Source organism: Bifidobacterium sp. CP2 (assembly GCF_018555635.1).
Classification (GTDB): Bacteria; Actinomycetota; Actinomycetes; order Actinomycetales; family Bifidobacteriaceae; genus Bifidobacterium; species Bifidobacterium saguinibicoloris.
Genome location: NZ_JAFEJX010000012.1, coordinates 1 through 57,671, shown reverse-complemented (window position 1 = coordinate 57,671; position 57,671 = coordinate 1). Strand labels below are relative to the sequence as shown.

Below are 57,671 nucleotides of genomic sequence, written 5' to 3'. Positions count from 1 at the left end.
GGACCCGGAGATGCGGCACGATATGCGGCGTGCATTGCAGGAGGAGAATTCCGGGCAGACGCACTGGCCCGATCCCTTCTACGCTTTTCTTGAGGGAAAGGATGCCTGATGATGGCGAGGGCTGATTGTCATCGGACCGCATCGCCGATACGGATTCTGCAGTGGGGTATGTCACCGGTTTTCGGAGGTACGGAGACGTTCATCATGAACCTCTATCGGCATATCGATAGGGAGAAGATCCAATTCGACTTTCTTGCCGACCGTGAGGCCCCGGCACTGGCTTTCGAAGATGAAATCCTCTCCTTAGGCGGCCATATCTACCGGGTGACTCGTTCAGGGCCATTCGGCGCGCGGCAGACCTTGCCCGGTTTCTATCGGGCACACCCTGAAATCATCGGGGTTCATGTCCATGCGAATGTTCCCTATGCAACGCCACTGGCCGTTGCGAAACAGGCAGGCATACCGCTGCGCATCCTGCATTCGCATAATAGCGGTACGCTCAATTTCTCCCTCGACCGTCCGCTGAAGCAGCGGTTCGAAGCCGTTGCGCACACGATATTTGCTCGCCATGACATCAATACCTCCGTTACCGATTTCTTTGCCTGTTCGGACATGGCCGCGCAGTTCATGTTTTCAGGCAAGCCCTATCGGTGGATCAGGAACGGCATCGATACGGCGCATTTCGCATTCGATGCGTCGGCGCGCGAGAAGGTGCGCGCGGAGCTGGACATAGGTGCGGACACCACGGTGATCGGGTATTGCGGACGATTGAGAGAAGAAAAGAGCCCGCTCTTCCTCGTTGATGTGTTCGCGGAATACCATCGCAAGCATCCGGATTCCCTGTTGACAATCGTCGGTGACGGACCGTTGCATGAGCGAATCGTATGTCACGCGGCCGAGCGTGGTCTTTCCAATCGGGTTAGAATGCTCGGCGGTGACCATAGGGACGTCGCACCCTATTATCAGGCCATGGACGCGTTCGTGCTGCCTTCCCTGCACGAGGGATTCCCCATCGTTCTGCAGGAGGCGCAATGCTCGGGACTGCCCTGTCTCGCCTCTACGAACATGACCACCACCGCGGACACTGTCGGGCTCGTCCGTTTCCGGGACCTGGACGACGGGGCCGAGGCATGGGCGGACGAATTGCACGACATGATCGCCTCGACGCCGCGGGCCGACCATTCGGGGCAGCTGCGCGCGGCCGGTTTCGACGTGGCCGACGTCGCCCGGGAGGTGGAGCGGTTCTATCTCGAGCATGCGCGGGCACGATGATTGATATCATCGCCGTGTTCCGGTATTCCGTGCCGAGAGCGGCGGATGGTTGTCTGAGGAAAGGCCGTCATGGATAACAAGAGAAGGCTCGCGGTCAACGCCATCGCCACCAGCCTGGCCTTCGCCGTGCAGGTCGGCGTCAACTTCGTGTTGACCCCGTACATCATCCACACGCTCGGCATCACCGCCTACGGCTTCATCCCATTGGTGAACAGCATTGTGGGGTATTCGGGGATCTTCACGGCGGCGTTGAACTCCGTGGCCAGCCGCTTCATCAGCCTGGAATACAACCGCGGCGACTTCCATAAGGCCAACGTGTACTTCGCCTCCGTGCTGGTCGCCGATTCCATCCTGGCCGTGGCGCTGGCGGTCCCTGGAGCGTTGTTCTCATGCTTCCCCCAGCTGCTGATGGACGTGCCTGCGGATCTGATCCACGACGTGCAGCTGACGTTCCTGTTCTCGGTGCTGGGCACCGAACTCAGCCTGGTGCTATCGGTGTTCGGATGCGTGTACTACGTGCGGAACTGTCTGGACAAAAGCGCCCTGCGCAACATCGAAGGCAATGCCATCCGCGCCGGACTCCTGGTGGCGCTGTTCGTGGCGCTCGACCCGAAGATCTACTACGTGACGGCCACGATGCTGGTGGTCGCCGTCTACAACTGCATCGCCAACCTGTATTACACAAGAAGAATGACGCCGGAGCTCGGACTGCGCAAGGCGCGGTTCAGCGGCAAGGCGGTACGGGAACTGGTCGCCGGTGGAGCATGGAACTCCGTCAACGAACTCAGCTACGTACTGTTGTGCGCGTTGGGCATCTATCTGGCGAACCTGCTGGTCGGGGCGCGGGTGACGGGTGAGTATTCGGTCGCCAAGACCATGCCGAACTTCATCCTGAACATCATCGTCCTGCTGGCCTCGATCTTCGCGCCGCAGGCGATGCAGTACTACGCCAAACGGCGGTACCGGGAGATGAACGCGTTCCTGCTGATGTCCATCAAGATGACCGGACTGCTCTACATGCTGCCCATCGGCTACCTGCTGGTGTTCGGCACGAACTTCTTCGAGATCTGGGTGCCGGGGCAGGACGCCGGGTTCCTGCAGGACATGGCCGCGCTGTCGCTGGTCGTGATGATGCCGTCCTGCACGTCCGTGCTGCTCAACAACGTGTTCATCATCACCAACCGTCTCAAGGTGCCCGCATTGGTGTTCCTGGCGAGCGGCATCCTCAACGTGGTGGTGGTGCTGGTGTTGGCGGCGACCACCTCATGGGGCATCTGGACGATCATCGTCGTGCAGGGCGTGATCGACATCATCAAGAACGCCGTCATCATGCCCTGGTATGCCACGAAATGCATCGACATCGGGCGTCGTGAGCTCGCCGTCGCCATCGGCAAGACCTACCTGTGCATGGTTCCCATGATCGCGGTGTGCATGCTGTACAAGGCGCTGCTGCCCGTGGACAGCTGGGTCACGCTGGTCATCTCCGCCGCCGTCTGCGCGACGGTGGCCGGGGCGGCGTGCCTGTTCATCGTCCTGAACCGGGAGGAACGACGGAATGTGTTCACGCTGATCCGCGCGAAGATGGGGCGCGCCGTCTGACGGTGCAAGGTGGCGGACAGTCGGATTGCCTTCCCGAATGCGGAGTTCCTTGCATGATGCGGGCCGATGCTGGGGTAAAGTAGCACGCAGTGCCATTGGGCAGTCATCCCGGATACGGCCGGGACGGCATCGACAGAACGATGAAGGAGTGGTTCCAATGCCGAATCGAGCGGAACGTCGCGCCAAGGCGAAGGCGACGCGCAGGGGTATCCCCTCCCAGTACGACTCCACGCGCGGGCGTGGCCGTGCCGGCATGATCGACGAATACCAGCTGCAGGAGCGTTCCCGCAGGCTGCAGGAGGGCGAATCCCTCGGCCCGTGGAAGCCGAGCGGCGGCAGCATCGCGGAGACCGACACCACGCTGACCACGAACCCGAACTACAAGGATCCCAAGGCGTTCAAGGCGCCGCATTCGGTGCGCCAATGGTTCCGCGTGGGCAGCTGGACGCTCATCACTCTCGCCATCATCGCGTTCTTCGTGGTGATGTGGCTGCCGAGCGCGGCGCGCCCCATCTGGCTCATCGCCACCGTGTCCGCGGTGTTCATCGTGGGCGTGGTGAGCCTGTTCTTCACCGCCGGCGATTCGAAGCACAACCCCAACCTCGACTCCAACGGCACCGCCGTCTGACGGAATCGGAGATCGGCGGAAACGGAAAACCGGCGGAACCGGCGTCGCGTCGCCCACGTGACGCACCCCGCACGCAAATCACGGAAAACGCACGACGAAGGTTGTGCGTTTTTCCGTATGTCGTGCCGTAGAGTGGGTATTGCTTGAATTTCCGTCCGGAAAGAGAGGTAGGAAACCAATGAAGGTTGACATTCTGACCCGCGAATACCCGCCGCATGTCTACGGCGGCGCAGGCGTCCACGCCGAACAGCTGTCCAAGGTCCTCGCCGAACGCATCGACGTGACCGTGCGCGCGTTCGACGGCCCGCGTACCGAAGCCGACGTCCCCGCCATCCCGAACGCGGCGGAGGCGAAGGGCTCCCTCAAGGTCGTCGGCTACGACACCCCGGCCGAGCTCAAGGACGCCAACGGCGCGTTGAAGACCTTCGGCGTGGACCTGCAGATCGCCAACGATGTGGACGCCGACATCATCCACGCGCACACCTGGTACGCCTGCCTCGCCGGCTACATGGCCAAGATGCTGCACGGCACCCCGCTGGTCATCACCGCCCACTCGCTCGAACCGTTCCGCCCGTGGAAGCGCGAACAGCTCGGCGGCGGCTACAACCTGAGCTCCTGGGCCGAGAAGGACGCCTACGAGCATGCGGACCGCGTCATCGCCGTGTCCGGCGGCATGCGCAACGACATTCTCACCGCCTACCCGAACCTCGACCCGGACAAGGTCGTCGTCGTGTACAACGGCATCACCATGTCCGAATTCGCCACCCCGGCGGACGACGATCCGGGCTGGGGCGTCTTCGACCGCTACCACATCGACCGCAGCAAGCCCACCTTGCTGTTCGTCGGCCGCATCACCCGCCAGAAGGGCCTGCCGTACCTGCTCAAGGCGCTGCACTTCGTCGACCCGGGCATCCAGATTGTCCTGTGCGCCGGCGCGCCCGACACCCCGGAGATTATGGAGGAGGTCAAGGGCGCCTTCGCCGAACTCGACAAGAAGCGCGGCAACATCATCTGGATCGAGGAGATGCTGCCGAAGAACGAGCTCTCCGCGCTCGAACACGGCTGCGACGCGTTCATCTGCCCGAGCATCTACGAGCCGCTCGGCATCGTCAACCTCGAGGCCATGGCCTGCGGCCTGCCTGTCGTCGCCTCCGCCACCGGCGGCATCCCCGAGGTCGTCGTCGACGGCGAGACCGGCTTCCTCGTCCCGATCGACCAGCTGCACGACGGCACCGGCACGCCCACGAACCCGGATAAGTTCGTGCACGACATGGCCGACGCGATTAACAGGATCATGGCCGATCCGGAACTGCGTAAGAAGATGGGCCAGGCCGGTTACGAGCGTGCCCGCGACGTGTTCAGCTGGGAGTCCATCGCCGACGAGACCGTCAAGGTCTACCAGTCCGTGCTCGACGAGCAGGGCAAGTAACAGAACAAGTAGCAGGTGACGAACCGCCACCCATAACGACCAACGACCCATGACGCGTGCTTCCCGCACATGCGGGGAGCACGCGTTCGTCTGAAAGGAAACGACCATGGCCGACGACGTCGTGCTCCAGCTTGAGAACGTCGAATTCCGCCGCAACCGCCGCGTCATCATCACCGACGTGAACCTGACCATCCGCGCGGGGGAGCGTTGGGTGCTGTTCGGACCGAACGGCATCGGCAAATCCACCGCCGTCGGCATGCTCGCCACGCGCACCTTCCCCTCCGAAGGACGCGTGTTCATCCTGGGCCATCAGCTCGGCAAATACGACGTGTTCAAACTGCGCACGCGCATCGGCCTCGCCTCCGCCGACCTGGGCAGGCAGTTCCCCGAATTCGAGGATCCGCTCGACGCGGTCGTCACCGGCCTCTCCGCCGTGACCGGGCGTTGGCGTGATACGTACACGCCCGAGGAGTATGCGCGCGCCCGCGGCCTGCTGCATGACTTCCGTGTGGGCTACCTCGAAGGCAAGGAGATGTGGCGGCTTTCGGAGGGTGAGCGCACGCGCGTGCTCATCGCCCGCGCGCTCATGGGCGATCCGGAGCTGCTCATCATGGACGAGCCGACCACCGGCCTCGACCTGGGTGGCCGCGAACAGGTGATGCGCACGTTGAGCCGCATCGGCGAGGAAAGCTCCGACCGTGCGGTGGTGCTCGTCACGCACCGTCTGGAGGAGATTCCCGCTGGATTCGACCACATCGCCATCATGGGCCGCAAGCCCATTCCCGCCGAGGATGCCACCGAGGAGGGCGTCGACTCGATGGGCAATCCCGGCGCCGGCACCATCGTCTACACCGGTCCGCTCGAGCAGGGGCTCACCGACGAGCGCCTCTCCAGCCTGTTCGGCATGCCCATCGAAGTGGAGCATTCCCACGGCCGCTGGGCCGCCTACGCGGTGTGATGTGTGTGCCGCGCGTGACGTGCGTGTGATGTGCGTGACGTGCGTGTGATGAAGCGCCGCCGTGCGCGATGCCGCGTTGATGCGTGTGATGTCATGCGCCACGTGCCGCGGTATGACCTGCATGGCGTGTGACGCGGTGTGGAATCATGCTGTCCGGTGCGGGTGCTTGACCGGATAGGCCGTCTCGATGCTGTTCACCCGTTGCCCGGCACATTGCCGTGCCGGGCAACACGTTTCGTGTCGGTTCCTTCGTTACCCCGGCACATTGCCGTGCCAGATAAACTCCTCATAGAGCAATTCGGCGTTGTCCGGCACGGGGTGATGCTGGGCAACCCGGTTTCGAGGTGGTTTGATGTTGTCCGGCACGCTCCCATGGCGGACAACGCGCTTCGGGTGGTTCCCGGCGTTGTCCGGTACGCAAATCGCCCGTGCAACCGTGATTCTCCTGTGATTTCCAGAGCGGTTTGGGATGATTCCGGGAATGTCTGTGCCGGGTAACGCGAATCGAGGGATTCGCCGCGTTGTACGGCACCTTCGCGTGACCGATCAACTCCCATATGTACTGCCACCGGGTAATCCGGCACGCCATCTCGCGCCGGGCAACTCCGAATACCATCGGATGGAGGTTGTCCGGCACGCTGCTGTGCCGGACAATACGCTCCGCGCCGGTTCCCGCGTTGACCGGCATATTGCCGCGCCGGTATGACAACGGTAGGGGGACCGTAGTTGTTCCAAGGTGGACGGGATACGCCGGAACAGATATTGGTGAACGGTGGTTGGCCATGACAATGGTTGAAAGTTTGCCGGTCTACGCCTCAGCTGCGGTCGTAGCAAAAAGCAAGGGTGACAATGCTGATCAGCATGCTCAACGCTTGCCTTGCTGGGTATGTGGCGGCTGGGATGCCGGTCGATGGTTCCGCCGTGGGCAAGACTTCGCATGCGTTGCCGGCCGATACCGTTTTGCGTACCGATGCGGATTTCGACGCGTTCGGGCGCGAGGTACTGGGTGATGGCCCGACCCCAAGACCGAGGCTGATGCCAAGCGGGCGCGCGATCTGACCGACAAGCGGATCGAGGCCGGCTGTTTTCGGTGATTCACCGGCGTGGACGCCAACTTGTTACAACACATGCCAGGGCGTTGAGGAGTGCGTGGGGAAGCGGTGTGAATGACGGCGGTGTAGGCGCTCGGGAATGCATGCGTTCCGGTTCACGCGGACGGTACACTTGGCCGTATGCGCAACGGTGATGGAACGGTGTTCGATGTCGAACCGACCAAGGTGATGGAATTCAGTCTGCTGTTCTCGGGACAGGAAACGGCGGATGTGCGTGATTTCGAGGGTGAGCGGCGTCTGTTGCGCGACGGCCGGGACGTGTATGAGTGCGGACGGTTGAGGGCCGTCACGGAGCGTCCGACGTCTGATGGGCGCGGCGTCATCGTCGAAGCCGACGTGATGGACAAGATGAACGAGAAAGTCCGCGCACATGTGACGGTCCGTGTCGCAGGCGCGTCGACACGGACCGCCGTGCGTCGTGCGGGGAGGAGACCGGCGGCGGACGATGACGCGGAGCACGACGTCGCCGGCATGGAGACGATTACCGGCATGGCGTGCACGTGCACGCGTCGCGGCGCCCCGCGATGCGTGCATGCGTGCGCCGTCTGCTTCCGATTGTTCTACCGGCACCGCTATACGGTCCGCGATGTCTATGCCAATCGCCCGGTCGTGCCGCATGAGGCGTCGAGAATCGTCGAACGGTATATGGCCGACCGGTTGGGCACGTGGTTCCCCCACGGCACCGACGATACCGCCGTGGCCATGGCCAGAGGGTTGGAAATCATCACCGGATTCGACCAATGGGACCGGTGGATCGGCAACCGTCACACAGTGACCCTACTGGGGAACTGCATACCCGCCGTCGAGGAACTCATCGACATGGATACGCAGGTCTGGCCCAAACGCGACGAACCGGACCTCACTGCCGTCCTGCCGCACGGCTGGTTCACCATGCTCGAGGCGGCATACGAGCAGCTTGGTGACCGTGCGGACCTGGCGAAGGTGTACGCCGTCTATATCGCGCAGGGCCGTCTGCCGCAGGATGCGCGCTACGTGGACCGGTTGCGCTGGCTGCTTGGTGATACGACCGAGCTCGATGTCATGCTTGGGCAGTTGACCGGTGGATTCCGTCCCGCGAACGACGAGAGGATGCGCCCGGTCGCAGGACTCGCCTACGAGCATCTGCTGCGTGAGTTCCGGCTTTCGGACGAGGCGGTCTCCTACTGTGAATCGTTGAGGAAGTACGACCGGCGTTGCGTACGGCGTCTCGCCGACACCATCGCCATCGGCCATGCCGATCGTGTGGAGGATCTGAAGGCGGTGAAAATCGACTGGACCACGTGTTTTGACGAGGTTGACATCGACTTCGCCGGTGAAGAGTTCCGCGCGGATCTGGAGGACAATATGCCTGCGTTCTTCGCGAACGGATACGTCGATCCGATCATCGAGGATTGCGAGGCGCTTCTCCGTGCGGCCGCGGCCGGAAGTCGAGCCCGATGCCGATTGGTCGTCTCCCGATGGCTTTCAACGGAAGAACGGGCCACCATCGCCCGGGATTTGCTTCGTCGCGACGAAGGCCGCAGAGATTCGGACGACAAACGATCCATCATCCTGCAACGGGCCATCTCCATGGTCGAACCGCATGCGGACCCGTTGGCGAGGACGTTCCTCGTCGACGACGACGTGGTGGTCTTCACGCCGCCGCTCGATGAAGCCACCTTGCAGACCGAGAACCCCCACGACTTCATGGAAGCGCTCCTACTGGTCGATGACATCGACGGGCTGCCGCTAGTCCACGACGAGGCGAGTGGCGGCGAACAAGACCTCGCCATCGTCGAACATGCGGTGAAAGCGCGCATCGAAAAGGCCAAGACGGAAGCGCGCTTCGACGACATCGTCTCCGCCGTGACGGACGACCAGGACCGTGACGGTACGCAGTCCGAGGCGATGAAGGGCCTGCGCGAATGCCTCGACGTGCAGCTCCAAGCGTTGTTCGGCACACGGTTCTCATTGGATTCCACCGCGTGCGACGACCTGTTCGATCCACCCGTCACCCTGGGGCAGCGTAACAAGTGGCTACGCCCCACCGCCGGCCAACTCGGCGTATGGACGGCTGCATACGTGCTCAACGTCAAACGGCACGAACATGGTGATCTCGTGGAATCCGTGCACCTGCCGCATTATCTTGCCGCCAAGGGGTTAAAGACCGCGATGATCGGCATGCTCGACCATATGCTCGGCACCTCGGCCATGCTTGGTATCCCGCGCGCGCAGGTCGACACCGACGAATGGCAGGCATTGCGCCTGCTGCTCATCGACCTGCATCCCGAAGCCGTGGACGCACACGGCAGCGTCGCCATGCTCAGGCCCGACCGGGACTTCACCGTGCCGTATCTGACCCAGATTCTTCGGCATATGCATCCCGGACTGAGTCTGATTGATGCCGGTGACGAATGCGCGATTCAAGGCGCGATGGAGGAACTTCGGATGAGGCTGAGCATGGTCGAACGCCATGTCGACGGGGACCCTGATTATCTTGCCGAATACGCACGGAAAGAGGCGGACGACATCGCGCTCGCGCTGGCCCTCGCGGCGCTCGCGAATCCAGAAGGCGTGCCGCCGCTGATCGACGATGCGGACGTCGCCCGTGCAGCGGCCGAACAAGCCAAACGGACGTACATGACGTTCTGGAACGCGCGTGACGAGAACGATGCCACACCCGCAGACGATGACGATGAGATCGCCGGCCATGAAGGCGACATCACCGACGCCGGCAACATGATGCTGATGCTGTTGGAACAGACGTACACGCGTCTCATGGACGTGGCAGAGCCCGGCTACAAGGATTGGTGAAGGATGGGCGTGAACGGTCCCGAGCGTTCACGCCCATCCTTCGCAGACGGCACCCCGGCGCGCGGGGAGCGCGTCGCCTAGTACACGGAGTAGCCGCCGTCGACCTGCAGGTTGGTGCCGGTGACGTAGGAGGAGGCGTCGCTGGCGAGGAAGAGCACGGCTGTGGCGATCTCCTCGTTGGTGCCGAACCGGTGCATCGGCACCGGGGCGACCATCATGTCGTGCGCTTCGGGCACGATGCGTCCTTCGAAGATGCCGGACCACACGTATCCGGGAGAGACCGTGTTGGAGCGGATGCCGTATGGTGCCAATGCGGCGGCGAGGTATCGCGCGTACTCGTGGATGCCTGCCTTTGAGGCGCCGTACGCGGCGACGGGCGAGGGACCTCCGCCGATGAAGTTCGCGTTGTGCGCGGACAGCGATGACGTGAACACCAGGGAGCCGCCGTGCCCGTGTTCGCGCATGATGTGCTGCGCGATCTGCGCCGTCAGGTATGCGCCGGTCAGGTTGATGTCGATGGTCTTCTTCCACACTTCGTACGGTTCGTCCGCGTCGTCGCCGGGTACGTTCACGCCGGCGTTGAGGAACGCGACGTCCACCGTGCCGAGCGTGTCTACGAGCGACGTCTTCAGCGCGTCGACCTGCTCCCTGTCCGACACGTCGCAGTAGAGCGGGACGACGTTCACGCCGTAGCGTTCGGACAGTTCGGCGGCGAGCGGTTCGAGCGTCTCCTTGGTGCGCGGCAGGTCGACGATCGCCACGTCGGCGCCCGCTTCGGCCCATGCGGCGGCCACGTTGCGGCCCAGACCGCCGGCGCCGCCGGTGACGAATCCCTTCTTGCCCTTCAGTGAGAACCGGTCCATGATGCGATGGTCCGGTTCCTTCCACTGGTCGAGCGGGTACTGGTCGAAGATCGTGGCGTCCGTCATGGAGCCCTCCATTCTGTTCGGTGAGGCGGCTTCGTCGCCGTCCTCGTCTCAGCGAGGCTATCATACGCGGCGTTCGTCCGCGCCGTGATTCGCGGGCGGCTGCGTCGCCGTTTTCCGATTGCGGTGCGGCCGCGCCTATTCTGGTGACCATGCCGATGCGGAACGCGTCGGCGATGGAAGGAGTGTACGTGACGATGCCGCTTACGATGGCGCAGTGGTTCCTGTATTGGACGGCGTACTCGTTCATGGGATGGGCGTGGGAGACGATGCTCAGCGTGGTGCTGCGCAGACGTTTCGAGGACCGCGGTATGCTCAACGGTCCGATCTGTCCGATATACGGGTTCGGCGCGTTGCTGGTATTGCTGCTCCTGCATGACGTGCGCAATCCGCTCGCCTTGTTCCTCGCCAGCGGCGTGGTCGCCTGTACGTTGGAGTACCTGTCGTCGTGGGTCATCGAGAAGCTCTACCACGTCCGGTTCTGGGATTTTACGGGCAAGCCGTTCAACATCAACGGCCGCGTGTACCTCAATGGGTTCCTGGCGTTCGGGTTCGGCGCGGCGGCGGTGGTGCTCGTGGTCCAGCCGTGGATGACGGCCATCGTGGAATCGTGGCCGGAACTCGTGGTGTTGGTCGTCGCCGCGGTGTTGTGCGTCGCGACGGCGGCGGATTGGGCCATCACTCTGGCGGGGCTGCACAGTTTCGACTCGAGGCTCGCGCGCGTGGGCGAACAGATCAGGATGCGCAAGCTCGAACAGATCGAAGCCATCGACACGCATATCGACATGGCCGACGAGATGCTCACCCGTTCCCTCAACTGGCAGCAGCGCCGACTGGTGCGCATCTTCCCCGGATTGATCTCGCTGCGTAACCCGGACATCGTCAAGGGCGTCCGCGAACTGCTGGAACGGCAACGAGAGCACATGAGGAAAGGAACGAAGTGACGAAGACACCGAAGCAAGGGCAACGGCAGGCCGCCATGGACGAGCGGTGGGCCAGGGCGCTCGCCGCCAAAGGAGGCGGATCGAGGGGGCGTGGTCTCCGCGATGAGACCGCGGAGACCACGGCGGCACCTACCGGAGTCTCCGCGGCGCGCGCCTCGGGTGCGAACGGCGGCCATGCCATGCGGGTCAAGCCGTTCAAGGCTACCGGCCACAAGGGCGGCATCAGCCGTCAGGGGAGCTGACGCCAAAAAAGTTGAATCGAATCCGTGAATGCAAAAGACCTTGCCGCCTGAGTGTGTCTTTGATTGCCCAACGTGCCATTGCATCCGATTGAATTCGCCCGACTCCGATCGGGTGGTCTTCAAGTACGTGGAAAACCTATGACGAGTGGTGGTTCACGCGCCTGACTCGTCTACAGCTTGCGCAGGACGGTGACGACCCTGCCCATGATGGTGGCGTACGTGCCGTCGATGGGGGAGTAGGCGGGATTGTGCGGCATGAGCCACAGGTGGCCATGCTCCTTGCGGTACGTCTTCACCGTGGCCTCACCGTCCAGCAGCGCCGCCACGATGTCGCCGTTCTCGGCGTCCTCCTGCCGGCGCACCACCACGAAGTCGCCGTCGCAGATGGCGGCGTCGATCATGGAATCGCCATGCACCTCGAGCATGAACAGCGTGCCGCCCGAACCGGTGAGCCGCTCGGGCAGACGCATGACGTCGTCCACATGCTGTTCGGCGGTGATCGGCGTGCCCGCGGCGATGCGTCCCACCAGCGGGACCTCGCGGGTCTCCAGCGAAAGATCCTGGTTGGGGGTGGGGAAGCGGTAGATGCGCGCACCACTCGGCCGGCTCGAGGAGGCGGCATCCGCGACGGGCACGGCGGCGGTCTCGGCGGGGGAGGGGGACGGTTCCGCCGACGCCGGCTGGGTGTCGTCAAGAATCTCGATGGCCCGCCCCTTGTTCGCGTTCAGGCGGATGTATCCCTTTTCCTGCAGCACCTGGAGCTGGTGCTTGACGGAGGAGGGGCTTTTCAGGCCGGCGGCCGTGCCGATGTCCCTGAAGGAGGGGGAGAAGCCGCGTTCGGCCTGGTAGGAGCGGATGGCCTCGAGAATCCGGCTCTGTCTGTCCGTGAGACGGCTGTGCTCCGGCGTCTTCGCGCCTTGGGGGTCAAACGGTATCGTGCTCACGGCGCACTCCTTTCCATGATGCGCCCAGCATACCGTGAACGCGCGGTGAAATCAAACATATGTTCGACACGGCGGGTTGCGCCGTTCGAACGGATGTGCAATACTTAGCACGGATGTTCGATAGAACACATGTTCGAAAGGATGTGGTGGTCATGGGTCATGTGACTGCTGTACGGACCGTCGGAAGGCTGGCCTCGAAGGTGATGCTGGCGCTGCTGTTCGGGTTCGCCATCTGGGTGGGCGTCGGCGCGTTGTTCCCCGAGCACGCCTCGTCCGCACAGGCGCCCACCGAGGTGACCAGCTACACGGTCCAGCCGGGGCAGACGCTGTGGACGTACGCGGAGATGGTCACGCCCGAAGGCGGCGACGTGTCCGCCACGGTGGACGAGCTCATGGAGCTCAACGACCTGGACAGCGCTTCCGTGCAGGCCGGACAGCGCATCGTGGTCCCGGTGCAGTCGGCGCAGTGAACGGCATGGCGTGCACCGGTGCCGTGCCGGTACGGGACGCCGACGAAACCCCGTCGGGTGGCGTCGACGCGCCGCGACACGGTATGGTGGGTGCCATGCATTGTCCTTATTGCCATCATGCCGAGACCAAGGTCATCGAGACAAGGGTCAGCGAAGACGGATACTCCATCCGGCGCAGGCGCATGTGCCTGCACTGCGGGAAGCGTTTCACCACATTGGAGACCACCACGTTGCTGGTGGAGAAACGGTCCGGAAGCTTGGAACCCTTCAACCGTGACAAGGTGATTTCCGGCGTGCGCAAGGCCTGCCAGGGCAGACCGGTGCGTGAGGACCAACTCAAGAAGCTCGGTCAGAAGGTAGAGGAGGACCTGCGCTCCACCGGACAGGCGCAGGTGACCTCGGACGAGGTGGGCAAGGCCATCCTCAAGCCGTTGCGGGACCTGGACGAAGTGGCCTACCTCAGGTTCGCCAGCGTCTACCAGAACTTCGAGAACCTGTCCGATTTCCAACACGCCATCGACGAGCTCAAACAGCGCTGACGGTCCATGGCGGCCCCGGCGGCGCAGACGGAAATACGATGAGGCGCGTGCCTGCGGAAGCAGACACGCGCCTCAGTCATGTCATACGCCGGCGCCGTTTGTCGGCGATCGCGGCGACGGCACGGCTCGTCAGGAGATCACGCGCATGCGGATCGTCCCCTCGATGGAACGCAGCGCCTCGAGCGCGCTGCGGGAGGGCTTCTGCGAGACGTCGGTGACCACGTAGCCCAGTTCGCCTTCGGTGCCCAGGGACTGCGCGGCGATGTTGATGTTCTCCTCGCCCAGCACACGGTTCACGCGGGCCAGCACGCCCGGCAGGTTCGCATGCAGATGCGCGATGCGCGCCACGCCGCGGTTCGCGCCGAGATTGATCTGCGGCAGGTTCACCGAAAGCGACGTGGAGCCCTTCTCCCAGTAGTCCTCGAGACGCTGGGACACGAAATGTCCGATGTTCTTCTGCGCCTCCAGCGTGGAACCGCCGATATGCGGGGTGAGGATCATGTTGTCCTCGTCCGCCAGAGCCGTCTCGAACGGGTCGCCCGTCTTCTTCGGCTCCACCGGGAACACGTCCACCGCGGCGCCGGAGAGGTGGCCGGAATCGAGATGCTGCTTCAGGGCGCCCAGATCGGCCACGAAGCCGCGCGAGGCGTTGATGAAGATCGCGTCCTGCTTCATGTGGGAGAACTGGTCCTCGCCGAAGAACCCGGTGTTCGCCTTGCGGCCGTCCACATGCAGCGTGACCGCGTCGGACTGCTCCAGCAGCTCGTTCAGTGTGTCGCAGCGGCGGGCGTTGCCCATGGCGAGCTTCTCCTCGAGATCGTAGAAGACCACGCGCATGCCCAGCGCCTCCGCCAGCACGCTCAGCTGGGAGCCGATGTTGCCATAGCCGATGATGCCCAGCGTCTTGCCGCGCACCTCATGGGAGCCCGTCGCCGTCTTGTCCCACACGCCGTGCTTGAGATGATGCGTGTGCGCGGGGATGCGGCGCATCAGGCAGATGATGTCGCAGATCACCAGCTCCACCACGGAGCGCGTGTTCGAATACGGGGCGTTGAACACCGCGATGCCCTGACGGCCGGCGAAGTCCAGGTCGACCTGGTTCGTGCCGATGCAGAAGCATCCCACGGCGGACAGGGTGGGGCGGGCCTCCATCACACGGCGGGTCACGCTCGTCTTGGACCGCACGCCCAGCAGGTCGACGCCCTCGAGCGCCTCGATGAGCTCGTCCTCGTTTAGCGCGCCCTTCGCCGTCTCGACCTCGAACCCGTGGTCGCGCAGCGACTTGGCCGCGTCGGGATGAATGTTCTCCAATAACAGTGCTTTAGGCATATGACCCACCTTAGAGTTCCAGATCCTTTTCGTCCACCGCGGTCCGTACGATGGCCAGACGCTGCGTGGGCCTGGTCATCGCCACATACAGGTCGGCCGCCGCCACCAGGCGGCTCGGCGCCTCCTGGTCGATGAGCCCCGGCTCCACCAGTACCACCGCGTCGTATTCCAGACCCTTCACCGTCTCCGTGTCGCACACGTCGATCTGACGGTCCCACGGGTCCTGCTCGGCGAGACGCGTCGCCTCGTCCTCGCCGAGCGTGCGCGCGATCCAGCCGCGCACCGAAGCGCGCAGCCCCTCGATGAGACGATGCGGCGCGATCACGGCCACGCGTCCCGTGCCGTCCTGCGCCACGAACTCCTTCGTCAGCGCGGCGGCCTCGCGGCCGACGGCGTCGGCCAGATCCTCCGCCGAAGGCACGGTGGTCCGGGACACCGAATCCGGGATGGTGCGCACCGCATGCACCGTGGAGATGTACAGCCCCTGCGCGGAGGCGAACCGGCCGGCGAGGTCGGACACCTCCTGCGGGTTGCGGTAGTCGATGGTCAGCTCGTTGAGGTCCCAGCGGCCATGGCCGAAGAGACGGTCCATCGTCCTGGCCCAGGAACGGGTGCCTCCCAGCGCGCTCGTCTGCGCCACGTCCCCCACGATGGTGAAGGAGCGGGACGGGCAGCGGCGCATGAGCATGCGCCAGTCCATGGCGGTGAGCTCCTGCGCCTCGTCGACCACGATATGGCCGTACACCCATTCGCGGTCGCTGCCCGCGCGCTGCGCGGTGGCCTCGACGTCGAACCCGTTCATCTGGTCCACGAGCATCTGCGAGGTGACCAGGCCGGTGCCGATGCCGTTCTGGGCGAGCGTGTCCTGCGCGAACCGCAGCTCCTCGGACTGCTTGGCCTCCTCGCGCCTGCGCCGCGCCGCGACCTTCGGGTCGTCGCCCAGCAGCTCCAGCGCCTCGTCGAGCAGCGGGACGTCGGAGCGGGTGAGTGGGGCGCCGTGCGGGCGCGTCAGCGCGGCGATCTCCTGTTCGTCCAGCCATGGCGCGTAGCGGCGCAGCTTGGCGGGCTTGGAGAACATGTCGTCGAGCAGCCATGCGCCGTTCATCGGCAGCCAGGCGAGGTTCAGCGCCACGCGCACCTGGTCGTTCATGCGCAGCAGGGAGACGGCGCGGTTGATCTCGTCCTGGTCGGGCGTGTAGTCCAGCTGCTCCGTGTAGCGGATGCGCATGGCCGAGATCATCGATTTGACGAACGTCTCACGGGCCTTGTTGTGCGGATTGCGGGTCCGACGCGCGTCCGCGATCGCCTGCTCGATGTCCGTGGCGAGCATCGGCACCGGGATGCCGCTGATCTGCACCGTGGGCAGCCGGTCGGGCACGCGTTCGCGTGCGGCGACCGCGTTGCGGATGGCGTTGGCCATGCGCCGGTCGCCCTTGAGCTGGGCGACGTACGGGGTGTCCACGGCCGTCGCGTTCACGCCCGGGATGAGGTCGGCGATGGTGCGGGACACCACGCCGGTCTCGCCGAGCGAGGGGAGCACCTGGTCGATGTAGTGGAGGAACGTGGAGCTCGGGCCGACGACCAGCACGCCGGAGCGTTCCAGCGTGCGCCTGTGCGTGTACAGGAGGTAGGCGGCGCGGTGGAGCGCCACCGCGGTCTTGCCGGTGCCGGGGCCGCCCTGCACCACCACCGCGCGGTTCAGCGGGGAGCGGATGATATGGTCCTGCTCCGCCTGGATGGTGGCGACGATGTCGGTCATCTTGCCGGTGCGGCGGCTGCTCAGCGAGGCGAGCAGGGCTCCCTCGCCGGTGAGCGTGCCGGATTCCGAGGCCTCGCCCACCTGATCGGAATGCACGTCGAGCACCTCGTCCTCCACCGCGACGACGTCGCGGAAGCTCAGGGTGATGTGGCGACGCATCACGATGTCGCCGTGATGCGACGGCGTGGCCTCGTAGAAGGGACGTGCGGCCTTCGCACGCCAGTCCGTGAGCATGGACTCGTGGTTCGTGTCCGACAGGCCGATGCGTCCGATGTAGCGTCTTCCGCCCGTGTTGTCGTCGAGCCTGCCGAACACCAGACGGTCCTCCACCGCCCGCAGCTGGGTGAGGCGGTCCTCGTACATGGTGGCGAAGGAGTCCCGTTCGGTGCGTTGCGTGGGCGATCCATGCGAGCCGGCCGCGCGCACCGCGTCCAGACGTTGGCGGGCCTCGGCGCGCAACGCGTCCAGACGGTCGTAGGCGCGCGTGACGGCGCGCTGCTCCTCCTCAAGTTGCGAGGCGTAACTCGACATATTGTCCGTTTCCCCTTGTGTCTTCACGAAAAACTCAGGCATTCCAATGTACTCCCAGCCCCGAACGACGCTCCGCGCCGTCCCGCCGGACCGGTGAACAGCTCGTGAACTCGCTTCAGACAGCCCGGCGGCCTCGTCCGGCATCCCCTCCTCGTGGGGTTTCCGACGTGAAAAAGAGGAAAATGTGTGGTCCGGTGGGGGAAAATGGGGAGCTGTGGGGTAAAGTGGGGAAGCAGTGTGGTCGTGGTGTCCCCAAGGCGGCGTTAAGGAGGTGGGGCGGATGACCGGCCAAGTCAATGATTCCAACGGTTTCGCCCCCACCTGGCCCATGGGGGCCGGCGGCGACGGCTCCGCGGCGTACGGCAACGCCGGGGCTATGGGCGTGCCCGGCGGGGCCGCCATGGCGCAGGGACAGTATCCGATGGGCGTGCCGCAGGGGGCGAACCCCATGGCGGGCATGCAGCAGCCGATGCCGCAGCAGGCCATGGCGCTGCCGCCGCTGCTCCTCGGCACCTACACGCCGAAGATCGACGCCAAGGGACGCATGGCTCTGCCGGCCAAGATGCGCGGCCAGCTCGGCGACGGGCTCGTCATGGCGCGCGGCCAGGAACGGTGCGTGTACCTCCTGCCCGTCATGGAGTTCAGACGCATCGCCATGCAGATCCAGCGCACGTCCATGGGCAACAAGGCCGCCCGTGAATACCTGCGCGTCTTCCTCTCCGGAGCCGTGGACCAGGAGCCGGACAAGCAGGGACGCGTGCTGGTGCCCCAGATGCTGCGCGACTACGCGAACCTCGGCAGCGACATCGTCGTGATCGGCGTGGGCACAAGGGCCGAGATCTGGAACCGTGAGGCCTGGGAGGCGTACCTGGCCGAGAAGGAACAGCATTACGCCGACATCGCGAACGACGTACTACCGGAGGTGGATTTCTGATGGACGCGAGCACAAGGGACCTGGGTGCGATTCACCAGCCGGTGCTGCTGGAGGAATGCGTGCGTCTGGTGACCGGAGGGCTCGACGGCGTGCGGTCGCCGATCATCGTCGACTGCACGCTCGGACTGGCCGGGCACGCCACCGCATTCCTCAAAGCCGCGCCGAACGCGCGCCTCGTCGGCATCGACCGCGACGCCGAGGCGCTCGGCCTCGCCACCGAACGTATGACCCGCGAAGGCCTCGCCGACCGGTTCATCCCCGTCCACGCCGCCTTCGACGAATTCACCGAAGCGCTCGACGCGCACGGTCTGGGACGCGTCGACGCGGCGTTCATGGACCTCGGCCTGTCCAGCCTGCAGATCGACGAGACGGAACGCGGCTTCTCCTACTCGCACGACGCGCCGCTCGACATGCGCATGGACGTCGGACAGACGCTCACGGCGGAACGCATCCTCGCCGAATACGACGAACGCGACCTCACGCGGATCTTCCGCACCTACGGCGAGGAACGCTTCGCACGGCAGATCGCACGCGAGATCTGCCGCCGCCGGGCCGAACATCCGCTGCACACCTCGGCGCAGCTGTCCGAACTCGTCGACGAGACCGTCCCCAAGGCGCACCGGCCGGCAGGCAACCCCGCCAAACGCGTCTTCCAGGCGCTGCGCATCGAAGTGAACGGCGAACTCGACAAGCTCGCCGGCACCCTGCCCCAGATAGCGCTCCGCCTCAACGGCCACGGCCGCATCGTCGTCGAGTCGTACCACTCGCTGGAGGACAAGACCGTCAAGACGTTCATGGCGCAGGGCCTCAAGGCAGACGTGCCCCCGGACATGCCCGTCATCCCGCCGGACGCGCGCCCGTTCTTCAAGGAGCTCACGCGCGGCGCGCTCAAAGCAGGGAAGGACGAGATCGCAACCAATCCACGATCGGCTTCCGTACGGCTGCGCGCCGTGGAGCTGACCAGACCACTGCCGAAGCGGTACGTCGAATCGTTCCGCGCCGCATCGGCACGCACATCGACCGCAGGAAGGAACTGACATGGCAGCAACGGCCCGCACGGTACGTTCGAACAACAGCTCGCCCTCACGCAGACCCGAACCCGCGGACAAGCCCGCCTCCAGGCCCGAGCTGCGCGTCGTCAACGGCGGACGGCAGGACGGCGCGTCCCTCGCCGAGGGATTCGGGCGGATCATGGAATGGATCCGCAACCGCAGCGCCCCCACGGTGCACATCGTCATCGCGGTGGTGTTCCTCGCCTCCAGCCTGGTCGCCGCGCTCATGCTGCGCACCCAGATGGTGAGCAACGCCTTCGAGATCTCGTCGCTGGAATCCTCCATCGGCAAGCTCACCCAGGACGTGCAGGACGACCAGGCGAAGCTCGACAAGCTCCAGGCCTCGCTGCCCCAGAAGGCAAGCGACATGGGCATGGTCCCGCAGTCCAGCTCCGTTTCCATCGACCTCGACGGGTACACCGAACCCGCGGAAGGCGGACAGCAATGATCGCCACCCTCAAACGAGCCCTCTCCAGGTTCGACTCCTTCACCAGGCGGTGCGTCGTCATCGGCGCCGTGCTCGCGCTCGTGGCCGCCTCATGCCTCGTGAAGCTCGCCTCCGTGCAGCTGCTCGAAGGCCGCGCCACCGCACAGGCCGCCACCAACTCGCGCACGTCGAAGGTCACGATACGGGCCAACCGCGGGCGCATCCTCGACGCCAACGGCACCGTGCTCGCGCAAAGCGTGGAACGCTACGACATCATCGGCGTGCCGGACGCCGCCACCGCGTTCACCCCCGTGGCATGCGGGTCGCAGCAGGCCAAGTCGCTCGGATACTGCCACCAGATTGACGGCAAGCCCGTCGGCGCCACCGGCGCCGCGGCGGTCGCACGCCTGCTCGCCCCGATCCTCGGACTCAACGCGCAGGAGCTCGGCGCCAGCCTCAACGGTACCGGCAAGTACCTCGTCATCAAGCGCGGCGTGACCCCGCAGGTCAAACGCCGGATCGACAAGCTCGGCCTCGCCGGCATCGTCTACGGCGAACTCAGCAGCGAACGCGTCTACGCGGAGAACACGCTCATCGGCGCGCTGCTCGGCGGCGTCAACGACAAGGGCGAGGGCGTGGCCGGGCTCGAACAGACCCTGAACGGCACGCTCAGCGGCACCGACGGCTACACCGTGTACCAGCGCGGCAACGGCGGCGAGGTCATCCCGGGCACCGTCACCGCGTCCAAGGACGCGGTCGACGGCAAGGACGTGACCCTCACCATCGACTCCGACGTGGACTGGTACGTCAAGAAGGTGCTCACCGAAGGCGTCTCCTCCTTCCACGCCAAGTGGGGCATCGCCATCGTGGAGAACTGCCGCACCGGCGAGATCCTCGCGCTCGAGGACAGCGACGACATCCAGGCCGGATCCGACGCCGCGAAGCTCAACGCCTCCCGGGCCGTCACCCAGACGTTCGAGCCCGGCTCCATCGGCAAGATCCCTGCGCTGGCCGCCATCCTCCAGAACGGGGCGCACAAGATCACCGACAAGTTCACCGTGCCCTACGAGTACGAGAAGGACGGACAGAAGTTCCACGACTCGCACTCCCACGGCGACGAGCACTGGACGCTCGCCGGCATCCTGAGCAACTCCTCGAACGTGGGCATGGTCATGGCCGCGCAGAACGTCAGCTCCCAGCAGCGCTACGACATGCTCAGCAAGTTCGGCGTCGGACAGTCCACCGGACTGGACCTGCCCGGCGAGACCAACGGCGTGCTCGGCACCCCCGAATCATGGGACGGACGCACCAAGGACACCGTGCTCTTCGGACAGGGCTACACGGTCAACGCCCTGCAGCTGAGCCGCATGGTCAGCGTCATCGCCAACAACGGCGTCAACCGCGGGCAGACGATCGTCAAGTCCGTGACCGACGCCGACGGACACGTCGCCGACATGACGAACGACAAGGCGGACCGCGTCATCGACGCGAACGTCGCCTCCGACATCGCCAACGCGATGGAGACCGTCGGCGAGGACTACAAGTCCACCGCCGGCGTGGACGGCTACCGTGTGGCCGCCAAGTCCGGCACCGCCGAAGTGGCGGGCGCGGACGGGCGCCTGACCTCGATCGTCGCCGGCTTCTCCGGATTCCTGCCCGCGGACGACCCCCAGTATGTGATCACCGTGGTGATGCAGGATCCGGACGGCACATACGGCGGCATCACGTCGGGTAAGCTGTTCGGACAGATCGGTGAATTCCTTATGCAGAAGTACGAGGTGGCGAATTCCAAGCCGCGTACGGATGCTATTGCAGTGGATTGGTAAACGCACGACGAAAGGGTGACTATGAGCGCAGTGAACGAGTCCATCATGCAGCGCATGACGCTCGGGCACATCGTCGAACACTACGGATGGAGTCTGGTGCCGCCGTTCGCCACGGACGTCACGGTCACCTCGCTGGCGGACGACCCGTCCTCCGTGGTGCCGGGGGCCCTATACTACTCGCGGGACGACGTCGACGTGGAGCAGCTGCGCCAGGTGCGGCGCAACGGGGCGTACGCCGCCATCGTGCCGCACAGCAGCCGCGCCCTGCTCCCGGATGAGCCGGATATGCCGCTGCTGTTCGCCGAACCCACGGACGCGCAGCTCGGAGGATTGGCGGCGCAGATGGCGGGCAACCCGGGCAACACGCTGATCGTCTTCGCCGTCAGCGCCGGCAATCCCCAGGAGAACGTCGCCGTGGTGCACAAGCTCGCGCGCCTCCTGCACATGATCGGCAACCCCGAAGGCGTCATCAGCGTGAACGGTTCGTACTCGCTGGACCGCAAACTCGAGCTCGAATACCCGCTCGGCGTGCTCGACGTGCAGCGGACGCTCGCCATATGCGCCGAGGACGGCGCGGCGGCGGTCGTCGTCGCCCTCGACGATCTGACCGTCTCGCCGCATGCGCTCGAATCCGTGAACGTCGACGTGCTCGGCTCCTCCGCACCCGCGCCGGTGAACGCGGACAAGGCCATCATCGAACGGATGCAGACGGAATACGGGTTCCTCGCGGACGAGCAGATGAAGGTGACCACCCGCACTGAGGAATCCGACACCCTGGCCCGGCTCACCCCGAGCAACGACGACGCGGGGGAGGAGCGGCGCCTGTCGCTGGCCATCGCCATGATGCTGGCGGCCGGAGTGCGGCGCAGCAGCATCCGGAGCACGCTGCGCGTCGTGGGCGACCTGGAATAGACCCGGAATAGCGGAGGCGGCCGGGACACGGCCGGGATGATGGACGTACGCCGCGGACACGCGGCGGCATGATACGGCGGAATCCGCCGAACGAACAACGAGGAGAGGATTGTGAAGCATACGATGATGCCGATGACCATCCAGGAGATCGCGCAGGCGGTGGAGGGACGGCTCGTCGGCCCCACCGCGGGCGTGCCCGAAGGGCCGGTGGCGGTCCACACGGTCAGCGACTCCCGCCAGGTGGGCGAGGGCACGGTCTTCGTGGCCATCAAGGGAGAACGTGTCGACGGCCACGACTTCGTGGGCCGCGTCGGCGAATCCGGAGCCGTCGCGGCGATCGTGGACCATGAGGTGGCCGGGGCGGACATCGCGCAGATCGTCGTGCCTGACACCGTGGATGCGCTCGGCGCGCTGGCGCGCCACAACATCCGGCGCCGTCGCGAGGCCGAGGCGGACGGCGGCAAGCCGTTCACGCTGATCGGCCTGACCGGCTCCGTCGGCAAGACCACCACCAAGGACCTGCTCAAGGCGCTGCTGTCCTCCATGGACGAGACCGTGGCGCCTGTGGGATCGTTCAACAACGAGATCGGCCTGCCCCTCACCGCGTTGACCGTGGGGGAGGACACCCGCTACTTCGTGGCCGAAATGGGCGCCAACCACGTGGGCGAAATCGCGAGGCTGACCACCATCGCCCCGCCGGACATCGCCATCGTGCTCAAGGTGGGCGTGGCCCATCTGGGCGAATTCGGGTCCGTGGAGCGCATCGCCCAGGCCAAGTCGGAGATCGTGCAGGGACTCGTCCCCGGTGGCGTCGCCGTGCTCAACGCGGACGACGCGCACGTGGCCGCCATGGCGGGCATCGCCCCGGGCAAGGTCCTGTACTTCGGCGTCGACGCCGCCAACGCGGACCGTGACGCGCTGCACGCGACCGACCTCACCGTCGACGGCCTCGACCGTCCGTCGTTCACGCTCGTCGCCGACGACGGCGACCGTGCGCCGGTGACGCTCGGCATCCCCGGCGCGCACAACGTGATGAACGCGCTGGCCGCCGCCAGCGTCGCCCGGCTGCTCGGCATGCCGCTCGCGGACATCGCCCGCGTCCTCGGCGAACAGCGCCGCATCAGCCCCCACCGCATGGCCGTGTCCTCCGTCGAACACGACGGCGCGACCTTCACGCTCATCGACGACTCGTTCAACGCGAACCCCGATTCGATGCGGGCCGGACTCGACGGCCTCGCACGGTTCGGCACGCAGGACGGGCGCACCCCCCACAGGATCGCCGTGCTCGGCGCCATGCTGGAACTCGGCGGCGACGAGGAAGGCCTCCACCGCGGCATCGGAGCCTACGCGGCCGGTCTCGGCCTCGACCACATCATCGCCGTCGGCAGCGCCACGGACGCGCGTTTCGACGCGCTGGCCGAATCCATCGCCCACGGCGCCATCGAGGCGGCCGGCGGTGACCTGCCGGTAGACTGGGTCCACGACGCAGGCCAGGCGGACGAGCTCGTCAAGCGCATCGCCCGCGACCATGCGGACACCGTCGTGCTGCTCAAGGGCTCCCACGCCTCCGGCCTCAGTGCGCTGGCCGAACGCTGGACGCCGGACCGGGCCTGACCGCGGAAGACGCGGACCGACGCGGCGGACGGCCGACCATGGCCGCCCGTCATAGGAACAAGAGGGAAAAGGAACACGCCAAGTGATTGCGCTCATCATAGGAATGCTGGTGTCGCTGTTCGTCACGATCGTCGGCACGCCGATGCTCATCAGGCTGGTGCATAAGCTGCACTACGGCCAGTACATCCGCCAGGACGGCCCCAAGTCGCATCAGATCAAGCGCGGCACGCCCACGCTCGGCGGCGTGGTCATCAACCTGGCCATCCTGCTCGGCTGGTGCGCGTCCGCGCTCTACCGGTACCTGCGCATCGGCGACGTGCCCTCCTGGTCCGCCGTCCTCGTGCTGTTCGCCATGCTCTCCATGGGCGTGCTCGGCTTCATCGACGACTTCGCCAAGGTGCGTAAGAAGCAGAACGAGGGACTGACCGTGCGCGGCAAGTTCATCGGCCAGTTCATCCTCGCCACCGTCTACGCGGTGCTCGCGCTCGTCATCCCCACCAAAAGCGGGTTCCCCAGCGCCCAGGCCGGCATGAGCTTCATCGAGACCCCGTTCCTCAGCTTCGAATTCGCGGGACGCCTCGTGGCCATCGTCCTGTTCGTCGTCTGGGTGAACTTCCTCATGGCCGCATGGACCAACGCGGTCAACCTCACCGACGGCCTCGACGGCCTCGCCGCGGGCTCCTCCATGATCGCGTTCACCGGCTATGGCGTCATCGCGTTCTGGGAAAGCTACCATCTCAAGGGCGCCGGCCACTCCGGCTACGCCTACGCGGTCTCCGACCCGCTCGACCTGACCATCATCGCGATCTGCGCCGCAGTGGCATGCTTCGGATTCCTGTGGTACAACACCAACCCCGCCTCCATCTTCATGGGCGACACCGGCTCCTTGGCCCTTGGCGGCCTGTTCGCCGCACTGTCCATCGCCACGCACACCGAGTTCCTCGCCGTCATCCTCGGCGGCCTGTACGTCATCGAGGCGATGAGCGACGTCATCCAGGTCGGCTACTTCAAGGCCACGCACAAGCGCGTGTTCAAGATGGCGCCCATCCACCACCACTTCGAACTGTGCGGATGGCAGGAATCCAAGGTCGTGGTGCGCTTCTGGATGATCGAGCTCATGTTCGTCCTCACCAGCCTCGTCGTGTTCTACGGCGACTGGGCCACACGCTCCGGTCTGCTGTTCAGCTGACGGGGAACCGCATACGGCCGTCCGCGACGCGGGCGGCCGTAACATTCATGCACATTCGGCTGGAATAATGCCGCTGGAACGATTAGGGGGTCATTATGGACATCAATGGCAAGACCGTGGTCATCGCAGGACTCGGCGTATCCGGCACGTCGCTGGCGGAAGTGCTCAGGGAGCTCGGCGCGCACGTGATCGGTGTGGACGAGCGCAAGCCCGACGCCGACCTCGATTCCTTCGACAAGGTGGATTGGGACGGCGTGGACTACGTCATGTCGTCCCCCGTGTTCAACCCGCGCACCCCGTTCATCCTGGAGGCGCAGCGCCGCGGCATCCCGGTGATGAGCGAAGTGGAGTTCGCCTGGCGGCTGCGCGTCGACTCGGCCCGCACCGGCAAGCCGGCCGCATGGATCGGCATCACCGGCACCAACGGCAAGACCTCCACCACGGAGATGACCTCCGAGATGCTCGGCGCATGCGGCTATGACGCCCCCACCGCAGGCAACATCGCCTCCGGCAACATGGCCATGTCGCTGTCCCGCTGCGCCACCAACCCCGCCCATGATGTGCTGTGCGTCGAACTGAGCTCGTTCCAGCTGCACTTCACCGACTCGCTGGAACTCGACTGCGCCGCCATCACCAACATCGCCGACGACCACCTCGACTGGCACGGCGGACGCGAGAACTACGCCGCGGACAAGGCCAAGGTGTACCACGGCGTCAAACGCGCGCTCGTCTACAACGCGGACGACGCCCTCGTGACCCGCAAGGCGATGGAGGCGGAGCCCGCCCCCGGTTGCCTGAAGGTCGGATTCACGCTCCACGAGCCGAAGGCCGGACAGATCGGCGTGGACGACGGATGGATTGTGGACCGGAGCGGCGTCGCCGGAGGCAGGGTCGGCGAGCCGATCCGCCTGGCGCGCGTCCTCGACTTCTCGCATCTGGCCGAGCCGGACGGCACCATCTACCCGCATCTGCTGGCGGACTCGCTCACTGCGCTCGCGCTGGTGCTCGGCTTCGGCGCCGACCGCGAGAAGGCCGTCGCGGCATTGAAGGCGTTCAAGCCCGGCGGACACCGCATCGCCACCGTCGCCACCCTGCCCGGTGAGGGACCGACCGACGCCATCCGCTTCGTCGACGATTCGAAGGCCACCAACGCGCACGCCGCCAACGCCTCGCTCTCTAGCTTCGCTCCCGGTTCGGTCGTCTGGATCGCGGGAGGCCTCGCCAAGGGCAGCCGGTTCGAACACCTCGTGGCGGACCGCAAGGACATCATCAAGGCCGCGGTGATCATCGGCAAGGACCAGCGTCCCATGTTGGACGCCTTTGCCGCGTCCGCACCCGACATTCCGCTCACCGTCATCGACCCCGAACCGAACGACGACGTCATGGAACGCGCGGTGCAGGCCGCCGGCGAATACGCGAAGCCCGGCGACGTGGTGCTCATGGCGCCGGCATGCGCCTCCATGGACCAGTTCGTCTCCTACGCGGACCGCGGCGACCGCTTCGCCGCGGCGGCGAAGCGGTGGGTGCAGGCGCATGGCGGACGCTGACCGTCATCGACGCGCGGACCGGAACCGGTCCGATCGCCCGGAACGTCCCGGACGCGCATCCGCCCCGGACAGGCGTGATCCCGCCGCCGCGGTAACCGGTTGGCGTAGCCTGCTCAACCCGCTGTGGTGCTACCACGGATTCCGCATGGCCGTGCTCGGGCTGAGCGTGTTCGGCGTGATCATGGTGTTCTCAAGCTCCGCGGTATCCGCCGCCTCATCAGGCAAATCGCCGTTCATGGAGTCCATGAGCCAGCTGCTCTTCTGCCTGGCCGGTCTCATGCTCGGATTCATCTGCGCGCTGGTGCCCGTGACGATCTACCGCAGGCTCGGCTTCTTCCTGGTCTGTGCGGCCATGTGCATCCAGATGCTCACCTTCACGTCCCTGGGCGTGGGCCAGTACGGCAACAACGGCTGGATCCGCCTGTTCGGCTTCACCGTCCAGCCCGCCGAATTCGTCAAATTCGCGCTATGCATCTGGCTGCCGTCCGCGCTGATCGCGGCCAGGGCGAACTACCGCAAGGCGAAGGACCTCAAGGGACAGCTCAAGGCGTATCTGGGCGTCGTCGGCGTCTATGGCCTATGCCTGCTGCTCATCCTCGGCGGCAAGGACCTCGGCACCGCCATGATCGTCGTGTTCATCGGTGCGGTGGCCTTCCTCATCGCCGGGTTCCCGGGCGTGTGGATGGCCATTGGGGCCTTCGTGATGGGAGTGGCCGTGGTGGCGCTCATCGCCTCCAGCCCGAACCGTCGCGAACGCGTGCTCGCCGCATACACTACGTGCTCCGCCGCCGACGCGCAGAACATCTGCTACCAGTCCACGCACGCCAAATACGCCATCGCCTCCGGCGGCGTCTTCGGCGTCGGCCTCGGCAACTCGCGTGAGAAATGGAACTACCTGCCCGCCGCGCACAACGATTTCATCTTCGCCATCATCGGCGAGGAGACCGGGTTCATCGGGTGCGTGATGGTGATTGCCATCTTCGTGATCCTCGGATGGTGCCTCATCTTCAGCGCGCTGCAGCTCAAGGACCGCTACAGCGCCATGGTCCTCGTGTGCATCGCCGTCTGGATCGTGGGGCAGGCGCTCGTGAACATCGGCGTGGTGGTCGGACTGTTCCCCGTCTTCGGCGTGCCGATGCCGTTCGTGTCCGCCGGCGGCTCATCGATGATCATGTGCCTGGCCATATCCGGCGTGGCATTGGGACTGCTGCGCCAGCAACCCGAGATCAAAGCCGACGTGTCACGCCTGTAGAACAGGCGAGGGGGCGACTATGCTCGTACACCATGAAGCATATCGTCCTCGCCGGCGGCGGCACCGCCGGACACGTCAACCCGTTGCTCTCCGTGGCCGATGCAATCGGCAGGATCGATCCGGAAACCCAGGTGACGGTGGTCGGCACCGCGGTCGGGCTGGAGAAGGACCTCGTCCCGGCCGCCGGCTTCGAACTCGACACCATCGAGAAAGTGCCGTTCCCGCGCCGTCCCAACCTGTACATGCTCCGGTTCCCCGAGAAATGGGCGGCCGAGACCCGCAAGGTGAGGAGCATCCTCGAAGAGCGGAAGGCGGACGTCGTGGCGGGCTTCGGCGGCTACGCCTCCGCGCCCGTGTACGCCACCGCTCACAAGATGGGCATCCCCATCGTCATCCACGAGCAGAACGCGCGTGCGGGCATGGCGAACAAACTCGGCAGCCGTTGGGCCGAGTTCATCGGCACCGTCTACGACGGCACCGGCCTCAAGCCGGCGAAGGGCGGTTCCATCGAACGCGTGGGCCTGCCGTTGCGCCCCGCCATCGCTTCGCTCGTCGACGACCTCACCGCCGACCGGTCCGCGGCACGCCGCAAGGCGGCCGCCGAACTCGGCGTGGACGCGGACCGTCCGCTCGTGCTCGTCACCGGCGGCTCCCTCGGCGCCGCCAGCATCAACCGGGCCGTCGCCGCCGCATCGGGGGATATCCTCGCCGCGGCGCAGGTCATCCACCTCACCGGCAAAGGCAAGGCCGACGAGGTCCGGGAACTCGTCGGCGTGAACGCGGGCGACGGACACGTCGCCGGACTCGGCGCCGACCATGCCGGCGAAGGGGACTACCACATCGCCGAATACCTCGAACGCATCGACCTGGCATTCGCCTGCGCCGACCTCATCATCTGCCGGTCCGGCGCCGGCACGGTGGCCGAACTCACCGCACTGGGCCTGCCCGCCGTCTACGTGCCGCTGCCCATCGGCAACGGCGAACAGCGGTTCAACGCCCAACCCGTCGTCGAGGCGGAAGGCGGCGTCATGGTGGCCGACCGCGACCTGACGCCAGCCTGGGTGCGCGAGGAGATCCCCGCGCTGCTCGACGACCATGAGCGGCTGGAGACCATGGGCGCCAACGCATGGAGGTACGGCATCCGCGACGCCGCCGACACCATGGCGCGCCGCATCCTCGACCTCGCCTGAACCCGCCGCATCCCACGCCGCCCACCCCGGACATCGCACGGACGTGCGACGACGGTCGTCACGCATGACCGTCACCCGGCCGCATGCGGCGGCCGTGTCATGACATGCGGCATAATGAAAACCAGTCTGACCATCCCACAAGGAGAGCGTTCCGTGACCCAAGACAGCACCTCGTCCATCATCCTCGACCCCACCAAGGCCGCATTCGGCCCGGAGGAGACCACCGATTCGCTGGGCGTCACGCACTTCATCGGCATCGGCGGCGCAGGCATGAGCGTGCTCGCCGAAATGCTGCACCAGCGCGGAGTGAAGGTAGGCGGCTCCGACCGCGCCCACAGCGCCAAGACGGACCGTCTCGAAGCGCTCGGCATCCCCGTGGCATACGGGCAGCAGGCCGAGAACGTGGCCGACGCGGACACGGTCGTCTACTCCAGCGCCATCAAGCCGGACAATCCGGAGATTGTGGCAGCGCACGCTCGCGGCGCCCGCATCGTACACCGCAGCGACATCCTCGCCCTGCTCATGCACGGCCGCCGGGCGGTCACCGTGGCGGGAGCGCACGGCAAGACCACCACGAGCTCCCTGCTCGCGCACATCCTCACCTCGGCCGGACTCGACCCGAGCTTCGCGATCGGCGGATCCATCCAAGGCGCCGACGGCAAGGCCATCGACGGCGGACACGTCGGCCAGGGCGACGCCCTCATCGCCGAAGCGGACGAATCGGACGGCAGCTTCGAGAAATACCGTCCCGAACTGACCATCATCACCAACTGCGAGGCGGACCACCTCGACCATTACGGCGACGAGGCGCACTACCGCGCCGCATTCGTCGAACACGCCGGACACGTCACCGGACACGTCATCGTCTGCGTGGACGAACCGAACGGCCTCGCCGTGCTCCGCGCGCTCGAACCGGATGTCGCCAAGAAGGCCATCGCCTACGGCACGCCGACCGAACAGGAACTGGGCGACCTCAACGGGGCCTCGTACGTGCGCATCGAATCGGAGCAGGAGACGGCCGGAACCGGCGTGGAACGGTTCACGCTCCACCTGCCGGACGCCGTCACCGGAAGCGGGGACCTCGAACTGCCGGTGAGCCTCGGCGTGCCCGGCCTGCACAACGCGCACAACGCCGCCGGCGCGATCAGCGCCGCGATCCTGCTGGGGGTCGAGCCCGTCACGGCGGCGCACGCCGCCGCCGGATTCCGCGGCGCGGTACGCCGGTTCCAGGTCAAGGGCGTCGTCAAGCAGGTCACCGTCGTCGACGACTACGCGCACCATCCCACCGAAATAGCCGCGCTGCTCGACGCGGCGCGCCGCCGCTACCCGGACAGCACCATCCGCGTGCTGTTCCAGCCGCACCTGTTCAGCCGCACCAAGTTCTTCGCCCGCGAATTCGCCCAGGCGCTGTCCAAGGCCGACGACGTGATCGTCACCGGCATCTTCCCCGCACGCGAGAAGCAGGCCGACTTCCCGGGCGTCGGCCCGCTCACCATCGTGCGTGAGGCGCAGGGCATGACCGGCGTGGAATTCCGCGCCGTCGACGACATGGAGCTCGCCGCGCGCATGATGGCGATGCGCGCGCACCACGGCGACGTCGTGTTCACCGTGGGCGCCGGCGACATCACCGACATGGACGAGGTGATCCTCCACGCGCTCGAGGCGCACCGCGAAAGCTGCGATTGATGGCGGGACGGGTCGTCAGCTCCGGCGGGGCCGGAGCCGGATCCGCAGACGGATCCGCCAAACCACGACGCGACGGCGGCGTGCCGGAGCGCAGGCCCCGCAGAACCGTATCCGGCACGCGCGGGCGTGACGGGAACGGCGCCAGGGGAGTAGCGGACTCCAAGACGCAGCCGGGCGCGTTCGTCGACGCCAGACGGCTGCGCAGCGAAGACCTCGTCGCCAAGACGCTCAAGGAGAACTCCGGGACGTTGGGGCTCGTCACACGCCCCAAGATCGTGGATTTCACCGCACGTGCCCGTGAACGCAAACACGCCACCGTCCGTGTGATGGCACTGCGCATCCTCGCCATAGTCCTAGCGGTCGCCGCCGTGACGGGATTGGGCTGGCTGCTGTTGCTGTCGCCGGTGCTGCGGCTCGATTCCTCGCAGGTCACGGTCCAGGGCGCCAACGAATGGGTGAGCGAAACCGACATCCGCTCCATCGTGGACGAGCAGGCCGGCAAATCGCTGCTGCTGGTCAACACGCAGCAGATGACGGACAGCATGGGGTCGATTCCCGGCGTCACCAGCGCCAAGGCCACGAAACAGTACCCGCACGGACTGGCCGTCACCATCAAGGCGCAGCGGCCCGCCGCGATGCTCAAGGAGACCGGTTCCGATTCGCTGACCGCCGTGGACTCCCAGGCGAGGGTCCTCAACTCCGTGGCCGGGGCCTCGGCCACCGGAATCCCGGTCATCGAGGTGTCCAGCGTGGGGAAGGGACTGAAGAACCGGGCCGTCAAGGAGACGTTGAAGGTGCTTGACTCCCTGCCTGAGTCGCTGCGCGGGAAGATCACCAAGGTCACGGCGGATACGCAGGATTCGGTCACCACCGAGCTCGAAGGCGGCAAGCACGTCATCGTCTGGGGGGATTCGTCCGACATGAAGCTCAAGAAGGCCGTGGTCGACAAGATTCTCTCCGACCCGAACGTGATTGGTGACAAGACGCAGGTGGACGTCTCCGCGCCGTTGCGGCCCGTGCTGCGGTGACGTGGTGATTCGGTGACGTGGTGATTCGGTGACGTGGTGATGACGCGGTGGCCGATGAGGCGGTGGCCGATGAGGCCATGGCGCGCCGGGTTGCGATAAGTTGACTGGAGGCGTATCCTGAAAAGTCCGGTCGAAAGGCCGGGGTTTGATAATTTAACATGGGGATGATCGGTTTCGACGGTGACCTGTTCGTCGCAGGGAAGCGTGCCGAGAACGCCGGGTCCGCTCGTGGATGCCCCCGGCAAAAGAATAAGTGCTAAATCTAACCGCACTGAGTTCGCTCTCGCTGCCTGAGCTTCGCGCCAGGATTAACCAGTGAGCAGCCGCTCCGTTCACTCCTCCTCGTCTTCGGGAGGATGCTGAGCGTCGTTTAGAGGACTTGCTGATGAGGCTGAGCCACAGAGCCTCACCGGGACTTTGACTGCGGATATGCTCGCCAACGGTTGTCTGCGACACAGTTGGGGGCAGAAAAACCGCCGCACGGCCAGCAGACTACGCACGTAGAAGACTGAGGGTACGGTCATCGGACCGGGGTTCGATTCCCCGCATCTCCACGGACATGAAACGCCGCTCCACACGGGGCGGCGTTTTTCGTTGCAGTACCAACATTTCGAGACATTCGCAGAAATAGAAGAACGGAGAACGAATGAAACGGCCTCACGTCTGGGGGATACGCTCCATCACCTTTGGCCTCCTCGCACTGGCGTACGACCTCACCGGCTTGTTCGCCAGGGGCTTCGCCCTCACCGCCGGACTATTCGGCCTCGCCGCGGCATCCGACCAAGGCGGACGCCGATGACCAGACACTATCTGAGCCTGACCGAAGTCGCCATGAAACTTGGTATCACCAAAGGAGCACTCGCACAGTACAAGCTGCCCGAAGCAGACGTGACGGTCGGCAGGGCACGAGGCTGGAGCGAGGCCACAATCGACGAATGGAACCGCAACCGCCCTGGACGCGGCGTAGGCGGCGGACGCCCCCGCAAGAACAAATCCGAAGCCTAAGATCCGCGACGGCGCTTGCCGCTGGGGCGCCGGTGACTCAGTGTTTATTGCTTTTGGGTTTTGACGGTGACGGTGGTGCCCATCATCGTGGTCTGCCAGCTCACTCCGTCGGCCTCGCTGTACGTGAAGTCCTTGGTAGAGTCCTGCGATCCGAGTAGGGACGAGCTCATGGCTGCGGAGTCTCCCTGACTCGTCCACTTCCAGTCGCCCGCTTCGGTCGGAGCCTCATATGTGCCCTTCCAGTACAGGCTTTTTGCATCCGTTCCGACGAAGTACACCTGGATGCTTCCGTCGGTGATCTCCGCCTGCATGTACGAGTCATTGCTGTTCGAGTTCGTCTGCTTCCATATGCCGGTCAGGTCGGCCGGTTGGGGCTTCGGTGTCTCCTGCGTCTTCGACGATGATTCGGACTTCGCAGGTGTGCTTGCGGTTGTGTCGGTGTCGCCGCAGGCAGTGAGTCCGGCGAGCATGGCGATTGACGCGACGATTGCGATAGTTTTCTTCATGATTCTCTCCTTTGATGTGGTGCGTCGGCGATTCTGCGTCGTTAGCCCCGGACGATTGATTTCGTCGGTGGCGTTGAGCTCTCCGCAATCTGCAAGATGCCGTCGTACATGGTTTTCTCAGTTAGGTATGCCTTCTCCTCGATGAGAGGCGTGCAGTCATCATACGTCATCGCCGTTCGCGGACATGCCCGGTGTTCCCGTATGCGTGGTGGACGAGACCATGCACCAAGGTGCACCATTTGTGCATGTAGGTCATGCGTCAATCGATGAGGTTGGTGTTGTTGGCGGCGCTATTGCAACGCGCCGAATATAACGGTGTACCGTGTGTTTTCAATTCGTATGGCTTATCTTGTATATATAGATTACATATATTAGATATGTCGGCGGAACAAAGAAAGGAGGTGAACATGGCACATGTCGCGGATTTGCTCAACGCCAACAGCAATGCGCGAAGGCAGAAAAGCCTCCGGAGCCCCCCCGAGTTATCCAAGGGCAATTGGCTGCAATCCAGGACTAGCCATGGCACACCATGAAAAGCAAGATGGGGCTCTTCTCGCTCATATTCGGAGCAGTCGGTTTCACCATCGCCATCACGTCACACGACGCGTCGGCAGGCGTCTTCTCCCTCTGTGCAGGAACACTTGGATGGCTCGCAGGCAGGACCAGGCATGACGACTAACCGATACCTCAGCGTCACCGAAGTGGCCGCACGCATAGGCGTGAAAAACGCAAGCGCCGCCGGCTACAACCTTCCCGAACCGGACGCCATAATCGGCCGCACGCGTGGCTGGCTGCCCGAAACCATCGACGAATGGAACCGCAACCGTCCTGGACGCGGAGTCGGTGGCGGACGCCCTCGCAAGAACAAACCCGAAGCCTAAACCTGCGACGGCTCGTTGCAACACGTGTACCGCACGTCGTAGTTCGGCGGGAGTATACGTGAACATCCAAACGCGGCCACGATGGCAGCGCCACGGCGTACCAGGTACGGCTTCTTCTCAAGGCCATCGACAAGAAGGGGGAGTATATGATGGAGCACAAAGCCATCGAAGACCATTATTCGTACTGTGTGCGGTGGTCGTCAGAAGACGGCGAGTATGTCGGCACCTGTGCTGAGCTGCCAGGCCTGAGCTGGCTGGACGTGTCGCCGGCCGCCGCTCTTAATGGCATCGAGAAGGTCGCCGGCGAAGCCGTGACGGATATGGAGAGGACGCGTGCGCCGTCGGTGTGGGTGCGGTAGAGGCAAGGAAGTCTGCCGGTTCGGGACGGTGACCTGCCGTCGCTCCCGTCTCGTTACGTGGGCCGGCTAGGCTGGTGGCTTATGAAAGTCGTATTGCAACGCGTGTCGGAAACGTCGGTGGACGTCGTCAACGAGCTCGGGGGAGTGGACCCCACATTCGAGCCGCAGCAGATCGGGCCGGGATTCATGCTGCTGGTCGGGGTGTCCGACGAGGACGGCGACAAGGAGATCGCATGGCTGGCGCATAAGATCCTCAACCTGCGTGTCTTCGAGGACGACCATGGCAAGATGAACCGCTCCATCCAGGACATCGGCGGTGAGATCCTCTCCATCTCGCAGTTCACCCTGTTCGCCGACGTGCGCAAGGGCAACCGTCCCAGCTTCATCAAGGCCGGCAAACCGGAGCATGCGGACGTCATGTGGATCAGATTCAACGAGGCCCTGCGTTCCGGCGGTGTGTCCGTCAGGGAGGGCAGGTTCGGCGCGCACATGCGCGTCGGTCTCGTCAACGATGGACCCGTCACCATCGTGCTGGACACGGACGATCTGCACTGACGGTTCCGACGGTGTGACCGATGGCGCGGCCGGCGGTGCGGCCGACTGTCCGTCGACTGTCCGTCGACTGTCTGACCGGCCACGACATATGGAACGGCGAACGGCCGGCATCCGCCTCCTGGGAAGCGGATGCCGGCCGTTCGCCGTTGTCTGTCACGTCTTATCGGGTCGCGGCGGACCTCACGTCAAGGTGTGAAGTCCGCCACACCGGGTGCATGTCAGGCCTTCTTGCCCTCGAGCACCTTGTAGGCGAAGCCCATGACGAGGACGTAGAGGCAGCCGACGGCCATCACGAGGATGCCGCCGATCTGGCCGGCGCCCGCGGCCGCACCCATGATCGGCGGGAAGATGGCGCCGCCGATCAGGCCCATGAGCATGAGGCCGGAAATCTCGTTCTGACGGTCCGGACGGTACATGAGCGCGTGGGAGAGGAACAGGGAGAACACGTTGGAGTTGCCGAAGCCGACGAGCGCGACCGCGGTCCAGAACAGCCAGACCGGCGGGTTCGTCGGAGTGGCGGCGAAGATCGCGAAGCAGACGGCGGAGGCGGTCATGATGACGCCGCAGATGCGCAGGCCGACCTTGTTGGAGATCTTCTGCAGCACGATGCCGCCGGTGAAGCAGCCGATCATACGGGCGATGAAGTAGACCATGGTGGCGTTCGTCGCCGTGGCCAGGGCGATGTCGGTGTGCTCCATGAGGATGCGCGGCGCCTGCGCGTTGATGCCGACGTCCACACCCACGTGGGCCACGATGCCGAGGAAGCACAGGAAGACGATGCCGTCGGAGAACAGCAGCTTGAAGCAGCGGCCGATGGTGGTGGTGCCGGAATCCGGAGCGGGCTCCTCGATCTTGTCGAAGGCGAGCAGGATGTAGCCGAGGATGCCGACCACGAAGTAGATGACGAACAGAATCCACCACATGCCGACCTCGACGGTCTGGCCCTTGGCGTCGACGTAGCTCCAAGAGTAGGCCTGGATGGAGTTCGCGCCCCACTGGGCGATCCACGGGGCGAACAGGGAGGCGAAGGCCTTGACGAACTGGCCGGTGGTGAGCGTGGAGGCGAGCTTGTCACCCTTGACGAAGACCGTCAGCAGCGGGTTGAGGGACACCTGCATGAGGGTGTTGCCGATGCCGAGGAACGCAAAGGAGATGACGATGAGCACCAGCTGGGCGGTGGACTTCAGCGGGAAGGCCACGTAGGCGAGGATCGGCAGGGCCATGGCCACGAGGGTGACGAGGATGGATCGCAGCACGGTCTTGCGGCGGCCGATCTTGTTCATCAGCATGCCGGTGGGCACGGAGAAGATGAGGAACCAGAAGAACACCATGGTGGTGAACAGGTTCGCGGTGGCGTCGTTCAGGCTGAACTCGGCCTTCACGTAGTTCGTCGCGGTGCCGACCAAGTCGACGAAGCCCATGACGAAGAACGCGAACATCACGGGCAGGATCTTGGCGAATCCGGCGTTGCCGGTCTTGGTGGTTTCGTTGCTCATTGGTAAAAACTTCCCTTTTTCTATCTGTAATGAGACGGACGAAATGGTTGTCGGTATTCAGTTATCGGTGCCTTGGAGCACATAGCGCCCGCGCCGGGTTCCATGGTTCGGAATCGGTTGGATTGCCGGGACGACGTTGTCCCGGCGCGGGGCCTGCGCCAAGGAAAGGTGGAGGGACGTGTACGCCGCGTCATGGGTGGTGTTCCACGGTGACGCGACGCGCACGCGGGTGGGGTCGGCTCACTTGCCGGCTTCGGCCAGGTAGTCCGGCATCTGGGCCGGGTACTCCGGCCAGGCGCCGGCCTGGGTGCACACGAAGGCGGCGGTGTTGACGGCCTTGCGGTGCGCCTCGGACAGGGAGTCGCCCAGCAGGGTGCGGGCGGTGAACGTGCCGGAGAAGGAGTCGCCGGCGCCGACGGTGTCGACGACCTCGACGCGCGGGGTGTCCACGGTGGAGATCTCGCCGTTCTTGGAGATGATGGTGGAGTAGGCGCTGCCGGCGGTCAGGATCACGTAGTCGAGGTCGTACTTCTCGAGGAACCAGCGGGAGGCGTCGTCGCCGGAGGTGCCGCGGATGTCGAACATGTCGCGCAGGAGGAGCAGCTCCTCGTCGTTGATCTTGAAGACGGTGGCGTAGCCGAGCAGCTCCTCGATGAGCTCCTTGGAGTAGTGGTCGCCGCGCAGGTTGATGTCGAAGAACTTCATCGCGCCCGGCTTGGTGTGCTTGAGGAGCTCGGTGATGGTGGCGTGCGACTCGGGGGAGCGCAGGGCCAGGGTGCCGTAGCAGACGGCGTCGGCCTGCTTGACGACGTCGATGAGCTGACGGGTGTACAGGATGTGGTCCCAGGCGACGCCCTTGACGATGGTGTACTCCGGGATGCCGTTCCTGAGCTCGATCTCGACGGTGGAGGTCGGCCAGGCGTTGCGCTGAATGACGGCGTGGATGCCGGCCTTGGCGGTCTCGGCCAGGAGCTCGTCGCCGAGCTCGTCCTCACCCACGGCGGAGACGGAGTAGCCGTCGGCGCCGTTCATCATCGAATGGTAGGCGAAGTTGACGGGGGCGCCGCCGGCGCGCTTGCCGGTGGGGAGCATGTCCCACAGGAGTTCGCCGAGGGAGAGCACGATGGGCTTGGACATGATGGTTCCTTTCCTTTGCTGTTTGCTGTGTGGTGGTTTTCCGTTTGGGAAATCTTGGGTGCCGGTCAGGTCAGTTCGAAGAACATCGAGGGATGGTCGAGGAACTGGGTGACCGCCACGGCGGCCGCGCCGCAGACCGTAGCGTCCGTGGGCATGGTCGACAGGCGGATGTCGGTGGCGCGGTAGATCTCCGGGATCGACCGACGCCGTACCGTGGCGCGCACCTCGTCGAGCAGGGGTTGGCCCGCTTCGGAGACGATGTCCCCGATGATGATGCGCTTGGGATTGAACGTGTTGAAGATGTTGACGCAGCCGTAGCCGACGTACCGCGCGATGCGCAGCACCAGCTCCCGGGCGTGGGGGTCGCCCTCGCGGTCGAGCCTGAAGAGCTCGCGCGCGGCCTGCGTGTTGGTCATGGCCGCGGCTTCGGGGATGAGCGTGCCGTCCTCGACGAGCATCTCATGGATGGCGGGGGTGGAGCAGTAGCGTTCCAGACATCCCACGTTGCCGCAGTCGCACGGCTTGCCGTTGATGTCGATGGACACGTGGCCGATCTCGGTGGCGGCGCCGAGATCGCCGTTGATGATGCGGCCGTTGTCGATGACGCCGAGGCCGACGCCTTCGCCCACCAGGTAGTAGGCGAGGTTGGTCTCGCCGTGCGTTTCGTCGTCGAAGAGATAGTGTGCCAGCATGCCGGCGCGCGCGTCCTGTTCGATGAACACGGGCACGGGGAATGCGTGGGAGAATTCGTCGATGAAGTTGACGTCGCGCCATCCCTGCATGGAGGAGACGACGGCGGTGCGTCCCTCGTCGCGCATGTAGGGGCCGGGGACGGCCATGCCGATGGCCACGATGGCGCGGTCGTCGGAGAGCAGCCGTTCGATGCGCTCGTGGAGCAGGGCGACGGCGTCCGCGATGGTCTCGTTGGTGACCGGCGGCATGTCCTCCACGTGGGAGGCGTTGCCGCACAGGTCGAAGACGCCGATCTGCACGAGGGAGCGCGCGAATTTGACGCCGATGATGTGGAAGGCGTTCGGATCGAGTTCGAGTCCGATGGAACGGCGGTTCTTCGCGCCCTCCATGTCGCCAGTCTCCTTGATGGCACCGGCTTCGATGAGTTGGGCGGTGATCTTGGTGATGGCCGCCGGGGTGAGACGCAGCGCCTTGGCGATCTGGGCCCGGGAGCTGATGCCGTAGTGGTAGAGATGCTGGAGGATGCGGGATCGATTGAACTCGGCGAGAGAGGCCTGCGATGCCGTGGCTTCAGCGCTGGTATTCATTCCGACACCTCCTTGCGTCCGTGAGTGGTTGTCCGCTCTTCCTTGAATCTGAACTTCGTTAAGATATTAACTCCGTTAATACATGAACGCAATTAAGGTGTCGTGGCGTGTCGCGTGTAGACATGCGTCCGGGCATGCCGGGGTGATGGTCCCGACTATCATGGACGCGTGCCGGACGGTCGCCGTAGACCGTCGCCTGCCGCAGTGACCCGATGAGGAGGACCGCCATGACCATGCTCGAAATAGCCGTACAGGACGTCGAAGGCGCGCGTATCGCCAAGGAGGAGGGCGCCGACCGCATCGAACTGTGCGTGGCGCTCGGCGCGACCGGCGGCCTGACCGCCAGCGTCGGCCTGATCGCCGCGTGCGCCGCCGTCGGACTGCCGTACGGCGTGCAGGCCCTCGTCAGACCCCGCGCCGGGTCGTTCGTGTTCGACGCGGACGAGAAGGCGGTGCAGCTGGCCGACGTCAGGGCGGCGGTGCGCGCGGGCGCATGCGGCGTCGTCGTCGGCGGTCTGACGGAGGACGGGGCCGTCGACGTGCCGTTCGCCGGCGCCCTCGCCGAAGCGGCGCACGCCGCGGGACGTGAGGTCGGACGCGATGTGGCGTTGACGTTCCATCGGGCGTTCGACATGACCCCCGACGGATTCACGGCCCTGGACGAGCTCATCGGACTGGGGTATACGCGGGTGCTCACCTCGGGCGGCGCGCCGGATGCGCCGAGCGGCATCGGACGGTTGCGCGAACTGGCGGACCATGCGGCGGGACGCATCGAGATCCAGGCGGGCGGCGGCGTCACAATCCCCTCCATCGCCGCGTTGAAGGCGACGGGCGTCGACGCCGTGCACCTGTCCGCCAAGAAGCTCGTCGCGGCCGCCGGAGGCCCCGGGGGAGGCGGCGACACTCCCGTCGAACGCACCGATCGGGACACCGTGCGGGCCGCGGTCGCCGCGGTGCGCGCCTGACGTCGGTTCCCGGCGGCGGCCGGGCTCAAGCCTCCAGGTGGCGCAACGCCACGGCGACCGATGCGCCACGCAGCGCGGCCCCCGCGCCGCACTGGCACCGTCTGATGACGGTGCGCGTGTGGAACTTCGAGGTGGTCATCGCGTCCAGACGCTCCTGCGCCGCCTGGAGGAACACGTTGTTGACGATGTCGGCCGGGCCGTACAGGCAGATGTCGGCGATGTCCAGCAGGCCCACGGTCATGGCCATGGCCGAGGCGAACAGGACGCCCGCCTCGCGCACGACGGCCGTCTTCCCCTCGTCGTCCATGCCCGCCATACGCCTGCGCAGGGCATTGGCCGAAATCAGCCGCTCCATGCAGCCGCGCTTGCCGCACGGGCACGCCGGCCCGTGTTCGGGGTCGAGCGAGATGTGGCCGACCTCGCCGCCGGCATGACGCTCGCCCACCACGGGGACGTCGTCGATGAGCGTGGCCGAACCGATGCCGCGGTTGATCTGCACGAACATGAGATTCGGACCGGCCTGTCCGAAGAACCGTTCCGTGAGCATGGAGGCGACCACGTCGTTGGAGACGGTGACCGGCACGGTGAACCGTGTCTCCAGACGCGTCCTGAGGTCGACGTCGCGCCAGCCCAGACCGGTGGACTCCTCGATGACGCCGTCGTTCACCACGCCCGGCACCGCGATGCCGATGCCGATCAGCGATGAGGCGTCGATGTCGGCGCGCAGCTGGTCGATGAGCTGGACGATGGCGTCCGCCTCGATCCGGTCGTCCGGGCCCAGCGCCACCTCCATATGGTCTTCGGGCATGCCGTGCAGATTGGTCACCGCCCCCCGGATGAGATGCTCCTGGGACAGGTCCACGCTGATGATGCGAAGGCGGCCCGGGTCGACGCTCAGCAGGGTGGCCCGCTTCCCCTTGCCGCGGGCCGGCGCCTCATGGCCGTTCTCCTGGAGGAGGCCCTCCTCGAGCATGCCGCTGACCACATCGGAGACGGCCACCCGGGACAGGCCGGTCATGCGACTGAGATCCGCGCGAGACAGGCGGTTCGAGGGGAACAGCAGGTTGAAGATCAGCGCGCGGTTCATGCGCCGCACGTCCGAAGGGCTGGCTTTCGCGGGTCTCCCCGCGGTGAACGGGAACATATCGCCCGCCGGTGCCTGTACGATCATGACGTCCTCTCCTGTCGTTGTCTTCGGACGGTCGTCCCCATGATGGATGCGGATAACGGCCACGGTGATGGGGCATGCCCTTGGTGCGCGCCTCGCCGGCCTCGTTGCCGGGAATAATTAAGTCAACTACCTTTTCAGTATAGCTTCATACGGCGCCTCGGCATGCCTGATTGACGAGGTAGAACAGGCTTTCGCCACATGTAAGGGTTGTTAACGAATAACGTCATGCTATCTTCGATTCGCGTGGGGACGCATACCTAGGGGCGTCGGGGACGAGTCGGCCCCCGGCGGGGATTCCCACCGGGGGCCGACTCGTGGCGGGCGTCAGCGCCGTTCGCCGTCGAAGACGAAGAACGCATGCGCGTCGCCGCGCCGCTTGTTCTCGATGTATGTGCGGAACAGCTTCAGGCGTTCGACGGTGCTCTTCGCCAGCGGCTGCGGCAGGTCGTCCAAGTCGAACCATCCGACGTTGAGGCTCTCCTCGTCGCCGACGAACGGTTCGGCGTTGCCTCCCGGTTTCAGGGCGCACAGGAACGAATGGTCCATGTACATCGTGTTGTCGCCGTTCGCGTAAGTGATGATTCTGTCCGAAGAGGTGACGGCCACCAGATCGGTGACGACCGCGTCGACGCCCGTCTCCTCCTTGATTTCGCGCACCACCGTGTCCGCGGGCTGTTCGCCCGGCTCGTTGATGCCGTAGACCATCGCCCACTCGCCGGTGTCGGAGCGTCGGCCGAGCAGGATGCGGCCTTCGCCGTCGAGCACGCAGCCGGTCACGCCGTTGAGCCACAGCAGGTCATGGCCGATTTTCTTGCGCAGTTCGAGCACGAATTGCGGTGTCGGCATATTACCTCCTTATACGGGTCGGGCTCCCTGATGTGGGGAGCCCGAAGGTCGGTTCGGTCACTTGGCCGCCGCGGCGCGGTCGGCCATCCACTGCTCGACGTCCGCGATCTGCTTCGGGATGCCGGCGGAGATCCATTCGGGGCCGTCCTCGGTCATGAGCACGTCGTCCTCGATGCGGATGCCGATGCCGCGGTATTCCGGCGGGATGAGCAGGTCATCCTCGCGGAAGTACAGGCCCGGCTCGATGGTGAAGATCATGCCCGGGCGGATCTTGGCGCCCTGATACGACTCGAAGCGGGCCTGCGCGCAGTCATGCACGTCGAGGCCGAGGTGATGCGCCACGCCGCAGGCGAGCCAGCGACGGTGCTGCTGGCCCTCGGGGGACAGGGACGTCTCCACGTCCACCGGCAGCAGGCCCCACTCGTGGAGCCTCTCGGCGATCACGCGCATGCAGGCGTGGTGGATGTCGGAGTAGGTGGCGCCCGGCTTGGCGGCCTCGAAACCGGCCTGCTGGGAGTCGAGCACGGCCTGGTACAGGCGCTTCTGCAGGTCGGTGAATTTGCCGTTCGTCGGGAACGTGCGGGTGATGTCCGCGGTGTACAGGGAGTCGACCTCGACTCCCGCATCGACGAGCAGCATGTCGCCGGTCTTCACGACGCCGGTGTTGCGCATCCAGTGCAGGATCGGGGCGTGCGGGCCGGAGGCGACGATTGAATCGTAGCCGACCGCGTTGCCGAGCTCGCGGGAGACGGCGTTGAACGCGCCTTCGAGGATGCGCTCGGAACGAGGCTTGTCGAGCGCGGACGGCAGCGAGGAGAGCAGACGGTCGAAGCCCTGCTTGGTCGCGGCCACGGCCTTGCGCATCTCGCCGATTTCGTACGCGTCCTTGACCATGCGGGCCTCGGACGTGAACTCGTGCAGCTTGTCGTCGTCGGCGGCGTTGCGGTCCGGATCGGTAGCGCCGTTCGCCTCGCGCACGGACTCGACGAGCGCGGTGACCTGGGGGTCCGTCTCGCGCATCACGCGCACCCGGACCGCCCCCGCCTCGGCGCCGACGTCCTTGGACAGCGCGTCGGCCAGCTGCGCGATGTCGTGCGTTTCGATGCCCGTCATCGCGGTCATCTCCTTGAGGCCCGCGCGCGGGCCGACCCAGTACTCGCCGTAGTGAGCGTTCATGAAGAAGTCGGTCGTGGAGTTGTCGGCGCGTGGGGCGACGAACAACTCCGGCACATGCGTTTCGCCGGCCTTCGCCTCCGGGGAGTCCGGATCGACGGGGTTGAGGACCAGCACGGCGCCCGCCTCGTAGTCGACGCCGAGACCCGTGTAGTACGCGAACGCCGTGTCCGGACGGAACATGTAGTCGCAGTCGTTGTTGCGCACCTTCGGTTGGCCCGCCGGAATCACCAGACGTTCGCCCGGGAACGCCGCGCCCAGCGCCTTGAGGCGGGCGGGCGTGAACTTCGAGGATTCGAGCGGTTCGATGTCCGGCTCGTCATCCGCCCAGCCGGAACGCATGAACTCCTTGAACGCCTCGGAACGGGGACGCAGCGAACGGTTGTTCACGCGGTCGCTCATCGCCTGGTCCGGCCCCGGCGCGGCCTCGCGCTCCTCCGCCTCGTACTCCTTGTCCTTGCTGGTGACGACATCGGTCATGGAAGCTCCTTTTTCATCGAGGGATCACGGTCCCGTGTTACCGCTCCCATCCTAGTACCCGGTCGCGTGCGAATCCGGCATGGCCGGCGAAACGGCGGAGACTGCGAAACGACGGGACGCGACAGGGACTACGTTGTGGAACGAGGATTGTTCCGGCGATAGGGTTGTCTCATGAAGCACAGCATCGTGCCGTTGATCGTGACAGGTGTCGGGGGAGCCGCGGCGGGATTGTCCGCGCTCATCGTCTGGCTGGCGTCGGGCGGTATGAAGGCGGCGTGGCACAGCACGCCCGGCGGCCCCAACGATTGGAGCTGGCTCGGGTCGACGTTGACGGACCTCATCGGCGGGGTGTTCGTGAGCTTTCTCTGCTCGATTCTGGTGCTCGTGGGATTGTGCGTCGCCGCAGTGGGTGCGGTCTGGCTGATCGTCGGCATCATCTGGGACATCGTGGAGGCACGTCGGCGCAGGGCGAATCCGACCCCGCGGCGACCCTCGCCGCGCCCGCGTGCCGGAAGCCCCGAGGCAGACGCCCGCCTACGGCGATAATGTCATGGCATGGGAATCGGAACGGACATGACGGACGGAACGCATCGCACGGACGAGACGCTGAAGGTCGCCATCGCACAGTTCGCGGTGACGCGGGAACCGGACGCGAACCTTGCCGTCATCGACGGATATGCGCGTCGTGCGTCGGACGAGGGCGCGCGACTGCTGCTCCTGCCGGAAGGACTCATCGCACGCGACGACGACCCGACGTTCACGGCGCGCATGGCGCAACCGTCGGATGGTCCGTTCGTCGCCGGACTGCGGCGGATCGGCGAACGATACGGCATCACGTTGATGGGCACCGTGCACATGCCGTCGCCAGAACCGGAAACGTCGTCGGAACCGGCGTCGTCCGTCACGGGACGCGTCGCCAACGTGCTCGTCGTCATCCGCGGCGGCGACGTCATCGCCGCCTACCGCAAACTCCACCTGTACGACGCGTTCTCGGAACGCGAATCCGACACGGTCGCGCCCGGAGACGAACTGCCGCCGGTCGTCGACGTCGACGGCTGGCGTATCGGCGTGATGACCTGCTACGACGTGCGGTTCCCGGAGACCGCACGGTCCCTTGCCGTGCGCGGAGCGGACGTCATCGCCGTCAGCGCCGCATGGGTGCGCGGCGCGCGGAAGGAACGCCACTGGGAGCTCCTGACCGCCGCCCGCGCGCTGGAGAACACCTGCTATGTGCTCGCCTGCAGCGAGACGGGAGCCAGGACCATCGGCCTGAGCCGCGTCATCGACCCGCTCGGCGAGGTCGTCGCTGGCGCCGGCTCCCATCCCGGACTCATCACCGCCGAACTCAGACGTGATGCGCTGCGCGACGCCCGCGAATCGCTCCCGGTACTCGCCAACCGGCGTTTCGCCGACCCGACGCTCGCGTGACGTGCGACGGCGTCAACGCACCAGATCGACCAGCTCGCCGACCTTGGTCATATCCACGTCGCGTTCGCCGAACGCCTGCCGCTCATACGTCAGATCGATGTCGTGATCGCGGGCGTAGTCGACGATTCGGCGCGCCAGATCGGCCACGTCGCCCGTCTTGTTGCACGGACGTCCACGCAGCAGCATGCGCTGCAGCAGCGGGCGCATCGCCTTGACCAGCTTGTACCGGTCCGACTTCACCTTCACCATCCAACCGTCGGCGAAATACAGCACCACGCCTTCGCGCGGACTTGCCTTGGCGTCCACGATCGCCTGCGCGACCTCATCGGGCGTGCGGGCGATCGTCACGGTCTCCGGCCGGACGAACCCGCCCGCCTGCGTGAACGCACCCTCATGCCCGTAGTCGATGGAGAACGTCTCGGCGTTGCGGATCAGATGCAGCAGACGCAGCCCTGACCCGTCATAGCCGACGATATGACGGTCCGACTCGCAGTCGATCACCTCGAACGCCGCCGTGACGTCCCATTCGCGCAGCATCCGCCACAGTTCGCCGCGAACGGCCGGGTCTTCTGGGAACAGCCGTTCGATCAGCGCGGAATAATCCGTTTGCCCGGACTTCGACCAGAACCGGAACGTCCCCGGATCGCCGCCGGCTCCCACCAGGCCCAGGAACCCGTTCTCCTTGCGCTCCACACGCACGGGCAGCGCGCCGGCATGGTCGCGCGCGTGCGCGACCACACGTTCGAACGAGGTCTCCGGAGTCTCGTCCACGGCGAAGAACTTCTCGAAACCACGCTGCACCACACGGCCATCGCCGTCGAGGAACAGGCCGCGCGCGTTGATCGTGCGCGCCGTCCAACGATGCTCGCGGAACGCCTCCGACGTGAAATTGCAGGCGAAGACGTCCGTCTCACCGCGCACCGGAACGACCCGCACATACGGGTCGGCGCGCATGCGGTCCAACAGGTTCCCGTCAGGGTCTCCCGGCTCCAACGGCCGGAACATCACGGCATGGAACCGCTTCCAGGATTCACGGATGTACTCCTCTGGCACCCGGTCGGCGTCCCCACGCGCGGCGTTGCGCCGCAGCAGCTCGTCCAACGGCACGTCGAAGTCCTTCGTCTCCCAGATCGCGCCGTGCCTGCGGGCGAGCAGCGCCAGCTCGCGCGCATACCGGGGGTTCGCATGCTGGGCGTCGGCGACCACGTCCCAACCGGCGTCCAACGCGTCGGCGACCATATGCCGTCCCATGGCGACGACCATCGCCTCGAACGACTTGGCATGACGGGACCACATCCGGTCCCGGTTCGCCGCGGAACCGGCGACCATCAGGCGGATGGCGTCCAACGAGACCACGCAGTGCGGCCACGTGTTCGAGGGATCGTCCGCCCATCGGCGTGCCCACGTGGACTTGCCGGATGCCGGCAGACCGCGCAGGATGATCAGCTTCGCCATCGGGTCAGCTCCTTTCCGTCGTCGGAGCATCGGACGGCTCGGCGTGGGGCTTCGCGGTGCAGGGCTTCGCGGTGTCGGACACGACACCCGCATGTCCATGGAACCATTCGACGATCCGGGTTTCGCTCACCGGCCCGAGACCCCACGCGTCGAGACCCACGTTGAGCGCCTCCGGGCGTGCGCCCTCGGGCGAGAGCTGATGCGTATGCCCGTACAGGAGACGCCGGCCGTCGAACGGCAGCGCCTTGTCCGGGAAGCGCACGGCGTCATCCGGCCACCCGTAGACGAGATCCTCACGGTAGGGGAAATGCGACAGGTTCACGGTCACGGCCCGCTCCGGGTGGGCGGCGTCAAGACCGGTGAGATCGACCGCATCGTTCGGCTCAATCGACTCGAACAAGTTGCGCGCCGGCCGGTCGTCCAGCCACCAGTCGTCGTGGTTGCCGATCACCGCATGCAGGTGACGGCAGCGCAGCTGGCGCAGACACGACTTGAGATGCCGGACGGATGTGCGGAAGCCGATGTCGCCCAGAATCCACAGTTCGTCGTCCTCGCCGACCAGACGGTTGATGTTCGCGACGACGGCCGCATCATGCGCGTCCGTGTCCGCCGCCGTGCGGAAGCTGAGCCGCGAATCGTCAAGCACGACGCCCTTCGCCCAGTCCTCGGCGGCCTTGCGGCCCTGTTCGGCGAGCAGCGCGGCGTAGCGCTCGCGGCCGGGGTCGAAGCGGGTGTATCCGCGCAGCACGCTCACCAGCGGATGTCCGAAATGCGTGTCGGTGGTGAAATACCTCATGTGGTTGTCTCCTTCCTTGGAATGGATTGATTGGTGTCTTCGGTTCCCGTCGTCAGGGCGTTGCATGGCGGATCGCGGTCGTCGGCGGTGGCGGGGCGGAACCGGCCGAGTGGCCGTCTCCACGCGGCATGCGCATGTGACGTATGTTCCGCAGGCGTTATTCGGTGCCGTACGTGAATCGCGTGGATTGCGTGGATTGCGTGGATTGGCGATGCCGCCTATGCCGTGGCATGCCGTTGGACGGACGGGGACCTTGGAGGAATGATTCGGTTATGCGGGTTTCAGCGGGGGAGCGTGGTGGTGGAGGAAAGCCCGGCCAGGAGCCCCTTCCATTGACGTTTCTCGTCAAGGGCATGTTCGAGCGGCGGCAGCAGCCCAATCTGCTGTCGCAACGCGCGGCCTTCCTCGCCGGCGCAATCGAACATGGCGTATCGAATCATAACGGGATTCACCATATGACCGTCCTGACGTTCCCGTCAAATCAGCCCTCGCGTGGCGGCATGCCCTTCGCGTCGGTGCGAAGGCGCGGACGTACGTCATGGGCCGTTCCCGCGGGGGATTCCGGCTTTGAGCAGCTTCATCGTCAGCGGGACTCTCTTGATGACGTCGTCATAGGAGAAATGGACGATTTCGCGCGCGCCGGCACGTTTCAGAGCCTCATCCCGCCGGCGTTCCCGCGCCACCATCTCCTGCACGCCGCGATTGTCGGTCATGTCGGGATCGATGTATTTGCGTGTGCCGTCATATTCGCCGACGACCACCGTGCCGTCGGCCAACGTCCAGACGAAATCGGCACGATACTCCGCTCCGGATTGCGGATCACGCACCGGTACCTGAAGTCGTGGCGTGGGGAACCGCTCCTCGATCATCGTCCCGCGCGCCAACGATTCGCCGCCGTTCTCGCTGTTCGCATCCGTATGGCGGAGCAGCCGCAGAGTCGTCGCTTGATCGGTGTGCATCCGACCGCTTGCATCGAGTACATCCTCCGTGGTGATTCCTTTGGCGAACGCCGAGTCGAAGAACGGCAGCGCGAAACGGAATTCATATGAGGCGGCGCAGTCGAGCAGCGTCATGGCGCGCGGCAGCAGAAGCAGCCCCGACTTCTCATTCTCGACCTGCACCATGGACGACTTCGGCACATAGACACGTTTCAGGTGGCGGTTGTTGGGACGATGCGTGCCGTGATCCGATGTGGCGACCGTCACCGATCCATCGTGAAGGCACCATTGATGTTCGAATCCGTAGGCGACCGCGGCTACCAGGCCGCCGAACACCCATGTGCGGTGGACCTGTGCGAGCGACCGTGCGATATGCATCGTGCGTGCCGGAGGCTTCAGCCCGCTCCAATATGCCGTTTCGGCATACAGTGACGGGATTCCCGGATAGACGCGCACGAAGTCTCCTGCCCGGGCGCGTCTGCGCAGCGCCGCTTGCTCGGCGGCGTCGTGGGAATACGCGCATCTGCCTTCGCGTTGCGCGTCGGCCATCAGCTTCGTCAGGGTCCTGTGTGCTCTCATGATTCGAGCGTAAATCATTCCGATATGACGGATGTTGTTTTCCCGGCGATGTGGTCGGAGCCCTCTCTCCCGGCGTGTCTGATACGGAAATCGTTGGAATCAAGCCGATTTGCGGATGAGGCGTCGGATGTGGATAACCGTGATGCCGCCGGATTTCAGGCGGCTTTCATCCGTGCCTAGGCAGGATTCGGTGTATCCGATAATGAGCCGATTCCGTCGAGGTCGTATCGGGTACCGTCGGCGGCATGCCTTTCGCGTCGGTTCCTGGCCAAGGATGGCACGGTTCCGCCGCCTGGAGGCCGCTCAGCGTCGTTACCGTGCCATGGCTGGCCAGAAAGCGACGTTTGAAGGCGTTTGGCGTCGGTTCCCTGCCACGGTTGGCGTGACACCGATGCCGGAAGGCCTCTTAGCGTCGTCTCCAGCCGGTGAATGGCATGCATACGACGCCGATGGCGCGTGCGCGATGCCGATGGCACACAAACGACGCCGCCGGCGCGGAACGACGCGACCACGATGCCGGTGCGCCCTGCGATGAACGTCCGTAGGGAATCCGCACGACGGCAGGGGGTCGGCTATCATTGTGGAGTTTGTGGGCATGCGGGGCCGATTGGCCGCCTGCGGACAGGAATCGCCCGGACGGGAACCCCCAGCGGGAGGAACCCCGCCCGGGAAACCGACTACCGTAGACGGAATCCCGGCGAACATGCCGGCCGCGGCACGGCAACGGCACGGAAGAACGAGCAGGAGCACAGGAACCATGTCATTCGAGCATCCGAACAGGAACAACGAATCGATCAGGGACGTCGAACTGGACATCATGAGCCGTCCCCCCGAACACAACACCACCAACCTCGACCTGGACCGCATGAACCTCATGCTCGACCTGCTGGGACACCCGGAGGAGTCGTTCCGCGTGATCCACGTGACCGGCACCAACGGCAAGGGGTCCACCGCCCGCATGGCCGAGGCCATCTGCCGCGCCTACGGCATGCGCACCGGACTCTACACGTCCCCGCATCTGGAGAAGGTCAATGAACGCATCGCCATCGACGGCCAGCAGCTGTCCGACGACGATTTCATCGACGCATGGGACCAGATCAAGGACCTCGTCGCCATGGTCGACGCGAAGATGACCGAACAGGGCAAGCCGCGCATGAGCTTCTTCGAGGTGCTCACCGCCATGGCCATCTGGAAGTTCGCCGACGCGCCCGTCGACGTGGCCGTCGTGGAGGTCGGCATGGGCGGCGCATGGGACGCCACCAACGTGCTCGACGCCGACGCCGCCATCATCGGCCCCGTCGACATGGATCACATGAAGTGGCTCGGCGACACCGTCGAGCAGATCGCCACCGAGAAGGCCGGCATCATCAAGCCGGACTGTACCGCCATCATCGGCCCGCAGCCGCACGCCGAAGCCGTCATGCCCATCCTCGAGGCCGCCGCCGAACGCAACCACGCCAAGCTGGTGCGCGACGGGCAGGAGATGGAGGTCGTCAGCCGCATGCCCGCCGTCGGCGGACAGGTCGCCACGCTCGCCACGCCGCTCGGTACCTACACGGAAGTGCCCATCGCCAAGTTCGGCGAACACCAGGCGCACAACGCGCTCGCCGCGCTCGCCGCCTGCGAGGCCGTCATTCCCGTCTCCGGCGCGCTGGACGGTGACATCGTCGCCGAGGCGCTCTCCGGCGTGAAGATTCCCGGACGCATCGAGCAGATCCGCACTTCGCCCACCATCATCGTGGACGGCGGACACAACGTGAACGCCGCTGAATCCCTGCGTGCCGCCATCGAGGAGAACTACCACTTCGAACAGCTCGTCGGCGTCATCGCCATGATGGAGGACAAGCAGGTCGAGGAGTACCTCGGCGTGCTCGAGCCGATCCTGAGTCAGGTGGTCGTCACCGAGAACTCCTGGCGTGACCGCGTCATGCCCGCGGATGAGCTCGAGAAGATCGCCGTCGAGGTGTTCGGCCGCGACCGCGTCATCAAGGAGCCGGAGCTGCCGGACGCCATCCAGACCGCCGTGAACCTCGTCGACGAGGCCGACGACCTCGGTGTCGGCTACGGCCACGGCGTGCTCATCTGCGGCAGCTTCGTCACCGCAGGCGACGCGCGCACCATGCTCGAGGAGCATGCCAGCCCCGTCATGAAGAAGGCCATGGGCATTCACCAGCCCGTCGTCGAACCGGAGCGTCGCGAGGACGTCGAAGACGTCGAGGATGCCGACGACACCGAAACCGCCGGCGCAACCGGCGCAACCGGCGTGGGCCCCGCCGCCGACGTCGAGTGACGGGACGGAGGACGACGGCCAGGTGTATCTCAAGGAACTGACGCTCCGCGGATTCAAATCGTTCGCATCCGCCACCACGTTGCGCTTCGAACCCGGCATCACCGCCGTGGTCGGACCGAACGGGTCCGGCAAATCGAACATCGTGGACGCTCTGACCTGGGTGATGGGCGAGCAGGGCGTCAGGAACCTGCGCGGCTCCAACATGGAGGACGTGATCTTCGCGGGCACGTCCTCCCGGCCGCCGCTCGGCCGCGCGCAGGTGTCGCTCACCATCGACAACACCGACCGCGCGCTCGACATCGACTACACGGAAGTCACCATATCCCGCACCATCTTCCGCAACGGCGGCTCCGAATACGCGATCAACGGCAGCCCCTGCCGTCTGCTCGACATCCAGGAGCTGCTGAGCGACACGGGTCTCGGCCAGCAGATGCACGTGATCGTCGGTCAGGGCAGGCTCGACTCCATTCTCAGGGCCGACCCCGCCGGACACCGCGCGTTCATCGAGGAGGCCGCCGGCATCCTCAAGCACCGCAAACGCAAGGAGCGGGCGCTGCGCAAGCTCGCCAACACGCAGACCAACCTCGAACGTCTGGACGATCTGCTCGGGGAGATTCGCCGCCAGCTCGGCCCGCTTGGCAGACAGGCCCGCATCTCCCGGCGGGCCGACGCCATCCAGGTCTCGCTGCGCGACGCACGGTCCCGCATCTACGCCGACGACGCCGTCGACGCCATGCGGCGTCGCGACCGCAACCGCGCCGAACTCGCCGCCGTGAGAGGCGACCTCGCCAAGGCGCGACGGGAGCTCGCCCAGACCAACATCCGCATCGAACAGGTGGAGACGCAGGTCGGCAGGTCCAATCCGGCCATCGACAAGGTCAACCAGACGTGGCGTTCGCTCAGCCAGCTGCGCGAACGGTTCGATTCGCTCGCCTCGATCGCCGACGAGCGCGGACGCTCCCTGCTCGGCCGCGTCGTGACGAACCCCGGTGAGGACCCGGACCTGCTCGACAACCGCGCCGCCGAACTCGAACGGCAGACCGCAACGCAGACGGCCACGGCGAACGACATGAGACTCGCGCTCGACCAGGCCACCGAACGGCGCGCCGGCGATGAGAAACGTCTGGCGTCCATCCGGCAGACGCTCGCCGAACTGCGCAGAACGACCCGCGAACGGGACGCGCGCATCGCACGCCTACGTGAGCTCGTCGCACGCGAGGAAACGGCTGTGCAATCGGAGGAACGCCGCATCGCGGACCTGAACGACCAGCGTGCGGCGTTCCGCGGGCAGCTCGAGGAGGCACGCGCGCAACGGCTGCGCCTGCAGGACGAAGCCGAAACGGTTCCGGACGACGGACGGGAACTCGACGAGGCACGGTCCCTGCTCGCCGAACGCCGCGACGCCCTGAACGCGGCCCTCGACGCGCAACGGGCCATCCGGTCGAAGATCATCTCGCTCAAGGCCAAGGCCGACGCGCTGCAGGACACGCTGTCCGGCCGCAACGCATCCGGCATGCTCGAAGCGGACGACGATACGTGCGCGCTCGGACGCCTCGCCGACTTCATCCACGTGCGCGACGGCTGGGAGGAGGCCGTCGCCAGGGCGCTCGGCGTCTATGCGAACGCCGTCGTCGTGCCGGAGGCGAGCAACATGCTGCACGCGTTGGAGCACGCCCGCGAGGAGCGTCTCGGCCAGGCCGTCGTCATCCGATTGAACGGAACCGGTGACGCAGCCGAAGTCTCCGACGACGGGGACGTCACGTCGGCGGGCGACGCATCCGTCGACGGTGCCGGAAACGGCGACGTCGCCATGCTGTCGACGTACGTCGACGCGAACCCCGACGCCGCCGACGCCGTGCAGGCGGCCCGCGTCGCGGCGACGGTGCGCACGCTCGTCGCGGACACCGCCGTCGCGGACACCGCCGACGAGGCGCAGCGCATCGTGACCGAACGGCTCGCCGCGCGCGCGGCCACCCATGCGGGGGAGCTGTTCACGGCGTCGGTCGCCGCCGTGGGCGGTTCCGTGACGACGCAAAGCGATCTATCGCTCGCCGCCCGACGCGACAAGGCGCTGCACGACGTCGCCGCGCTCGAACGGCAGGCCGTGCAGGCGGACGCCGACGTCGCCGCGGCAAAGACCGCGTGCGACCAAGCCGCGCGACAGGTGGACGAAGCCTCCCGCAGGCGTACCGAGGCGCGTCTCAAGGCCGAACAGGCGGCGAAGGCCCTCAAGGATGCGCGGCGTCGCGTCGACGACGCCGAACGGCGACTCGGACAGTTCGACGAACGTCTCGCCAAGGCGAAGGAGGACGTCGACACGCATCGCGGCAAACTCGCCGACCTTCGGCAGTCGCTGCACGCGGCCGAACACGCCGAACACGGCGACACCGACCCCGACGAGCTGTCCGCACGGGAACGTGAGCTCGAAACGGCGTTGTCCACCGCGCGCGACCAGGAGGTCGCCACGAAGATCGCGTGGACCGAAGCGGACCGGAAGGCCGAATCATTGCGCAGGCAGGCGGCGCTGCTTCGCGGCAACGCGAAGGAGGCGAGGGAGCGGCGCGCCCGCATCGAGGAATCGAACGCGCGGCTTCGCGACCAGGCGGCCCGGGCCGTGGCCGTCGCCGCGGACGCGCGCGCGGCGTCGCACATGGTCGAAGAGGCCATCTCGAAGACCGTGGAGGAACGCGAACGACTCCGGTCGGAGCTCTCCGGCCATGACGAGGAACTCAGGACGCTGCGCACGCGCCGCGCCGCCGTCGAACCAACCGTGGGGGAGCTGTCCGGGCGTGAGCATGCGCTCGACGTGGAACGGGAGCGTATCGCCGCCGAATACGAACAAGTCGTCCGCAAGGCGGGCGACGAGCTCGGCATGGACGTGGACGCGCTCGTCGAATCCTACGGACCGGACAAGCCGGTGCCGGTGCTGGACGACGACGGCGACCCGATCCCGCTGGAGACGAAGGCGAAGGCGGAGGCGGACACGGACACGGAACCGGAAGAGAAGACATCGGACGGGACGTCGGACGGGGAGACCGTGAAACGACCGGACGCGGATGCGCCTGCGGACGCGACCGCATACCGGACCGTGCCCTACGTGCGCGAGGAGCAGGTCAAACGGCTGGAGAAGGCGCAGCGCGACCTCGCCAGACTCGGCAAGGTGAACCCGCTGGCCACCGAGGAATACGAGGCGCTCACCGCGCGCAACAAATACCTCAACGACCAGCGCGACGACATCATGCGTTCGCGTGAGGACCTCATGCGTCTCGTCAAGGACCTCGACGCCACCATGGTGGACGTGTTCTGCACCGCGTTCGAAGACACCGCCAAGGCGTTCGAACAGGTGTTCGCCACCCTGTTCCCGGGCGGCACCGGCCGGCTGCGGCTCGAGAACCCGGACGACATGCTCTCCACCGGTGTGATCGTCGAGGCGAGCCCGGCGGGCAAACGCGTGAAGCAGCTGAGCCTGCTGTCCGGCGGCGAACGCTCCCTGACCGCGTTGGCCCTGCTGTTCGCGATCTTCACCGCGCGTCCCAGCCCGTTCTACGTGATGGACGAGGTGGAGGCCGCGCTCGACGACGTGAACCTCACGCGTCTGCTCGACGCGATCGAAGGGCTGCGCGAGCACGCCCAGCTCATCGTCATCACCCACCAGCAGCGCACCATGGCGATCGCCGACGCGCTCTACGGCGTCACGATGCGCGCCGACGGCGTCACCGCCGTGGTGAGCCAACGGTTGCCTCGCCGCACCCCGCCCACATCTGTCAAGGAGTAGGCGGGGTGCGGGCATGCGCCATACGACCGCAATGTTTCCATAGAGGAGTAGGAGGCGGCGACCGACGCGACCATAGGCCCGATTGAATGGCCTCGAGTGTGTCGCGTCGATCACCGTACTTCACGGCAGGGTATGCAACCGAAAACCGGGAATCAGCTGGTCCGCAGAGCCTTCGCCCGCTCGATCGTATCCTCCACCAGCACCGCCTGCGCGTCCACGATCGCCAGGCGAGGCATCGGGAACCGTTCGTTGAGCACGCTCAGCTCGGTGCAGCCCAGCACGAGCACGTCGGCGCGGCATTCTCCGGCAGGGTCGAGCATGTCGTCAAGCACCGACCGGTACCGGTTCAGATCGGGTCCGCGGTCGCCCTTTACGTCGTCATAGATGAGCGACGTGATGCGCTCCTGCAATGCGTCATCCGGCTCGACGAATGTGTATCCGGCCTCTTCGGCGGCCTGGCGGTATACGCCCGAGGCGCGTGATCCCACTGTGCCGAGGAATCCCAGACGCGGGTGGGTCGAGGCTGGGTAGAGCAAGGATATGCGTGCGATGGCACCGCGCGGCATGTGCAGGATAGGCACTGGGGTGAGCGACTGGAAGTGGTCGTAGAAGTAGTGCGCCGTGTTGCAGGTGAGTACGATGAAGCTTGCGCCGATGGCCGTGGCCTTGGCGATATCGTCGGCGATCACCGGGAACGGGTCGTCGTCCGACTGTCCGGTGATGAAGGCGGTGCGGTCCGGGACTCCGGCATCGTTGAATACGACATAGTCGAGGTAGTCCTGGTCGCACGTGGCGTGCATGCCTTCGTTGACGAGGCGCACGTAGCTTTCCGTGGCCAGCGATCCCATGCCGCCGAGGACGGCGAAGAACGGTCTTCTCATTTCAGATCGCCCTTCTGCTTGAAGTACTTCGCGTAGCTCTTCTTGTAGATCGAGAACATGTGCCGGATCATCAGCCAGCGCAGGGGGTTCATGTCCTTCTTGTATTCGAGCGTGGTTCCCCAATCGCCGGCTTCGATCATCGCCGCTCCACGCATCTTGTCCTCTCCGGCGGCGACATAATCAGTGAAGATCGAGCGCGGAATCTCGAGCCACAGCTTGGAACCGCGCCCGAACACGGTGTTGCCGTCGAACGGAGTGTCCTCGATGAGATCGTCGACGAAGTATTTCGCGAGGTTGAAGCCGTTGAGCGTCACGAAATAACTGGAACGTCCCTGACGCAGGTTGATCTCGAACAGCTTGTACTCACCGTCGCGCTCGTCGTACTTCATATCGAAGTTCGCGACTCCCTCATATCCGATGTCTTCAAGGAACGACTTGATACGGTCGAATACGTCTTGGTTGAAGTCGGGGATGATCGCCGCGTAGTTGCCGGCGGCCACGGGGGAGGGATCCTCAAGCAAGGGATGTCCGAGGAACATCATGCGTACGCGATGGTGGTGGTCCACGTAGGCATTGAGCACGCGCATGCGCGAGTCGTCACCCGGGATGAAATCCTGGATGACCATTTCGGACGTGTAGCCGGCGTCGTAGGCGCGGCGGATCATCACGTCAAGGTCCTCGGGACGCTCGAAGATGTATGCCTTGCGGCGGCCCTCGAAGTCGATGTCAAGCCATTCGACGGAATTGGCGGGCTTCATGGCCACCGGGTAATCGAACGGCAGATTCTTGTACGCACCGAGCTTGACATCCTCGGCGGTGACGGTCTTCGTCCTCGGGTGCGGCAGGTCATACTGTTCGCACATCTGGTAGAACGTGGCCTTGTAGGCAAGCCTGCGCGACAGGCGGATATCGAGAGTGTTGTATACGAAGTACCTTCTCAGATCGTCGCCGCACTGGCTCAGCAGATTCGCATACACGTCGCCGCAGGGGATGAGCAGCAGTGCGCGGTCCGGATCCTCGTCCTTCAGCTGCTTACCTAGGGAGAGCATGAAGTCCCGGAAGGTCACGAAGTTGTCGAAGTCCGGCACGACGTGCACGTTAACGATCCTGCTGAATTTCGTGGGACTCAGCTGGAAGTAGGCGTAGGCGTCGGAGACGATGCCGTACTCCTCGTGGAACGCACGGGCCATGCCGTATACGTTGATGTCGCTGCCGAGAAGGATGGGCTTGAACTTCCGCATCAGCGCACCCCGGCTTTCCTGGCCTGGGAGCGGGTGGTCGTCCGTCGGCGTGACGATGGACGACATGCGCGGGAACGGTTCTGCAGGTGAACGGTTCCGCAAGGGGTCTTGCCGCAGTCTTGTGAGACCGCGGCAAGATAATCACCGGTCTGTGCCGGTGCGTCAGTTAGCCTCGGGGGGGTGTTCCTATGTTTTTGTCAATTCCGTAGGGGGTTGATGTGTCGGGTTTTGTTTGGTTGTCGTGGGCGTGTTTCGCCTTGCCGGTGGCGGCTGGTGTGTTCGTTCTTCGTGGTGTTCAGGCG

The 57,671-nt window shown here is 65.5% G+C and carries 51 protein-coding genes and 1 other RNA gene (1 of these 52 running past the window's edge); 35 read left to right on the top strand and 17 right to left on the bottom strand.

Translation table 11 applies throughout. The features are described from left to right. The 8 genes from JS531_RS09260 to JS531_RS09225 all read left to right on the top strand — a co-directional run. Positions 1-109, top strand: the 3' portion of a protein-coding gene (locus tag JS531_RS09260; protein ID WP_214315356.1) for a glycosyltransferase. It extends 1,109 nt beyond the left edge of the window; the window shows 109 of its 1,218 coding nt (coding positions 1,110-1,218); its start codon lies beyond the left edge, outside the window; its stop codon occupies positions 107-109. Further along, positions 109-1,272 (top strand): glycosyltransferase, encoded by a 1,164-nt coding sequence (locus tag JS531_RS09255; protein ID WP_346427780.1) that lies wholly within the window; start codon positions 109-111, stop codon positions 1,270-1,272. The genes JS531_RS09260 and JS531_RS09255 overlap by 1 nt, the downstream gene beginning before the upstream one ends. 69 nt (positions 1,273-1,341) lie before the next feature. Further along, positions 1,342-2,871: a lipopolysaccharide biosynthesis protein gene (locus JS531_RS09250; RefSeq protein ID WP_214315354.1), complete on the top strand. Its 1,530-nt coding sequence runs from the start codon at positions 1,342-1,344 to the stop codon at positions 2,869-2,871. A 157-nt stretch (positions 2,872-3,028) separates the two neighbouring features. Continuing rightward, on the top strand, positions 3,029-3,499 hold the full coding sequence (locus JS531_RS09245; protein WP_214315352.1) for a tripartite tricarboxylate transporter TctB family protein: 471 nt from the start codon (positions 3,029-3,031) through the stop codon (positions 3,497-3,499). Positions 3,500-3,677: 178 nt separating this feature from the next. Further along, positions 3,678-4,928: a glycogen synthase gene (glgA, locus tag JS531_RS09240; protein ID WP_214315350.1), complete on the top strand. Its 1,251-nt coding sequence runs from the start codon at positions 3,678-3,680 to the stop codon at positions 4,926-4,928. Positions 4,929-5,034: 106 nt separating this feature from the next. After that, entirely contained in the window at positions 5,035-5,886 is an 852-nt protein-coding gene (locus JS531_RS09235) for an ATP-binding cassette domain-containing protein (protein ID WP_214315347.1), read from the top strand. Positions 5,887-6,735: 849 nt separating this feature from the next. Next, on the top strand, positions 6,736-6,945 hold the full coding sequence (locus JS531_RS09230; RefSeq protein WP_214315345.1) for a hypothetical protein: 210 nt from the start codon (positions 6,736-6,738) through the stop codon (positions 6,943-6,945). Positions 6,946-7,139: 194 nt separating this feature from the next. Beyond that, complete coding sequence (locus JS531_RS09225; protein ID WP_214315337.1) at positions 7,140-9,791, top strand: hypothetical protein; 2,652 nt, start codon at positions 7,140-7,142, stop codon at positions 9,789-9,791. 77 nt (positions 9,792-9,868) lie between these two features. Here JS531_RS09225 and JS531_RS09220 read toward each other — a convergent pair whose 3' ends face one another. Next, a complete protein-coding gene (locus JS531_RS09220) occupies positions 9,869-10,720 on the bottom strand; it encodes an SDR family oxidoreductase (protein WP_240542149.1) in 852 nt (283 codons plus the stop codon). Between the two features lie 194 nt (positions 10,721-10,914). Between JS531_RS09220 and JS531_RS09215 the strand changes: the two genes are divergently transcribed. Both JS531_RS09215 and JS531_RS09210 read left to right on the top strand, forming a co-directional pair. After that, positions 10,915-11,661 carry a putative ABC transporter permease gene (locus JS531_RS09215; RefSeq protein ID WP_240542155.1) on the top strand — a complete coding sequence of 249 codons (747 nt, stop codon included), beginning with the start codon at positions 10,915-10,917 and terminating at the stop codon, positions 11,659-11,661. Further along, positions 11,658-11,903, top strand: coding sequence for a hypothetical protein (locus JS531_RS09210; RefSeq protein WP_346427779.1), 246 nt, complete (start codon positions 11,658-11,660; stop codon positions 11,901-11,903). Before JS531_RS09215 ends, JS531_RS09210 begins: the two co-directional genes overlap by 4 nt. Positions 11,904-12,073: 170 nt before the next feature. Here the strand turns inward: JS531_RS09210 and lexA are convergent, their stop codons facing one another. Beyond that, a complete protein-coding gene (lexA, locus tag JS531_RS09205) occupies positions 12,074-12,847 on the bottom strand; it encodes a transcriptional repressor LexA (RefSeq protein WP_214315333.1) in 774 nt (257 codons plus the stop codon). A 161-nt stretch (positions 12,848-13,008) separates the two neighbouring features. Here lexA and JS531_RS09200 point away from each other — a divergent pair, with 161 nt between their 5' ends. Together JS531_RS09200 and nrdR are read left to right on the top strand one after the other, a co-directional pair. Then, entirely contained in the window at positions 13,009-13,317 is a 309-nt protein-coding gene (locus tag JS531_RS09200) for a LysM peptidoglycan-binding domain-containing protein (RefSeq protein WP_346427778.1), read from the top strand. An 83-nt stretch (positions 13,318-13,400) separates the two neighbouring features. Beyond that, a complete protein-coding gene (nrdR, locus tag JS531_RS09195; RefSeq protein WP_214315413.1) occupies positions 13,401-13,856 on the top strand; it encodes a transcriptional regulator NrdR in 456 nt (151 codons plus the stop codon). A 129-nt stretch (positions 13,857-13,985) separates the two neighbouring features. Here nrdR and serA read toward each other — a convergent pair whose 3' ends face one another. Beyond that, entirely contained in the window at positions 13,986-15,185 is a 1,200-nt protein-coding gene (gene serA, locus JS531_RS09190) for a phosphoglycerate dehydrogenase (RefSeq protein WP_214315331.1), read from the bottom strand. Between the two features lie 10 nt (positions 15,186-15,195). Beyond that, positions 15,196-17,475 (bottom strand): AAA family ATPase, encoded by a 2,280-nt coding sequence (locus tag JS531_RS09185; protein ID WP_214315329.1) that lies wholly within the window; start codon positions 17,473-17,475, stop codon positions 15,196-15,198. A gap of 448 nt (positions 17,476-17,923) precedes the next feature. Between JS531_RS09185 and mraZ the strand changes: the two genes are divergently transcribed. The 15 genes from mraZ to JS531_RS09110 all read left to right on the top strand — a co-directional run bounded on the left by mraZ (position 17,924) and on the right by JS531_RS09110 (position 33,137). Continuing rightward, positions 17,924-18,409 (top strand): division/cell wall cluster transcriptional repressor MraZ, encoded by a 486-nt coding sequence (mraZ, locus tag JS531_RS09180; protein WP_214315404.1) that lies wholly within the window; start codon positions 17,924-17,926, stop codon positions 18,407-18,409. Beyond that, positions 18,409-19,446, top strand: coding sequence for a 16S rRNA (cytosine(1402)-N(4))-methyltransferase RsmH (rsmH, locus tag JS531_RS09175; RefSeq protein ID WP_214315327.1), 1,038 nt, complete (start codon positions 18,409-18,411; stop codon positions 19,444-19,446). Before mraZ ends, rsmH begins: the two co-directional genes overlap by 1 nt. A 1-nt stretch (position 19,447) precedes the next feature. Next, complete coding sequence (locus JS531_RS09170; protein WP_214315325.1) at positions 19,448-19,909, top strand: hypothetical protein; 462 nt, start codon at positions 19,448-19,450, stop codon at positions 19,907-19,909. Then, positions 19,906-21,714 carry a penicillin-binding protein 2 gene (locus JS531_RS09165; protein ID WP_214315316.1) on the top strand — a complete coding sequence of 603 codons (1,809 nt, stop codon included), beginning with the start codon at positions 19,906-19,908 and terminating at the stop codon, positions 21,712-21,714. The genes JS531_RS09170 and JS531_RS09165 overlap by 4 nt, the downstream gene beginning before the upstream one ends. 21 nt (positions 21,715-21,735) lie before the next feature. Then, positions 21,736-22,626 (top strand): UDP-N-acetylmuramyl peptide synthase, encoded by an 891-nt coding sequence (locus JS531_RS09160; RefSeq protein ID WP_214315314.1) that lies wholly within the window; start codon positions 21,736-21,738, stop codon positions 22,624-22,626. A 123-nt stretch (positions 22,627-22,749) separates the two neighbouring features. Continuing rightward, a complete protein-coding gene (gene murF, locus JS531_RS09155) occupies positions 22,750-24,240 on the top strand; it encodes a UDP-N-acetylmuramoyl-tripeptide--D-alanyl-D-alanine ligase (RefSeq protein ID WP_214315402.1) in 1,491 nt (496 codons plus the stop codon). An 82-nt stretch (positions 24,241-24,322) separates the two neighbouring features. Beyond that, a complete protein-coding gene (mraY, locus tag JS531_RS09150; RefSeq protein WP_214315312.1) occupies positions 24,323-25,429 on the top strand; it encodes a phospho-N-acetylmuramoyl-pentapeptide-transferase in 1,107 nt (368 codons plus the stop codon). Positions 25,430-25,524: 95 nt separating this feature from the next. Continuing rightward, on the top strand, positions 25,525-26,976 hold the full coding sequence (murD, locus tag JS531_RS09145) for a UDP-N-acetylmuramoyl-L-alanine--D-glutamate ligase (protein ID WP_214315310.1): 1,452 nt from the start codon (positions 25,525-25,527) through the stop codon (positions 26,974-26,976). Then, a complete protein-coding gene (locus JS531_RS09140; protein ID WP_214315308.1) occupies positions 26,963-28,228 on the top strand; it encodes a putative peptidoglycan glycosyltransferase FtsW in 1,266 nt (421 codons plus the stop codon). The genes murD and JS531_RS09140 overlap by 14 nt, the downstream gene beginning before the upstream one ends. A gap of 32 nt (positions 28,229-28,260) precedes the next feature. Continuing rightward, on the top strand, positions 28,261-29,418 hold the full coding sequence (locus JS531_RS09135) for a UDP-N-acetylglucosamine--N-acetylmuramyl-(pentapeptide) pyrophosphoryl-undecaprenol N-acetylglucosamine transferase (RefSeq protein WP_214315306.1): 1,158 nt from the start codon (positions 28,261-28,263) through the stop codon (positions 29,416-29,418). Between the two features lie 153 nt (positions 29,419-29,571). Further along, the gene (gene murC / locus JS531_RS09130) at positions 29,572-31,104 is read left to right on the top strand and encodes a UDP-N-acetylmuramate--L-alanine ligase (protein ID WP_214315304.1); all 1,533 of its coding nucleotides are present in this window, start codon (positions 29,572-29,574) and stop codon (positions 31,102-31,104) included. Beyond that, on the top strand, positions 31,104-32,132 hold the full coding sequence (locus JS531_RS09125) for an FtsQ-type POTRA domain-containing protein (protein ID WP_214315301.1): 1,029 nt from the start codon (positions 31,104-31,106) through the stop codon (positions 32,130-32,132). The genes murC and JS531_RS09125 overlap by 1 nt, the downstream gene beginning before the upstream one ends. A 160-nt stretch (positions 32,133-32,292) precedes the next feature. After that, positions 32,293-32,689: a transfer-messenger RNA gene (gene ssrA, locus JS531_RS09120) on the top strand. Positions 32,690-32,778: 89 nt separating this feature from the next. Further along, on the top strand, positions 32,779-32,931 hold the full coding sequence (locus JS531_RS09115; protein WP_214315299.1) for a hypothetical protein: 153 nt from the start codon (positions 32,779-32,781) through the stop codon (positions 32,929-32,931). After that, the gene (locus tag JS531_RS09110; RefSeq protein ID WP_214315296.1) at positions 32,928-33,137 is read left to right on the top strand and encodes a hypothetical protein; all 210 of its coding nucleotides are present in this window, start codon (positions 32,928-32,930) and stop codon (positions 33,135-33,137) included. The genes JS531_RS09115 and JS531_RS09110 overlap by 4 nt, the downstream gene beginning before the upstream one ends. Positions 33,138-33,181: 44 nt before the next feature. On the opposite strand, the gene JS531_RS09105 is transcribed toward JS531_RS09110, so the two are convergent. Beyond that, a complete protein-coding gene (locus JS531_RS09105) occupies positions 33,182-33,643 on the bottom strand; it encodes a hypothetical protein (protein WP_214315294.1) in 462 nt (153 codons plus the stop codon). Between the two features lie 668 nt (positions 33,644-34,311). Between JS531_RS09105 and JS531_RS09100 the strand changes: the two genes are divergently transcribed. The 3 genes from JS531_RS09100 to dtd all read left to right on the top strand — a co-directional run bounded on the left by JS531_RS09100 (position 34,312) and on the right by dtd (position 35,438). Beyond that, positions 34,312-34,524, top strand: coding sequence for a hypothetical protein (locus JS531_RS09100; RefSeq protein ID WP_214315288.1), 213 nt, complete (start codon positions 34,312-34,314; stop codon positions 34,522-34,524). Between the two features lie 146 nt (positions 34,525-34,670). Further along, positions 34,671-34,883, top strand: a complete 213-nt coding sequence (locus JS531_RS09095) for a hypothetical protein (protein ID WP_214315287.1) — start codon at positions 34,671-34,673, stop codon at positions 34,881-34,883. Positions 34,884-34,964: 81 nt separating this feature from the next. Beyond that, the gene (dtd, locus tag JS531_RS09090) at positions 34,965-35,438 is read left to right on the top strand and encodes a D-aminoacyl-tRNA deacylase (protein WP_214315286.1); all 474 of its coding nucleotides are present in this window, start codon (positions 34,965-34,967) and stop codon (positions 35,436-35,438) included. A gap of 218 nt (positions 35,439-35,656) precedes the next feature. On the opposite strand, the gene JS531_RS09085 is transcribed toward dtd, so the two are convergent. The 3 genes from JS531_RS09085 to JS531_RS09075 all read right to left on the bottom strand — a co-directional run bounded on the left by JS531_RS09085 (position 35,657) and on the right by JS531_RS09075 (position 39,351). Next, on the bottom strand, positions 35,657-36,934 hold the full coding sequence (locus tag JS531_RS09085; RefSeq protein WP_214315285.1) for an MFS transporter: 1,278 nt from the start codon (positions 36,932-36,934) through the stop codon (positions 35,657-35,659). A gap of 240 nt (positions 36,935-37,174) precedes the next feature. Beyond that, positions 37,175-38,071, bottom strand: a complete 897-nt coding sequence (locus JS531_RS09080) for a carbohydrate kinase (RefSeq protein WP_214315284.1) — start codon at positions 38,069-38,071, stop codon at positions 37,175-37,177. Positions 38,072-38,136: 65 nt separating this feature from the next. After that, positions 38,137-39,351: an ROK family transcriptional regulator gene (locus JS531_RS09075; RefSeq protein ID WP_214315282.1), complete on the bottom strand. Its 1,215-nt coding sequence runs from the start codon at positions 39,349-39,351 to the stop codon at positions 38,137-38,139. A 227-nt stretch (positions 39,352-39,578) separates the two neighbouring features. On the opposite strand from JS531_RS09075, the gene JS531_RS09070 reads away from it, so the two are divergent. Further along, positions 39,579-40,316, top strand: a complete 738-nt coding sequence (locus tag JS531_RS09070; protein ID WP_214315280.1) for a copper homeostasis protein CutC — start codon at positions 39,579-39,581, stop codon at positions 40,314-40,316. A 25-nt stretch (positions 40,317-40,341) separates the two neighbouring features. On the opposite strand, the gene JS531_RS09065 is transcribed toward JS531_RS09070, so the two are convergent. The 3 genes from JS531_RS09065 to JS531_RS09055 all read right to left on the bottom strand — a co-directional run bounded on the left by JS531_RS09065 (position 40,342) and on the right by JS531_RS09055 (position 43,986). Beyond that, positions 40,342-41,487: an ROK family protein gene (locus tag JS531_RS09065; RefSeq protein WP_240542147.1), complete on the bottom strand. Its 1,146-nt coding sequence runs from the start codon at positions 41,485-41,487 to the stop codon at positions 40,342-40,344. Positions 41,488-41,811: 324 nt separating this feature from the next. Beyond that, positions 41,812-42,333 carry an NUDIX domain-containing protein gene (locus JS531_RS09060; RefSeq protein ID WP_214315278.1) on the bottom strand — a complete coding sequence of 174 codons (522 nt, stop codon included), beginning with the start codon at positions 42,331-42,333 and terminating at the stop codon, positions 41,812-41,814. Positions 42,334-42,390: 57 nt separating this feature from the next. Next, positions 42,391-43,986 carry an aminopeptidase P family protein gene (locus JS531_RS09055; protein WP_214315277.1) on the bottom strand — a complete coding sequence of 532 codons (1,596 nt, stop codon included), beginning with the start codon at positions 43,984-43,986 and terminating at the stop codon, positions 42,391-42,393. Positions 43,987-44,157: 171 nt separating this feature from the next. On the opposite strand from JS531_RS09055, the gene JS531_RS09050 reads away from it, so the two are divergent. Further along, positions 44,158-44,532 carry a hypothetical protein gene (locus JS531_RS09050; RefSeq protein ID WP_214315276.1) on the top strand — a complete coding sequence of 125 codons (375 nt, stop codon included), beginning with the start codon at positions 44,158-44,160 and terminating at the stop codon, positions 44,530-44,532. Between the two features lie 27 nt (positions 44,533-44,559). Then, positions 44,560-45,414 (top strand): nitrilase-related carbon-nitrogen hydrolase, encoded by an 855-nt coding sequence (locus JS531_RS09045; RefSeq protein ID WP_214315275.1) that lies wholly within the window; start codon positions 44,560-44,562, stop codon positions 45,412-45,414. Positions 45,415-45,426: 12 nt separating this feature from the next. On the opposite strand, the gene JS531_RS09040 is transcribed toward JS531_RS09045, so the two are convergent. From JS531_RS09040 to JS531_RS09025, 4 genes are all read right to left on the bottom strand, one after another. After that, on the bottom strand, positions 45,427-46,869 hold the full coding sequence (locus JS531_RS09040) for an RNA ligase (RefSeq protein WP_214315274.1): 1,443 nt from the start codon (positions 46,867-46,869) through the stop codon (positions 45,427-45,429). A gap of 4 nt (positions 46,870-46,873) precedes the next feature. Next, positions 46,874-47,665 (bottom strand): phosphoesterase, encoded by a 792-nt coding sequence (locus JS531_RS09035; RefSeq protein ID WP_240542146.1) that lies wholly within the window; start codon positions 47,663-47,665, stop codon positions 46,874-46,876. A 281-nt stretch (positions 47,666-47,946) separates the two neighbouring features. Beyond that, positions 47,947-48,120 carry a hypothetical protein gene (locus JS531_RS09030; RefSeq protein WP_214315273.1) on the bottom strand — a complete coding sequence of 58 codons (174 nt, stop codon included), beginning with the start codon at positions 48,118-48,120 and terminating at the stop codon, positions 47,947-47,949. An 81-nt stretch (positions 48,121-48,201) separates the two neighbouring features. Beyond that, entirely contained in the window at positions 48,202-49,152 is a 951-nt protein-coding gene (locus JS531_RS09025; RefSeq protein WP_240542145.1) for a hypothetical protein, read from the bottom strand. A 787-nt stretch (positions 49,153-49,939) separates the two neighbouring features. Between JS531_RS09025 and JS531_RS09020 the strand changes: the two genes are divergently transcribed. Together JS531_RS09020 and smc are read left to right on the top strand one after the other, a co-directional pair. Beyond that, on the top strand, positions 49,940-51,472 hold the full coding sequence (locus JS531_RS09020) for a folylpolyglutamate synthase/dihydrofolate synthase family protein (RefSeq protein WP_214315272.1): 1,533 nt from the start codon (positions 49,940-49,942) through the stop codon (positions 51,470-51,472). 22 nt (positions 51,473-51,494) lie between these two features. Then, positions 51,495-55,247 carry a chromosome segregation protein SMC gene (gene smc, locus JS531_RS09015; RefSeq protein WP_214315271.1) on the top strand — a complete coding sequence of 1,251 codons (3,753 nt, stop codon included), beginning with the start codon at positions 51,495-51,497 and terminating at the stop codon, positions 55,245-55,247. A gap of 152 nt (positions 55,248-55,399) precedes the next feature. Here the strand turns inward: smc and JS531_RS09010 are convergent, their stop codons facing one another. Continuing rightward, the gene (locus JS531_RS09010; RefSeq protein WP_214315266.1) at positions 55,400-56,128 is read right to left on the bottom strand and encodes an amino acid racemase; all 729 of its coding nucleotides are present in this window, start codon (positions 56,126-56,128) and stop codon (positions 55,400-55,402) included. Beyond that, positions 56,125-57,369: a carboxylate--amine ligase gene (locus JS531_RS09005; protein ID WP_214315264.1), complete on the bottom strand. Its 1,245-nt coding sequence runs from the start codon at positions 57,367-57,369 to the stop codon at positions 56,125-56,127. The genes JS531_RS09010 and JS531_RS09005 overlap by 4 nt, the downstream gene beginning before the upstream one ends. Positions 57,370-57,671 lie beyond the last annotated feature (302 nt).

Excerpts from the sequence above, each read along its gene's own strand:
- JS531_RS09255 (WP_346427780.1), top strand. The coding sequence starts at position 109 with ATGATGGCGAGGGCTGATTGTCATCGGACCGCATCGCCGATACGGATT.
- JS531_RS09250 (WP_214315354.1), top strand. The coding sequence starts at position 1,342 with ATGGATAACAAGAGAAGGCTCGCGGTCAACGCCATCGCCACCAGCCTG.
- JS531_RS09245 (WP_214315352.1), top strand. The coding sequence starts at position 3,029 with ATGCCGAATCGAGCGGAACGTCGCGCCAAGGCGAAGGCGACGCGCAGG.
- glgA (WP_214315350.1), top strand. The coding sequence starts at position 3,678 with ATGAAGGTTGACATTCTGACCCGCGAATACCCGCCGCATGTCTACGGC.
- JS531_RS09235 (WP_214315347.1), top strand. The coding sequence starts at position 5,035 with ATGGCCGACGACGTCGTGCTCCAGCTTGAGAACGTCGAATTCCGCCGC.
- JS531_RS09230 (WP_214315345.1), top strand. The coding sequence starts at position 6,736 with ATGCTGATCAGCATGCTCAACGCTTGCCTTGCTGGGTATGTGGCGGCT.
- JS531_RS09220 (WP_240542149.1), bottom strand. The coding sequence starts at position 10,720 with ATGACGGACGCCACGATCTTCGACCAGTACCCGCTCGACCAGTGGAAG.
- JS531_RS09215 (WP_240542155.1), top strand. The coding sequence starts at position 10,915 with ATGCCGCTTACGATGGCGCAGTGGTTCCTGTATTGGACGGCGTACTCG.
- nrdR (WP_214315413.1), top strand. The coding sequence starts at position 13,401 with ATGGTGGGTGCCATGCATTGTCCTTATTGCCATCATGCCGAGACCAAG.
- serA (WP_214315331.1), bottom strand. The coding sequence starts at position 15,185 with ATGCCTAAAGCACTGTTATTGGAGAACATTCATCCCGACGCGGCCAAG.
- JS531_RS09185 (WP_214315329.1), bottom strand. The coding sequence starts at position 17,475 with ATGTCGAGTTACGCCTCGCAACTTGAGGAGGAGCAGCGCGCCGTCACG.
- mraZ (WP_214315404.1), top strand. The coding sequence starts at position 17,924 with ATGGCGGGCATGCAGCAGCCGATGCCGCAGCAGGCCATGGCGCTGCCG.
- rsmH (WP_214315327.1), top strand. The coding sequence starts at position 18,409 with ATGGACGCGAGCACAAGGGACCTGGGTGCGATTCACCAGCCGGTGCTG.
- JS531_RS09170 (WP_214315325.1), top strand. The coding sequence starts at position 19,448 with ATGGCAGCAACGGCCCGCACGGTACGTTCGAACAACAGCTCGCCCTCA.
- JS531_RS09165 (WP_214315316.1), top strand. The coding sequence starts at position 19,906 with ATGATCGCCACCCTCAAACGAGCCCTCTCCAGGTTCGACTCCTTCACC.
- JS531_RS09160 (WP_214315314.1), top strand. The coding sequence starts at position 21,736 with ATGAGCGCAGTGAACGAGTCCATCATGCAGCGCATGACGCTCGGGCAC.
- murF (WP_214315402.1), top strand. The coding sequence starts at position 22,750 with ATGATGCCGATGACCATCCAGGAGATCGCGCAGGCGGTGGAGGGACGG.
- murD (WP_214315310.1), top strand. The coding sequence starts at position 25,525 with ATGGACATCAATGGCAAGACCGTGGTCATCGCAGGACTCGGCGTATCC.
- JS531_RS09140 (WP_214315308.1), top strand. The coding sequence starts at position 26,963 with ATGGCGGACGCTGACCGTCATCGACGCGCGGACCGGAACCGGTCCGAT.
- JS531_RS09135 (WP_214315306.1), top strand. The coding sequence starts at position 28,261 with ATGAAGCATATCGTCCTCGCCGGCGGCGGCACCGCCGGACACGTCAAC.
- JS531_RS09125 (WP_214315301.1), top strand. The coding sequence starts at position 31,104 with ATGGCGGGACGGGTCGTCAGCTCCGGCGGGGCCGGAGCCGGATCCGCA.
- JS531_RS09115 (WP_214315299.1), top strand. The coding sequence starts at position 32,779 with ATGAAACGGCCTCACGTCTGGGGGATACGCTCCATCACCTTTGGCCTC.
- JS531_RS09110 (WP_214315296.1), top strand. The coding sequence starts at position 32,928 with ATGACCAGACACTATCTGAGCCTGACCGAAGTCGCCATGAAACTTGGT.
- JS531_RS09105 (WP_214315294.1), bottom strand. The coding sequence starts at position 33,643 with ATGAAGAAAACTATCGCAATCGTCGCGTCAATCGCCATGCTCGCCGGA.
- JS531_RS09100 (WP_214315288.1), top strand. The coding sequence starts at position 34,312 with ATGACGACTAACCGATACCTCAGCGTCACCGAAGTGGCCGCACGCATA.
- JS531_RS09095 (WP_214315287.1), top strand. The coding sequence starts at position 34,671 with ATGATGGAGCACAAAGCCATCGAAGACCATTATTCGTACTGTGTGCGG.
- dtd (WP_214315286.1), top strand. The coding sequence starts at position 34,965 with ATGAAAGTCGTATTGCAACGCGTGTCGGAAACGTCGGTGGACGTCGTC.
- JS531_RS09085 (WP_214315285.1), bottom strand. The coding sequence starts at position 36,934 with ATGAGCAACGAAACCACCAAGACCGGCAACGCCGGATTCGCCAAGATC.
- JS531_RS09080 (WP_214315284.1), bottom strand. The coding sequence starts at position 38,071 with ATGTCCAAGCCCATCGTGCTCTCCCTCGGCGAACTCCTGTGGGACATG.
- JS531_RS09075 (WP_214315282.1), bottom strand. The coding sequence starts at position 39,351 with ATGAATACCAGCGCTGAAGCCACGGCATCGCAGGCCTCTCTCGCCGAG.
- JS531_RS09070 (WP_214315280.1), top strand. The coding sequence starts at position 39,579 with ATGACCATGCTCGAAATAGCCGTACAGGACGTCGAAGGCGCGCGTATC.
- JS531_RS09065 (WP_240542147.1), bottom strand. The coding sequence starts at position 41,487 with ATGATCGTACAGGCACCGGCGGGCGATATGTTCCCGTTCACCGCGGGG.
- JS531_RS09060 (WP_214315278.1), bottom strand. The coding sequence starts at position 42,333 with ATGCCGACACCGCAATTCGTGCTCGAACTGCGCAAGAAAATCGGCCAT.
- JS531_RS09055 (WP_214315277.1), bottom strand. The coding sequence starts at position 43,986 with ATGACCGATGTCGTCACCAGCAAGGACAAGGAGTACGAGGCGGAGGAG.
- JS531_RS09050 (WP_214315276.1), top strand. The coding sequence starts at position 44,158 with ATGAAGCACAGCATCGTGCCGTTGATCGTGACAGGTGTCGGGGGAGCC.
- JS531_RS09045 (WP_214315275.1), top strand. The coding sequence starts at position 44,560 with ATGACGGACGGAACGCATCGCACGGACGAGACGCTGAAGGTCGCCATC.
- JS531_RS09040 (WP_214315274.1), bottom strand. The coding sequence starts at position 46,869 with ATGGCGAAGCTGATCATCCTGCGCGGTCTGCCGGCATCCGGCAAGTCC.
- JS531_RS09035 (WP_240542146.1), bottom strand. The coding sequence starts at position 47,665 with ATGAGGTATTTCACCACCGACACGCATTTCGGACATCCGCTGGTGAGC.
- JS531_RS09030 (WP_214315273.1), bottom strand. The coding sequence starts at position 48,120 with ATGGTGAATCCCGTTATGATTCGATACGCCATGTTCGATTGCGCCGGC.
- JS531_RS09025 (WP_240542145.1), bottom strand. The coding sequence starts at position 49,152 with ATGGCCGACGCGCAACGCGAAGGCAGATGCGCGTATTCCCACGACGCC.
- JS531_RS09020 (WP_214315272.1), top strand. The coding sequence starts at position 49,940 with ATGTCATTCGAGCATCCGAACAGGAACAACGAATCGATCAGGGACGTC.
- JS531_RS09010 (WP_214315266.1), bottom strand. The coding sequence starts at position 56,128 with ATGAGAAGACCGTTCTTCGCCGTCCTCGGCGGCATGGGATCGCTGGCC.
- JS531_RS09005 (WP_214315264.1), bottom strand. The coding sequence starts at position 57,369 with ATGCGGAAGTTCAAGCCCATCCTTCTCGGCAGCGACATCAACGTATAC.